This window comes from Acinetobacter sp. IK23 (genome assembly GCF_035615275.1).
Lineage (GTDB): Bacteria > Pseudomonadota > Gammaproteobacteria > Pseudomonadales > Moraxellaceae > Acinetobacter > Acinetobacter seifertii.
In genome coordinates, this window is sequence record NZ_JANBNX010000019.1 from 1 (window position 1) to 57,671 (window position 57,671).

Below are 57,671 nucleotides of genomic sequence, written 5' to 3' on the forward strand. Positions count from 1 at the left end.
GAGATCCATGCACGTGTAGCCGTATTAAATAAATTTACAGAATTAGGCAGACCTCATACCCAAGTTGTAACCTAAATTTTAGCAACTTAGGAAAACTTTACCTTCAAAGGCTTTATGCAACAAAGCCCTTTTGAAATACAAGGTTTTAAGTAGGTTGCATTGTAAGGATAGTATGTAAGTGTCAGAATGCACCATTGACATTTACCTTCGAGTTATCGCTATGAGTTTAATAGGCTTTATGTATGCAAGTAAAACCAATAGTGAACATAGTCAAATAAAACAGGATTTAATTGATATTCTTACAGAAGCTGTCAAATTTAATTCTAAAAATGACATTACTGGTGTGCTTTACTATGGTAATGGTTACTTCTTACAATACTTAGAAGGAGAGAAAGAACAAGTTGAGGCGCTGTTCTATAAATCAATTTTGAAAGATTCAAGACATCAAAACTGCGAGATCATCTTTTTGGAACCGTCCGAACAACGGTTATTTAAACATTGGAGCATGAAATTTGCTCCTATCAATACAAAAATAAAAGATTTCTTTTTTCATCATCATGTTGATGAATTTAATCCATATTTGCTTAACACTACATCAATTCCATCTTTTATTGAATTACTTGTAGATCAACCCAATTTGAAAGCGGATCAATATCAAGTTTAATCAATATTATAATTTTGATTAGATATAACTCGAAAAAGAAAATAGTAAAGAGTGATTATATTACAGCTTCTAAAAAAGCCCTGAATCATCAGGGCTTTTAAATTTTTATCACATATAAATATGACAACTTAATGTTTATGGATGACTACTAACTAGTGATTTTTCAAACGCCATTTCCGCATCTTTTACAATACTAGAAAGTTTTTCTGGTTGAATAAATGCATTGGTTTGTCCAGCGTCTTTACGCGCCTTATTACCCAAGACATCTGCAACTTCTGGATGGCTAGTAAGCACAATATCTGCCTTCATGTTTTTCAAACGCTCAAAACTCTTACGATAATCTGCAACAATATTTGGATACTGATGATTATTTTGTAAAACATTGCCAGCTACAGAGAGACTGCAAGGGAAAACAACAGTTAGGTTCTTACCGTTAGATTTAACTTCAGTTGACCAAGTTGTACAACCTGGGGTATGTCCAGGAGTAAGCGTGGCTTTAAGTTTTAATTTTCCTAGTTTAACTACTTCTCCATCGTGAATCACTTTATCAACTTTAACTGGAGTAAAAGGAATAGTTTGGAAGGTGTTTTCACCTATAGGTTTTCCTATTTCTAAAGCCTTAACATCCTGCTGCATTGTAATTAATTTAGCACCAGTATCTTGTTTAATGCGTGCAAGTGCACCTACATGGTCCCAATGAGCATGGCTCGTAACCATAATTTTTACATCTGATAACTTAAAACCTAATTGTTTAATGTTCTGCTCTATTTGTTCTGTATTTTCTGGAAGGCCCGTATCTATCAATAGAGCTTGATGACCAGAAGCTAACAAATAAGCTGCAAGACCATGAGTACCTACATAGTATATATTTTCAGTAATTTGAAATGGCTGAGTATTTTGAGTCCAGTCATCGGGTAACTTTAATGGTGCAGCTGAGGTAGATAAAGAAGTCAACAATATACTTCCTATAAACAACATCTTTTTCTTCATCTTTATTGGACTCGTAGGTTGGTCGCAGTAATTAAAGTTTTATATTTTAACGCCTTTGCCATGATTAGGCCCTAATCTATTCATAAAAAACCTGATTATTCATATAAAAAATTTCTGCTTAATTGTTAATGTAAAGGATGGAATGTATTTAGTAATGAGAAGTTAACCTTCTTAATATTTATTAATTTAATGATGTAATTAAACTAATTTAAAAAACATAGAGATATTAATTTAATTTACTCAATAATTAATAAGTTTTATTAAAAAATAATGGTTTTAAATAGTTGTGCTTTTACCATTTAAGCAATATAAGTCATTGTATTTTATTAATATTTTAAAATTTAAATAAATTACATTGTTTTTAAATATTTTAGTGATATTTTATTTTTAAGCTCATTTACCTATTACCACTCATAGATACTGTGATTTTTATCATTTTAGGTTTGGGATAACCTAAATATCTTTTGGTAATTTTTATTGAACCTAATATCTATTCTTTAGGGAGAAAGAATATATGTGGGAATTATTTGTAATTTTACTTTCGCTTGGGCTGTTAATGTATACAGCTTACAAGGGCTTTTCTGTCATTCTCATGGCACCCATTTGTGCCTTACTTGCAGTTTTACTGATTAACCCAGCCAATGTTTTACCGTTTTATTCGGGTGTATTTATGCCCAAAATGGTGAACTTTATTAAAGATTACTTTCTTGTATTCTTGCTCGGGGCAATTTTCGGTAAAGTCGTTGAAATGTCAGGAATTGCTGAGTCTATTGCTAGAACCATTGTAAGATGGATTGGAGCAAAAAAAGCAATTTTAACCGTTGTATTGTTAGGTGCAATTTTAACATATAGCGGTGTAAGTTTATTTGTTGCTGTATTTGCCATTTATCCTTTTGCAAACCAGCTATTTAGACAAGCCAATATTCCAAAACGTTTAATTCCGGGAACTATCGCGCTTGGTGCATTTACATTCACCATGGATGCATTGCCGGGTACTCCACAAATCCAAAACGTAATTCCAACCACTTTCTTTGGTACCAATATTTATGCCGCACCATTTCTAGGAATTATTGGTGCTATTTTTGTTTTATGCATGGGTTTAAGCTACTTAGAATGGCGTCGCCGTGCTGCTGCAAAAGCTGGGGAAGGATTCTCTGGTTTTGGTATAGACAATATGCCGCCTCAAGAAATTGAAGCTGATATGGCTTTGCAAAATAATGGAAGTACGGCTCGTCAGTTTTTAGCATTTGTACCTCTTATTCTTGTTGCAGTAATGAACAAATATTTGTCTAAAGCAATTAAAGAGTGGTATCCAAATGGCTTTGATTTTGCCTCTGTTGGTCTTGCTGATTACACCGTAGATGTTGCAAAAACTGGTGCGATCTGGGCGGTGGGTCTTGCGCTCATTGTCGGGATTATTACTGCAATTTTGTTTGATTACCAACGTGTAGTGACGAACTTTAAAGAAGGCATTAATGCCAGTATTGGCGGCTCACTTTTAGCTGTGATGAATACGGCTTCTGAGTATGGCTTTGGTGCAATTATTGCGTCATTACCTGGCTTTGCCCTGATTAGTCATGCAATGAGCAGTACCTTTACAAACCCTTTAGTGAATGGGGCGGTGACGACAACCGTTTTAGCAGGTATTACCGGTTCAGCTTCTGGTGGTATGAGTATCGCTTTAAGTGCGATGGCTGAACATTATAACGCCGCGATTTTAGCTGCGGGTATTCCACCAGAAGTTATGCACCGCGTGGTTGCAATGGCATCGGGTGGTATGGATACCCTTCCGCATAATGGTGCTGTTATTACTTTACTCGCTGTTACAGGTTTAACCCATAAACAATCGTATAAAGATATTTTTGCAGTTACGGTAATTAAAACATTAGCAGTATTTGTAGTGATTACGGTCTTTACCGTAACGGGTATTGTTTAAATCAGCACGTTATAAGTATTAAGGAGTAAATAGATGACTAAACTTTTAGACGGTAAAGTTGCTTTTATTACAGGTTCTGCAAGTGGTATCGGTCTAGAGATTTCTAAGAAATTTGCTCAAGAAGGTGCCAAAGTTGTTATTTCTGATATGAATGCCGAAAAGTGCCAAGAAACGGCGAATTCACTTAAAGAGCAAGGCTTTGAAGCATTATCTGCACCATGTGATGTGACCGATGAAGACGCTTATAAACAAGCAATTGAGCTTACTCAAAAGACCTTTGGCACGGTTGATATCTTAATTAATAATGCTGGTTTCCAACATGTTGCACCTATTGAAGAGTTTCCAACGGCTGTTTTTCAAAAGTTAGTTCAGGTCATGTTAACTGGGGCATTTATTGGTATTAAACATGTTTTACCAATCATGAAAGCTCAAAAATATGGACGTATTATTAACATGGCTTCAATTAATGGCTTGATTGGTTTTGCTGGAAAGGCAGGTTATAACAGCGCGAAACACGGCGTGATTGGCCTAACAAAAGTTGCAGCATTGGAGTGTGCACGTGACGGTATTACTGTAAATGCTTTATGTCCGGGTTATGTAGATACACCATTGGTTCGTGGGCAAATTGCAGATTTGGCTAAAACCCGTAATGTAAGTTTAGACAGCGCACTTGAAGATGTAATTTTGGCAATGGTTCCTCAAAAGCGTTTACTCTCTGTTGAAGAAATTGCTGACTATGCGATTTTCCTTGCGAGTAGCAAAGCAGGTGGGGTAACAGGCCAAGCTGTTGTTATGGATGGTGGTTACACAGCTCAGTAATTTAAGTATTTTATAAAAGCCGCTTATTTTAAATAGGCGGTTTTTTTATTCATTAAAATTTACGATAGTCTACTGTTCAAAATAATGATTTATATCTACTCTATATGTTTATAAAAAATCTAATAAAATAAGTTTGTTAAAGTATGAAATTATACTTTAAAGGTATTTAACTTATTTCCATTTTTAAAATCTAATAGAGTATGAGAAAGTAATCTTTACTCTCTTTCTTGATTAGATATTTTTCAGGAAAATTCGTCAATTAAAGGATATTAATTGGCATACAAGTTGCTTTTTAAGCAATAAGTTATTTAGCTAGGTGAAAAGGATATGATATCACTCAGCCAACAGACGGAACTCAATCATTATTCTCGCAAAGCTGAATTTGCGCAGAATTTGATGTCCACGATTTGTGGTGAACACCGTCTAGACACAATTTACAAAGACACTCTCGATTTTCACTATGACGGAATGCGTTTGCCTAATAAAAAAATGGCAATCGGTACAATCAGTTATGGTGCAAACGTTGCCATTAACATCTCAAATTTAAAAGCGTATAGCATTAGTTTGCCGATACAAGGTCGACAAGCTCTCAACATTCGTGGTGCTCATTATCAATCTGATGAAAACAGGGGCCTTATTGTTTCAAATAACGATCAGCAAGATTTGATTATCGATAAAGATTGCAGAAAATTTCAGGTGGTTATTCCTGAACGGAGTATGCAGATTGTTCTTGCAGATCTACTCAATAAACCAATTGAAAGTCCTATTATTTTTAATCCTGAAATGCACTTAGACTCTGAGCAACTTATTGGTGCATGGTGGAAAAATATTCAAAATTTTGTACAGTTAAAATCGCAATATAGCAATTTTTATGGTTTGCAGATGTTGTCTGAAGACTATGAAAATTTTGTAATTAAAGCGTTATTGTTGTCTCAAGAGAACAACTACTCTGAAGCCTTAAAGTCACTCTCACATCAAGATGAGCCAACTTATATCCGTAAGGTTCGTAATTTTATTATTGAACATGCTCACGAAGAAATCTGTGCAGAAGACTTGCAACGTCTGGCTGGGGTTTCAAAATCAAAATTGTATGACGAATTTCAACAATACTACGGCACAAGCCCTATGTCGTATTTAAAAAAATATCGTCTCCAACAAATTTATAAAATCTTGAGCACCACAGGAGCAGATAGAAAGGTTTCTATTTCAAAGCTTGCCTATGACTGGGGCTTTAACCATTTAAGCCGTTTTTCTCAAGAATATCGCGAAGAATTTGGCGAAAATCCAAGTGAGACTAAAGGCAAAATTTTCTGATATTTAATTTTCCCAATAAAAAACTGATTTAGGCAACTAAATCAGTTTTTTATTTATCGCTTAATATTTATAGACTTTCTTCGAGCTTTAACACTTGTTTGTTTTTAGATTTTTCATAAATCACTTTCAGGCTAAGTGCAATAAATGAGACGAAAGTTGGTAATGCAAGAATAAAGAAAATACCGCTTAAGCTTAGGTTGAAAGTGAAAATGAGCGAGCCAAAGAAAGCACCTAAAATTGCGCCGATACGACCAATACCATGCATCCATGAAACGCCAATAGCACGGCACACTGCTGGATAGAACATAGCTGCAAGTGGCAGTAATGAAGACTGTGCACCAGCGAGTAAGGCACCAATTAAGAAAATAGTTAGACCTAACAAGAAAATATTTGAGCTCACTAGACCTGCAACAATGAATAGTCCAAAAGCGATGAGATATGAATATTTAATGACTGTAGTTGGATTCAGTTTATCCATGTACCATCCCATAATGGTTGCACCAATCACACCACCAAAAGGGAAAATCGCTGCAATTAAACTAAACTGTTGAGTACTAAAGCCTGCTGTTTTTAAAATCGTTGGCATCCAGCTTGTTAAAAGATAAAACACCAATAGACTGGTAAAGCAGCAGAGCCAAAGCATGCTTGAACCCCACAGATATTTTCCTAAAACCACTTTAACTGGATTTTCATCAGAGGCATTTTCTGCTTGAGTTAAAACAAGTTTTACCGGCTCTTGGAAGGAATGTCCTTGAATGTTCTCTAAAATACGCTGAGCTTTCTCTTGTTGATGACGTGTAATTAAGTATTGAGTTGATTCAGGTAATTTAAGCAATAAAGCAATCACTAAAATGAGCGGAATGCTTCCGCCAATAATAATTACTTTGGCCCAGCCATAGCTTTCTAATAGATAAGCTGACAGCACACCGCCACAAGAAATACCCAACATAAATCCACAGCCAGCAAGGCCTGTAAGGAATGCTTTACGCTTTACGGGCATATATTCAGAGACAATCGTACTGATGTTTGGCATGGCTGCGCCTAAACCTACACCTGTAATAAAGCGATAAATCATTAAGTCTTGAGTTGAATTAGCAAATCCGCACAAAATTGTAAATATTGAAAATAAAAGGCTTGTAAAAACAATGACGCCTTTACGTCCAAACTTATCAGATAAAGGCCCCGAAATGATTGCACCGATCGACATACCGACTAAGGCAGCACTTAAAACTGGAGCAAGTTGAGGCTTGGTAATTCCCCAATCATCTAGCAATGCAGGGGCAACAAAACCAATAATTCCTGTGTCTAGACCATCACAGAAGAAGACAAAAAAGCCTAGGATAAAAACCATCCACTGTAGTGGAGACAGTTTCTCACGGTTGATAATCGTGTTTGCATCTATCGTTTTCATACGTATTCCTTATTCATTAAAATTTTTTGCTGTAATTGACGAAGAAACGGTTTTCAGAGAAATCATTTCCATGCTTAACGTCATAATTGATGAAGATGTACTGAAGAGCTAAGCCCTTGAGGAATGGCTGTTGAAGGGCATAATTGACAATAACGTTTGCTTCACTTTCTTTATTTTTTAAGCCATCTGCTGTTTTGAAGTGATCGCCATATACATATTTGAAAGTGGTATTTAGACCCGGCACATAATCTTTAAAGTCATAGCCATAGATGAAGTGATAAGACTTTTCATCTTGTTTGAAGAAACCAGTGGTGTTCCAGTTAATGAAATAAGTTTCAGGCAAGAAACCATCTGGTAACGGGTAAGCAGACTCACCAATAATTTGCTGATAACCTAAACCAAAGCTATGATTTTTTACTTTAAGCGTTTCTAGTAACCCTACATTTTGTGCATCGATGTCAAAAAGATTTCCATTATCTTTGGCATTGAAATATTTGAACTTTGAATTAACTGAAAAATTAGAATTTTTCCATATATGGTCTATGCCGACATAGTGTTTGTTATATAAATCCTCCATATTCCCAAAGTAATATTCGCCCTTCAACGTAGGCGTAAATTGATAGCGAAGATCTATGTAGTTAAGTCCGTCGGAGTAGCCAGTCACACCTTTTGACGTAAATGAAAATCGATGGAAATCTTCTTCATTTCGCGGTGATACTTTTTCAATACGGCCAATTTCTGCAAAAAGCTTATCGTTTAGCTGACTTTTAAGATTAGTTCCCCAATAAGACGTCAGGAGTTGTCGGCTTGCATCTACAGTGGTTACGGGTAAATCCAGCCATAATTCACCAATGCTGAGTAGCGTCTTGTTATAGCCTAACTTTAAAGTCGCGCCATATTTTAGATAATCAGGTGCTTGGGACTGCGTGGCTTTATCAAAAGGTAATACCGTATCTGCAACATGTTTATCTTGGCTTAAACGAACCGCATATTGTGCTGAAGCATTTGCGCCAATTTGAATTGGGGTTCCACCAATTTCTAACGGCGTATCATGCATATTTGAGTTGTAAAATAGAGAAACTGATTGTGACCAGCTACCTGTATCTTTTACATCTGGATTGTCATAGTTTCTGTCTATATATGCATTTTTTGATGTAAATTTCCATTCTTCATCCGCTGAATAAGCCTGAGTAGAAAATGCACTGCAACATAAAATATTGATGAGCATTAACGTTTTTTGTTGTCCATAAATTGGCCATGGTCGATGCATAAATAAACGCCTTAATTTAGAAAATGACTGGGCTTTTTTTATGTAATCAAACGAATTACATGACTTGATTGAACTATTTTTAGCCAATCGTCACTATCCAATAAGTCCTAATCTTCATCCATTTTTTCCAAATGAGATAAAAAGCATTAATTCAATTTTTTAGTTTAAAATTATGAAATTTATTAGTTTTCTTATTTTTAGTGTTTTATCCAGTTTGATTAATTTTGATAATTGCGCAGAGATTGGATAGTGCTTGCAGCTTTTGGACAGTCTAGAAAAAAATTTGCATAGAAGATAAAGCCATAACAATGTCAGGAGTTGACACTATGGCTGGTCAAACCATTCAAATTAAAACAGCATCTGGAAAGCAGTTCAGTGCATATCTAGCGACGCCAGAAACAGGAAAAGGACCCGGTTTGGTGCTTTGTCAGGAAATCTTTGGGGTGAATGCAGCCATGCGAGAAAAAGCAGAATTTCTTGCAGAAGAAGGCTATACCGTTTTAGTTCCTGATTTATTTTGGCGTGTAGCACCTAATATAGAACTGGGTTATACACCAGAAGATTTTCAAAAGGCTTTCGAGCTTTATCAGCAATATGATGAAAACCTCGGTGTTGAAGATATTCAAGACAGCTTAGCTTTTTTAAAGACACGACCAGAATGTGACACCTCTACAGGACTTGGTGTGGTGGGGTACTGTTTAGGTGGAAAGCTGGCGTATCTGGCAGGTTGTCGACTTTCTGACGTGGCATGTGCCGTAGGTTATTACGGTGTAGGCATTGAAAAAGCGTTAGATGAGTTAGCCAACGTAAAAGGGCGTTTGGTTTTACATATTGCAGAGCTGGACCAATTTACACCGCCAGATGCGAGACAAGCGATTGTTGATGCAGCTAACCAATTTTCAAATGTACAAGCTTATGTTTATGAAGGTGTTGATCATGCTTTTGCACGCCCTAAAAGCAATCATTATCACAAACCGTCAGCACGTTTTGCCCACGAGCGTACAGTAACCGCTCTACATGACACGATTGGACCGAAATATGACTTAGTTGCGCTATGGGAAGAGCATATTCGTCATGAGTTTGATACGCGTGATGTGCCAGCAACCATGGCAACAATGGTCGCAGAACCTTATGTCAACCATATTCCAACTTTAACTGGTGGTGTAGGCCAAAGCCAGCTTGCTCGTTTTTATCAATATCATTTTGTTCACCAAAACCCGAAAGATATGAAGATCACTTCGATCTCTCGTACGGTTGGCTCAACGCAAGTGGTAGACGAGTTCATTATGAGCTTTACCCACGATGCTGAAATTGACTGGTTATTACCGGGTGTAAAACCGACTGGTAAATACGTCGAGATTCCAATGTTAGGTGTAATTCAGTTCAGAGGCTCAAAGCTGTGCCATGAGCATATTTATTGGGACCAAGCGTCGGTGCTCGTTCAAATTGGTTTATTAGACCCAACAGGCTTACCAGTTGCAGGTGTCGAGACAGCACGAAAACTTCTTGATGAAGATCTTCCTTCAAATACGTTGATGCCATCTTGGTCAAGTAGTGAAGGCAAGCCAGTCAATTAAGGAGTATCTGTAATGAATATAGATTTAAAAGGAAAAGTCGCTGTGGTGAGCGGCGGTGCAACACTGATTGGTAAAGCTGTTGTGCAAGCCTTAGTGAGTGCAGGTGCTCATGTCGCTATCTTAGATATTGATGCCAAAGGCAAGGCAATTGCGGAAAGCTTTAATCATGATGTGATGTTTATCCAAACCGATTTAACCAGTGATGCTGCTATTCAACAAGCTGTGGCAGATATTCACCAACATTTAGGTGAAGTGAGTTACTTAGTCAATCTGGCATGTACATATTTAGATGACGGTTTTAAATCCTCACGTCAGGACTGGTTACAAGCACTCGATATTAATTTGGTCTCTACAGTTGAGCTGAGCCGTGCTTTATACCATGACCTAAAAAAGCAGCAAGGTTCAATCGTTAATTTTACTTCAATCTCGGCCAAAGTGGCACAAACAGGACGCTGGTTATATCCGGTTTCTAAGGCCGCGATACGTCAACTCACACAAAGCATGGCAATGGATTTTGCTGCCGATGGTATTCGCGTCAACTCAGTTTCACCGGGTTGGACATGGTCTCGTGTCATTGCAGAAGTCAGTGGTAATAACCGTGAAAAGGCAGATAGTGTGGCAGCCGATTATCACTTGCTAGGCCGATTGGGTCATCCCGAAGAAGTCGCCAATGTTGTTTTGTTTTTATTGTCATCCGCTGCGAGTTTTGTCACTGGAGCTGATTATGCGGTCGATGGCGGATATTCAGTGATGGGACCTGAAGGATCACAGCCCGCTATTCCACGTTTAGCCGAATAGCACAGCATTTTAAAAGCACATTTAAAAAATTATGGAGAAGATTATGCGCCGTATTGCAATTGTTGGAGCAGGACAGTCTGGTTTACAGCTTGGTTTAGGCTTATTAGATACAGGCTATGACGTGACCATGATCACCAACCGAACTGCCGATGAAATCCGCCAAGGTAAAGTCATGTCAAGCCAGTGTATGTTTCATACCGCTTTACAAACTGAACGTGACTTGGGACTAAATTTTTGGGAAGAACAATGCCCAGCAGTAGAAGGCATTGGGCTAGCTTTAGTCAATCCTGAAAATGGTGGTAAAGCATTTGAATGGAGTGCTCGTCTTGAGCGTTACGCTCAATCGGTCGATCAACGCGTCAAAATGCCATATTGGATGGAAGAATTTGAACGCCGTGGCGGTCGATTAGTGATTCAGGATGTTGGTATAGAAGAGTTAGAACAACTCGCAAACGACTACGAGCTTGTATTACTCGCGGCTGGTAAAGGTGAAGTCGTTAAACAGTTTGAACGTGATGATGTGCGCAGTGTTTTTGATAAACCGCAGCGCGCTTTGGCTTTAACCTACGTCAAAAACATGAAGCCAATTTCACCTTATTCACGTGTGACTTTTAACATTATTCCTGAAGTCGGCGAATACTTTTCATTTCCAGCACTTACCGTTAATGGTCCTTGCGACATCATGGTGTTTGAAGGTATTCCAAACGGCCCAATGGACTGCTGGCAAGATGTCAAAACACCGGAACAGCATCTGCAATGCAGTTTGGATTTACTCAAAAAATTTGTGCCTTGGGAATATGAACGCTGCGCAAATGTTGAGTTGACCGATGCAGGCGGATATTTGGCTGGACGTTTCCCACCGACCGTACGTAAACCCGTTTTGACATTACCGTCTGGCAAGAAAATTTTTGGGATGGCAGATGCCTTGGTGGTGAATGACCCTATTACCGGTCAAGGCTCAAACAATGCTGCTAAGTGTAGCAAAATTTATTTCGATGCCATTTTAGCCAATGATAATCAAAACTTTAGCGAACAATGGATGGTTCAAACTTTTGAACGTTATTGGGCTTATGCAGAAAAAGTCGTGGCTTGGACCAATAGCCTGTTAGTACCACCGCAGCCACATGTCGTTGAATTATTAGCAGCCGCAAGCCAAAACCAAAGCATTGCTTCAATTATGGCCAATAACTTTGATGACCCTCGTGCCTTTGCTCCTTGGTGGTTTGATGCAAATCAGGCTCAAGCATTCATGGCCTCAAAAACCGCAGCAAAAGTGGCTTAAGGGCAAAACAGCAAAGGGAGATATGAAAAATGGACACAATTGAAACTTTAGCTTTACAAGCAATTAATGCTGAAAACCCGAGAGAAATCCGTAATTTGCTTGGACAGTTTGCAACTGGCGTTACCGTGATTACAACTCGTGGTAAAGATGGTCGGAAAATAGGAATGACAGCCAATTCATTTTCATCACTGTCTTTAGATCCGCCATTAATTTTGTGGAGTCTTTCAAAAACAGCTCCAAGTTTGACTGATTTTGTTGAAGCTGAATATTTTGCCATTCACATGTTGGCACAAGAGCATCATCAGCTTTCAGGACATTTTGCTCGGGGTGCTGAAGATAAATTTGCAGGTATTGCCCATCAACAATGCAATGCAGGCGTTCCTATTTTGACCGATGCACTCGCAACCTTGGTTTGCCGTAATGTAAATCAGTATGAGGGCGGAGATCACCTGATTTTCATTGGTCAAATTGAACAATACCAACAACGCCAAGGTGAACCATTGGTGTTCCACGCAGGAAAGTATCGGATTGCCGCTGAGCATCCAGAATTAGCACATGAATTCACAACAATCACGATCAATCCGGTCGTGATTTTTTATAGGAAATAAGAAGATGAAAAGCACTTTAATTAAGCATGGCTTTTTAGCAGGGACATTGTTGGGTTTGCCATTAGTTTCTCATGCCTATGATTTACCGACCGTAAATTTAGGTATGACCAGCTTTCTCGATGGCGGTTTACCCGCAGGGCCCGGCTGGTATGCTCAAACCTATTTTCAAAATTACGATAGTAATAAACTGGTCGATGCCAATGGACAAAAATTAGGTTTACCTAAAACAGATTTAAATTATCAAGTACTGGTTGAACAAGTTAGTTATTTATCGAATGTTCGAGTAAAAGATAAAGCCAGTTTAGGTATAAATTTTTTAATTCCTTTTGTCAGCAAAATGGACATGGATGATGGCTTGAATAATGCTGCTATCAAAGCCCAAAGTGGCTTTGGGGACATCATGATCGGACCTTTTATTCAATTCGATCCAATCATGGGCGCGCAAGGGCCGAAGTTTGTACATCGTTTTGAGTTTCAGGTGAATTTACCTACTGGCGAATACGATCAACAAAAAGATATCAACCCCAGTAATAACGCTGTTTCATTTGACCCTTATTGGGCTGCAACGTATTGGTTTAATCCTAAATGGACCGCATCCACACGTATCCATTATCTCTATAACTTTAAGAATAATGACCCAAGCTATGCTTTTGCTGGAGCAAATGATATGCAAGCTGGGCAAGCAATTCATGCAAACTTTGCAACAGACTATGCCATTACTGAACAGTTTCGTTTAGGACTAAATGGCTATTGGCTAAAACAAGTCACAGATACTGAAGTGGATGGTGAAAAAGTCAAAGGTCGACGTGAACAAGTCTGGGCAATTGGTCCAGGTGCAATGTATAGTTTTTCTAAAAATGATCATTTGGTCGCAAATGCTTATTTTGAGCAAGATGCTGAAAACCGCCCAGAGGGAACACGACTACAAGTTCGTTATGTTCACCATTTCTAATCTATAAACAATTTATAAAAAAAGCCTTTTATATCTAAAATATAAAAGGCTTTTATCTATTTTAGTTTATGAAAAAATTGAAGTAATTAAGCCTGAGCCTTCGCTTTGACCAGAACGGCGAGTAGAAGAAGGTAACTCACCATAACGGCGTTTATATTCTTGAGAAAAACGACCTAAGTGAGTAAATCCCCATTTAAATGCAACGTCAGTAACCGACAGATTTTCATTATGCATCAGCTCTAAATGAGCTTGTTCAAAGCGTAATTCTTTTAAATAAGACATTGGGGTGGTTCCCAAATAATTTTTAAAACCAGTAAATAGAGTTCTTACGCTCACGCCTGCATGTTCAGCTAAAATCTCGACATTAAGCGGCTCATGTAAATGTTCTTTAATATAGGCTTCTGTGCGCTTCACGAAATAAGGAGATACTGTTTTTTCTTTATGCTGATCTATTTTATGTAATGCGTTATTGGGTTGACCATAAATGAGGGCATTAAACAAATTTGACTCAAATTGTTTAAAGGCTAAAGGATGATGAAGCGGATGTTGTTCACATGCTAAAGCATCCATCAATGTTCTAACGAGCTGTAAAAAGTAGGCTCCACTTTGTGTAGCAAAGTCTAATTTTGGGTCGAAAACGAGTAAGTTGTTTTCTGAATCGGCAATGTGTTGACGGCAATGGTAAGTAAAATCATCCTTTGAAACTTTTAAAATGAGCTGTGGTGAGTTCGCGTGCCAACGCATACGTAAAGATTGCTGAGGAGAAATAAGAGAAGCAACTTGAGAATAAGAAATAAACTTTTGCGAACCAAACTCAATTTCTGCGTAGCCTTGAGTTGGAATTTGAATTAAGTAAAAGTTATCAAGGTGATCTGGTTCAATAATGACATCCGCACCATATTCCAAGCGACTAATAGACAATGCGCCTGTTTTAACATGGTGCATGGTTGCACTGAAATCTCGCTTCTGCTGAGAGATTTTAAGATCATGCGGTTTAAAAATTTGGCCTACATTTCGGCAAGTTTCGCTTAAATCGTGGTGATCAAAGACCAGATTATGATTGGTAAAGATAGACTCATTTTGAAAATGACGCCCACTGAGTTCTGGGGAGTTGGCTTGGTTCATATTTATCCCTTTTGGCTCACTCCTGTATTTACTTGTATTGCAAGAGCTTTAAAACTTCGCTGCACAGCAAGTAAATACGGTACTTAAAAAATTAAGTTACTCGCAAATTACAATGAGATATAAGCAAAATACAGACCAATTTAACCGCTAATTAATATGATTTTCTCAAATTTTTACGTCGGATTTTGTCCATCAATTTAATACATTTGAGAAATAGAATAGGGGGATATAAAAGGTGCTATAAGTTAATCTCATCATGATCTTATTCCTTAAGATCTATCAAAATTTATAGCAAATCCGAGTGAGCTGGTCAATTTATTTTATCAGAATTTATTATTTTATATTATTGATATATAAAAACTTTTAATTTAAATAAAAAATTCAATATACCCCCTACAGAGTATATTGAATCATTTCAGGTTTTAGTGGTTTTTAAATTATTTATACTTTTAACGTGAGGTATTGCTCTGTAAAAACTTCTCGCTGTAAATACGATAGTTTTGCAAAGATTGTTCATCTAACCAATTTTTAACAGCTTCAATCATTGGCGGTGGACCACATAAATACATATCAAAAGCTTGTTCAGCCAGTTGATCTTTATTTAAGTGCTCATGAATATAGCCCGCTTTACCTTGCCAAGCTTCGGTTGCTTTAGTCACAATCGGGTGATAACTAAAGTTTGGTAGCTGCTCTGCGTAGGCATGTAAACGCTGTTGTTCACACAAGTCAGTTTCATTATTTACGCCATAGTACAATTGAACAGCAGGTGAGTTAGGTTGTTCGACCAAGTTATCAAGCATTCCTAAAAATGCGGATAATCCTGTTCCACCTGCCACAAAAACCAGTGGTCGCTGTACTTCACGTAAATAGAAACTACCAAGTGGTGCTTCAATGAGTAGGGTTTGTCCAACCTGACAACGATCACGCAAATAATTACTCATCACACCATCTGGCAAGAGACGAATTAAAAACTGTAATTGATTGGTCGCATTTGGTCTGTTTGCAAATGAATATGAGCGCCAATCTTCAGTATCTGGAATTTGCAAACGAGCATATTGACCCGGTAAAAACTGAAGTTGTGCAGCATGACTGCTTGCATCAAGATGCAAAATTGCTGTTGTTTCAGAAACCAGCTCAACAGCGGTCACTTTAGTTTCAATTTTTAAAGTATCACCAGTGTTACAGATAGCAGAATCATGATCGAAATAAAAAGCAGCATCGGATTTCACACGCGTCTGGCAAGCTAACATTTTACGCTCAGCCAAATCACGCTCACTTAATGCATCTTCATCAACATATTCTTGTTCATAAATACCAGTTTCACACTGACCCTGACAGGTACCACAAACACCTTCACGACAGTCTAGCGGTAGGTTAATTCCTTGGCGAACTGCTGCATCAAGCAACAATTCATCGTTATTTACCGAAATGAAAAAGGTTTTGCCATCGGCAAAGTTAAGTGCAACTGAATGTCCCATTTTCATTCCCCTTAAACGTGATAGAAGTCTAAAACGGAATCAATTTTGTCATTAAGCAAAATGCTGTGCTGACGACGAATACGGAAACCATCTGCGGTTTGGCGTAAAAGATAAGTAGCGTGTCCGTAAAAATAGCCTTCTAAACCTTGACGGTTATAAAGCGTTTGCCATGCAACTTTTGCTTCAATTAATCCATCATCCAGTGTTTTAACTCGAATGTTGTTTATGCTGTGCAAAGTACGTGGTAACGGTGTTGCAGAGGCTGCTTTTCCGGTACGAATACGGAATACACGGTCTTCAAGGCCTGTACGGTCTGCATAATAAATATAAGACAAACCCTGATTTGGATCTTGAACATAGTTATGGTCATCAATCCACTGGGGAATATGATATTCACTATCTTCATCGTAAAGCTCTAGGTAGGCATCCCAGTCATAAGCATCACAAAGCTCTGCTTTTTTGTACAAAAACTGAGATACAGCAAAATATAGTTCTTGTGACATGGTTACACCTCATCCATCAGGGTATTGTTTTCAAAAGTAATATCTTGCATTTTCAATGCTTTCTTGTTTAATCCGTCGAGCATCAGACGTTGCCAATGTCCATGCTGGTTTACATAGAGTCCTTCGTGGGTAAACTCTCGGCCAGTAATGACGGGTTGAATGCCTAAATCTTGTGAGTTTTTAGTTGCGCCATATTCCCAAGACTGACAACCGCGCGAAATATCACTCCAACGTTCAAGTCGTGCTTGGAAACCTTTTTGCTGCTCACGGAATTCGACTAAATCGTCTGGTGTACCAAGGCCCGACACATTAAAGAAATCTTCAAACTGGCGAATACGGTTACGGCGCGCTTCAGCAGATTCACCTTTAACGCCAATACATTGACTAATGACTTCGGTTTTATTCCATGCCACTGGACGAACAATACGAAGCTGTGAACTAATTTGATCCATAAAAAATAGGCTAGGGTACAAGTTCAAGTTTCTTAAACGGTGCATTGCCCACTCAGCATATTTGTCGCCATATTTTTCGACCATATATGGCATAACTGTGCTGTAGCCCGGACGAACAGTTGGGTTCGGCATGTCACTAAACAATACGCTATGACCATTTTTGAAGCTGAACCAGCCATCGTCAGTTTCTGAGTCACCAGCCCCTAATTTGCTATAGTCAAGCGTATCGAGTTCTTCACCTTTTGATGCATTGACTTGTTGGCGATGTTGGACTGTAGAAACATAGTTATAGTGAACAGTACTGACATGGTAGCCATCTAGGCCATTTTCATTTTGTAGCTTCCAGTTACCTGCAAAGGTATAAGATGACTTGCCTTGAAGTACTTCGAGTTCACCTGTTGGCGACTGATTAACCATTAAATCAAGGAACAGTTTGGCATCGCCCAAAAAGTCTTCTAGAGAATCTGTTGCTTGAGTATCAAGGCTTACAAATACAAATCCACGATAGCTGGCAATACGGCCTTGTTTTAAGCCTCGGCTTGATTTATCAAAATCTTCACAATATTCACCAGGTGCTTTGACTTTCACTAAACGGCCATCTGACTTGTAACACCATGCGTGGAATGGACAAGTAAATGTAGATTGGTTGCCTTTAGCAACGCGTGTTAAGGTCGCGCCGCGATGCTCACAAGCATTGACCATCGCGTGTAATTCGCCTTTACCATCACGGCTCACAATAATCGGTTGACGACCAATTTGAACTGTTAGGAAATCATGATTGTTTGGAATTTCACTTTCGTGACATGCATAAATCCAAACCTTTTCAAAAATAAGTTCCATTTCCAAGTCAAATAGTTCAGGCTCAGTAAACATATTACGTGCAATACGAAACACGCCATCGTTAGGACGGAAGTCGATACATCCATCTACAAAATCATTCCATTGTTTTAAATTAGATGAGGTCATTTGCTCAATCCTATTCATTCAGCTTTTAACTGATTGAACCGCGATTAGGCTTTGGCCTCTATCCGTTTTTTCCAGATCTTTATCCACTTTGTGCAGTTTTGATTTTTTTAATCGAACTCTTTTCAAGAAAGAGGTGAGATTTAAATTTGTATATGTCTTAGCTTGTTAAACTTCCCTATAATGTTAACGAGCATAAAATAAACTTTTGTGAACTAAGTCTATGAAAAAACAAAATTTAAAACTACAGATTAGAATTCTTTTAGAGCAGAACATTGCATTTGGACCGGGTAAGGCAGACTTACTTGAAGCAATTGAGAAAACTGGTTCGATCTCACAAGCTGCAAAATCTATGAATATGAGTTACCGCCGTGCATGGCAGCTGGTAGACACCATGAACCAGTGCTTTGAAACAGCTTTAGTTGAAACTCAAACAGGCGGAACACATGGTGGTGGGGCAGCCGTTACTGCTTTGGGCCAGAAAGTTTTACAACACTATCGTCAAATGGAAATCAATGCTCGACAAGCCTTAGAACATGACTATCAAATTATGAATAGCTATTTAAAGAAATAAGATGAGAATTATTTTATAAATCAAAGAATTTAAGCGTGAATCAGTTTTGCTTAACTATAGGTTTTTAATTGTTCAGAAAAAATATCCATCTTTATAAATAATTTCTACTTTTCATCGCGTATGCTTATCGCTATATTCTTGGGTATATATCGCTGCAAAAAACGACAAAAAGGTAAATATAATGGTAAGTGATACGAAGATAAAAAAGTTGGCTTTAGCCTGTTCGGTGCTCAGCATAGGATTAGTCTTTAATGTTCCAGCCAAAGCTGAATCGGTTACCGCTTATGCAGCAGCGAGCTTAACCAATGCGATTAACGATTTAGAAAAAATTTATGAAAAACAAAATAAAGTAGAAGTTAAAACTTCATATGCAGGCTCATCGACATTAGCGAAACAAATTGAAGCAGGTGCTCCCGCCGATATTTTTATCTCTGCTGATACCCAGTGGATGGATTATCTACAAAACAAAAAATTAGTTGCAGCAAATGACCGTATAAATCTATTAGGCAACCGTCTCGTTCTAATTACCCCTAAAGGGCAGTCACTAAATATAAAACTAGATAAAACCACCGATCCCAATAAAGTATTTACTGGCAAGATTTGTACAGGGGATACAAAAAGTGTGCCTGTAGGCAAATATGCTAAACAAGCTTTTACTAACCTAGGTTGGTGGAGCCGTATTGAGCCAAAGTTAGTTGAAACAGAAGATGTTCGAGCTGCATTAAATTTTGTTGCGCGAGGTGAATGTCAGGTTGGTATTGTTTATGCAACCGATGCAGCGATTAGTAAAGATGTAACAGTAGTTGGGGTATTTCCAGAAAATACGCATTCACCAATTATTTATCCTCTAGGGATAGTTAAAAAGAATCGGAGCTCAACAAAGTTCTATCAATTTTTACAAAGCAATCAAGCCAAAGCTGTCTTTAAAAAGTATGGTTTTAGCGTGTTGGCTCCAGCAAAACCATGATGTTTTCTTTAACCCCAGAAGAACTCAGCGTGCTACAACTTTCTTGTAAGGTAGCGGCAAGTTGTCTTGTCGTCAGTATTATTCCTGCAATTTGCGTGGGATGGTTTTTGGCGCGTAAAGAGTTCTGGGGTAAGTCATTCATTGAAACTTTAGTGTTTTTACCTTTGGTACTACCGCCAGTGGTTCCTGGTTATTTGCTTTTACAAGTTTTTGGGAGCCGCGGCATTATTGGACAATATTTGGCACCGCTCGGAATTGATTTTGCATTTAACTGGAAAGGCGCCGTTCTTGCTTCCGCAGTAATGGGTTTTCCGCTATTGGTGCAATCTATTCGACTAGCAATTGAATTGGTCGATCAGCGTTTAGAAATGGCAGCCAAGACATTAGGTGCTTCATCTTTAGGGGCATTTTTTCATGTCACGTTGCCACTTGCCAACAGTGGTATTTTAATTGGTGCAATTTTATGTTTTTGCCGCAGTTTAGGTGAGTTTGGTGCGACCATTACCTTTGTGGGTAATATTTCAAATGAAACACGGACTTTGCCTTTGGCCATGTATAGCTTAATGCAACAGCCCGATACAGAGGCTGCTATTCAAAGGCTTATTGTTTTATCGTTAAGTGTGGCTTTTTTAGCGCTATGGTTTGCACAGTGGTTTCATCGTTATCAAAAAAAGCGTTTGGGGCGGTAGAAATATGTTAATTGATTGCCGTTTTCAGCTACACATGGGTCAATTTCATATTGAACCTAGTTTCCAGTCAGATGATGCTGTTATTGGGCTATTTGGTGCCTCTGGGTCAGGTAAAACATCGATTTTACATGCCATAGCAGGGCTGAACACACCGCGTAGTGGACTCATTAAAATACAGGATCAAACATGGTTTGATTCAAATCAAAACATTAACTTGAGTACCCAAAAGCGGCATGTTGGATTAGTTTTTCAAGATGCTCAGCTTTTTCCGCATAAAACGGTGAAGCAAAACTTATTATTTGGTCTTAAGCACCTGTCCCAACAAGAACGTCACTTTGAAGCAGATTATATTATTGAGTTATTAAAGTTAGGGCACTTATTACAACGTATGCCCATCAAACTCTCAGGAGGGGAAAAACAGCGCGTAGCACTGGGTCGAGCATTATTATATTCACCTAAGCTGTTATTGCTTGATGAGCCGTTATCAGCACTAGATGCGAATCATAAAGCTGAAATTATTCCTTTTTTTCAGAAAGTAAAACAGGAAATAAAAATTCCGATGATTTATGTGAGTCATGATATTCAAGAAATTAAACAACTGACCGAAACAATGTGGATTTTATAATTTTTCATTTTTCACACATTGTTTCAGTCATGCTGATTCATGGTTGTTAGTTAGCCCATAAACTACCCGTTGGAGCAGATTTTCGGCGATCTTGGGCTTGTTGATAAAAACGCCAGAATGCGAAAGCAAAAATGACAGCTAAGAAATCAACCACTAAGATTTCTCCGCCATGTACCCATAAGCCACTTTGAGGAATGAAGTAGGCTAAAAGGGATGTAAGCGGAATCGCAAATAACACTAAAACCAAGGTTAACAGCAGTTGTGGTAAAGCTTTTGCATAGCCAATCACAAAGGTATAAATCAAACTCAGTAGGAAAATCGCATAATAACCATACATAAAGAGGTGGTTCATGCTTTCAATGTTAAGCGCTGCGAAAAGCCAACGACTGGCCAACATTGTACCTACGACAGCTAAAACACACCCTAAACATGCACCTATCGTTAAGTTCGCAAGAAACACTACATCTTTACGTTGAACAGGAACAGGATCTTCAGCACGCTTTTGTTTACGTGCGCGGGTTTCAACCCAAAGAATGTTACCTGTATAAAACAAGAAAGCGCCACCGACACCTAACACAAAATAAATCCAGCGTACGCCCGTACCACCAAAACTTCCAAAATGTAGACTAAACATGACATTGATTAACTTATTTCCAGCATCAGTCTGTGTGTTAATACCTTTATGATTAAAGTGCTCAACGGCGTAGGGGTTCATACGCATAAAGTCTTGATTTGCTCCACGTAACATCTGATCGGGACTATACAAGGCTATACGTGCATTGGCTTTTTCAGGTTTATCGAGGTTACTGAACTGGATATAGTCAACTGAATATTCAGGTGCTACTTTTTTTGTTTGAGCTAATATTTGCTGCACATCAATTTGTGTTTGTTTAGGTTGAATCAGCGCTGGGGGAGAACGCTGAAAAACAGGCTGTCCTTTGAGTGCAAGTTGTCCAATCGCATCATAAAAAAAGTCATGAAAAGCAAAGACAATAACGCTAATACTAATAATGATGTGGAACGGTAAGCTCGTAATTCCAATCACATTATGCGCATCTAACCAAAAGCGCTTTTTATTTTTACCGGGCCGAATGGCAAAGTAATCCTTTACCAAAGTTGGTAAAAGAATAATCACTCCTGAAAGTAAAGCAAGAAAATATAAAATAGAAACCACGCCCATCACGTAAAGTCCTAATCCGTGATGACCTGCCATGCCGGGTATGCCTGCTGTTTCATGTAACTGTTCGATTAGCCAGCCTGCTTTAGATAGGTTTTCTTGAGCAACAATTAACTCGCCGTTGTTATCTAAGCTTGCCATCCACGTAGACTGAGCAGCATTAAAGCCATCTCCACGTTCATGTTCACTCCAAGTAATGGGTGCATAGTGAAATTCATTGGACGATAAATTTAGTGTGAAGTTCTTTTGCGCAGCAGGATAGGCAGTCTGTACTTTTTGAATGAGTTCATTATATTGATCGGGTGAGACTTTCGGTAAAACTTGCTGTGTTGGCGTAGCCCACTTACTAATATGGTGCTGAAACATGCTGAGCCCACCAGCAAAGAAACAGATAAAAAGCAAAATCCCAGCACATACACCCACCCAAGTATGCATATTTTTTGCTAATTTCATGATGTCTGAACGTACTTTCATATTTAACCCCGTAAGACAAAAATACAGCTATACGCTAGGGCATTCGCAATGAATAAATAGATAAGCGCTTTTCGTCCAGTCGTAAAAAAATAACTGCCAAACATAATAGGCATCCAAAACCAAGGAACACTCCACATACCTACTTGCACCAATAAATCCATGGCAACATAAGATTGGCCCAATAAAACAATTAAATTACCAATAGCGATAGAAAGACTTAGACCAAAAACGCCACCAGCAAAAGTTTTACTCCACCAGTCTGGCTGGATCGGAGACTGAATTTTAGCTTTCATGAAACCAGTTTCCGTTTAAAAAGCGCCATAAAAGGAAGAAACGACCACGCAAAAATAATGAGCATGAACCAGCAAAAAGCGGCAACCACTTTCGGTAAGCTTGCAAAGAGCGCAATAAATCCAATGCCTAATAGCACTAGACCCAAATACTTAAAGAAAGTAGGAAGATGTTGAGATAACAGATTTTGGTTGCTATGACTACAATAGATACTGACCGCTCCCAACAGGGTCAAAAAAAGTCCTATAAGTTTCATAATCGATGTTTATAAGTAAATTAAAGTCAAAATTTACCCAACAGTATAAGTAAATAATAATTATTATCAAATGATAAATATAATTATTTATATGTTTGTGGTGAGTAAGTTAAGATAGGAGGTAACTCATTAAAAATATTTATTTTGAAGTCGAATACATTGAGCAATTATCTATACATTCCTGAACAAATCAGTAAATCAATTTATGAAATCTCGAGTCCTATTTTTCTTACATCACAGCTATTTTGTTATGGGCTAGATTTATCGCAAACAACGCATTTGCATATAGACCAACGATTAGAGCATCCCCTAAAAATTGCTCAAGCGCGTGTCGAACGTAAAAATGAGTACTTATGTGGCAGGGTCTTAGCTCAGGCTGTTTTAAATCATCATTTCGGTCTAGATCAGTCAATAACTTCTATGGACGAACATTTGCCCATCTGGCCAACTCATGTTTTGGGGAGCATTAGTCATTCACAAAATAAGTTAATTGTTGCGCTATCTAGCAATGCGGTTTATTTGGGAATTGATATTGAGCACTGGGTGACCTCAGAATTTGCTCAAGAGAGTGCACATCTAATCTTAACGCCATGTGAGCTTGAATTATGGAAAAATAAAGCCTGTGAGTGTTTTGATTTTGCCCATTATGTGAGCTTAATTTTTTCTATAAAAGAAAGTCTATATAAAGCGGTTTATCCCACTGCAAAGCAATATATCGATTTCTTAGAAGCATCTATCGTTGATATTAATTTTGGAAATCAAAAATTAACACTCACTTTTTTGCCAGAAATTCAGCAAGGCTATCAACTCTTAGAATGCTATGATGGTGGCTGGGCCATAGAGCAAGACCATATTATGACTTGGGTTTTTCAGGCACGAAATTTTGCTTAAAGCAAAAGAAGGCAACGAATTGCCTTCTTTTTATTTAGAGATTAATTTTCTTGTAATTTAGGATCTTCGAATCCTGTTTCACGCATATCTTGAGAGTTGAATAGGAACATAAATCCTACTGCAAAGCTTAGTATGCCAAAGAAGAGGATACTTCCTGATATTGGTAAAAACCGAGTTAAGAGACCCAAAGTTGTAGTGGCAATCGAGTCGCCTAATGCATCTTGTGCGAGCCAGATGGCGTTAATCCGCCCTAGATATTCATCAGGTGTATGTCCTTGCACAATGCTGTATTGAAGCAAATTGGCAATCGACATCAAATATCCAAATACACATAAAATCGGCAAAGTCACGATGAGCCAAGGTGAAAGCCCAATCATAATCATGCAACTAAAAACACCTAAACACGTATAGAGCATGACCAAGCCGGGTTTGAGTAACTTTGTTGTCCATCCACTCAGTAATGCCCCTAAAGTCGAGCCTAACGGAACGGCTGAATACATAAGTCCGAGTTCAAATGCGCCGCCGTGAAAAATTTCATCTGCCATTTGCGGAAAAATAATACGAATAGCACTGCTAAAACTGAGCAGTGTTCCAATTAAAATGGTGCTACCAACCACTTTATTTTTAAAAACAAATTTAAACCCTTGAGCTAATTGGCTAAGAGGACTCTCACCATTTGATGCATGTTGTGGTTTAAGTGCAGGCAGCCCCATTAATAAAAACACAGTGAGTAAAGTACCCACGGTTGAGACCCAATACACAGTTGCTACACCACTAACCGCAATTAAAATACCGCCGATTGCTGGTGAAATAACAGTTGCAAGACGTACGGATACCATACTGATCGCACGGGCTTGTACAATATTTTCACGGCCTACAATCACAGGCATAATCGCCATCATTGCGGTTACACCTAAAGCACCAAAGAAGCCATCCCATGCTGACAGAAAATAAATTGCATAGAGCGAAGGGTGCTCAAACATGGCGTTGATGGCGAGGCCAGCAAAGCCTAAACCACACACACCACGAGCCAATAAAATTAGCCACTTCCGATCTTTGCGATCTGACAGCAAACCACCAAGTAACAAGCCAATAAACATGGCTATGCCTTCAAAAGCCATTGCAACTGCAACATTTAACGAACTACCCGTAATGTCATAAACTTGTTTTGGAATAGCCACGACCAACATGCCAATCGTTAACAAGGACAATGTGCGGGCAATAAATACATGCCTGAAATGGGCATTACGTTTTAAAAGACTAAAATCGGTCAATAAAGATTTGAAACTCATGGCGTGTGCTCCTCTAAACCGCGCGCCTGACAAATCATGCGGTTTAAAATCGGGCCAAGTGTTTCAAGCTGCTGCGGAGACAATATATCGGTATGGTCCGCTTCACTCAGTCGAACAATATTGAGTTTTTTAACTAAAGGCGACCATTGTTGTTCTGGTTGGATATACGGCAGCAAGTCTTTTTCAGCAACAACTAAGTGTAGTTCACCATTAAACTTCGGCATCTTATACGGTTTTAATAAACGGACGGCATCACGATAGTTTGCAAAAATATCTTCTTGTAAACGGCGAGTTTCTTCACTTAAAGCCGTATCTGCATCGGCTAAAATATCATTGAAGAATTGAAGCTGTTCTTGTTCAGCTTCAGCATTCATTTCCTCTACCGACAAATCTAACCACTGATGAATTTCAGCAGGGTAAGTGTCTAATAAGCCGAGATAATCAACTTTTTCACCTTGTTCAGTGAGCTTTGCTGCAACTGCATAAGCCACAGTGCCGCCAAGTGAATAACCTAGTAACGTATAAGGTCCTGTTGGTTGTTGACTGCGAATAATCTCAAGTTGTTTTTCAACCAATTCGGCCATATCAGTACTATTTGCCAATAGACCATCTGGTCGAGGAGACTGCAACCCAATAATTGGTAAATCAGGATGTACATAACGGTTCAGTACCGTATATTGCCATGCGGAACCAGAACCTGGGTAAAAACAGAACAATGGATGCCCAGAGCCGGAACGGATGGGTAAAATAGGCTGCATGCCAGTTTGTTCAACTTCTGCCAAACGTTCTTGTGTAAGCAGTAAAGCCGATAAACGTTGAATCGTGACATGACTCATCAATTGACCTATTGGAATGGTCCGCTTAAATACTTTTCGGATCTCAATTGCAAGCCTCATCACCAAAATGGAATGCCCACCAATCGCAAAGAAATCTTCGTTCACACCAATATTTTGATCCGTATTTAAAACTTGCTGGAAAATACGTGTCAGTTCATGTTCAAAAGCAGTGGTGGCATACTGTTTTTCTGTATTTGAAGGAGTAAGGTGTGGTTGCGGCAGTGCTTTACGGTCCAGCTTGCCATTATGACTTAATGGGAATCGCTCAACTAACACATAGTGTGTCGGCACCATATATGCAGGAAGCTGTTTTGCCAATTGTTTCTTTAACTGGTCGATGTCCACAGGTGCTATTGTTTGCAAGTAAGCAACTAACTGAACATCAGCTTTATTTTGTTCAGAAGAAATAGGGTGTACAACTACATCAACACCACTGAGTAAGCGTAATTGTTGTTCAATTTCACCCAGTTCAATACGTTGCCCACGTATCTTTAATTGGTCGTCAGCACGTCCCACATATTGAATACTTCCATCTGCATGCCAACGGGCAATATCACCAGTGCGGTACATGCGTTGACCTGCTGTGAATGGGTTTGCCACAAAACGCGTTGCTGTTAAGTCTGCTCGATGCAAATAACCCATGGCCAGTTGATGGCCTGCTAAATAAAGCTCACCATCTACTCCAACAGGAACAGGGCGTAAGTATTGATCTAAAATATAAAGCTGGGTATTCCAGACCGGATATCCAATTGCAACGCTACTTTCTTCCGGGTGTAATCCCAGTGTTGCATCCATATAACTCACATCTACCGCAGCTTCTGTTGGGCCATATAAGTTATGCAACTCACAGCTAAAGTGCTCTGTAAATGATTTTGCTAAAGCCGTTGGTAATGCCTCACCACTACAGAATACTCGGCGGATTGGCAAACTTTGGAGCTGAGCAGATGACAAAATTTCGGTAGCAGCATTTTCAAAAACAGCCAACATTGAAGGTACAAAATGTAATGTTGTTACCTGATATTTTTGAATAAGGCTTAATAATACCAATGGATCACGGTGTGCATCTACAGGTGCCATAACCAATCGTGCACCTACTAAATATGACCAGAAAAACTCCCATACCGAAACATCAAAAGTGCATGGCGTTTTTTGTAAAATTGTATCGGTTGCTGACAGTGGATACTCTGATTGCATCCATAAAATACGGTTCACAATGGCTTGGTGAGCAACCATGACACCTTTTGGTTGACCTGTTGTACCCGATGTATAGATTAAATAGGCCGGATGCTGTGGGGTAATCACTGTCGTTTTATAGCTACTTAAATCAACCTTTGTTTCATCAAACAATTCATTAAAAGCAAAGGTGGCTATTGATGGAGAGACAATAGCAGCTAGATCTTTTTGTTCACCAATCACAAGTTTAGATTTGGCATCCTGCAACATAAATTTAATGCGTTCAATCGGATGTTTTAAATCAATAGGTAAATAAGCTGCACCTGCTTCAATCACCGCTAAAATAGTGATACTCAGTTTGACTGATCTTGGTAGGGCAACCGCAACTATGTCTCCAGCCTGCACGCCCATTTTTTGCAATTGCTGAGCTAAAGCACAAACTTGAAAACGTACGTCACTAAAACTGAGCTGATGATTTTCATCAGATAACGCCGTTTGTTCAGGCGTAATTCGAGCTTGTTCTCTCAGTAATTGCTGTAATGTTGTTGGACGAACTTCATATTGAGTTTGATTAACTTTCTGGATTAAATCACGCTCTCCAGCAAGTTGTAAGCGATAGTGACCTAGAGAAGTCTCTGGTTCATTTAAGGCAATTTCAATCAATTGAACCATTCGCTCGAGGAAATGCTCTGGTTGATCAATTACACCACGCTGTTCGAGTAATAGCTCAATTTGATGATCAGGAATAACCAGCAAAGCAAGCGGATAATGGCTATAACCGCGATTTGTAAGTTTGGAAATCGCAGCATCCCCAAGTTTTTGCTGTAAATACTGATTATCAGGATAGTTTTCTACGACTAGCAAACTATCGAAAAGATTGCCTTGTCCGACTAATTGCTGAATTTCACCCAGACCCAAACCATCATGTTCTAAATGTTCAACATGTAGTTGTTGTAACTGAGCCAATTGTTCCCAAAGTGTTTGCTGCATGTTGAGCTTTACACGTACCGGAATCGTATTTAAAAACAATCCAATCTGTTGCTCTAAACCATTGATGGGTGCTGAACGTCCAGAAACAGGGGTACCAAACACAATATCTTCACGATGAGCATAAATATTTAAAGTCATTGCCCAAATCATTTGCATGAAGACATTGAGCGTGATGCCTTGCTGGCGTAATTTGTGTTGAAGTTTCGCACCCAACTCAGCACTTAAACGATATGAAGTTTCTTGCACAGCTTGCTGTGCTTGATTAAATAAAATAAGTGGCTGCAAATCAGCTAAATCACGTTGCCATATTACTTTTGATGTTTCATGGTCACGTGCAGATAAGGATTTAATTACCTTTTCATAACTATATTCAAGCACAGGTAATTGTTGGTTAGTCTGCTGATAAGCCTTAATAAAGTCTTGTAAAAACAGCGGAGTTGACCAACCATCTGTTAACAGATGATGCACCATAATCAATAATTCTGACTGTTCTGGAGCATGTTGAATTAAGGTTGCCCGAATCAGACCATAAGGTTGGTCGAGATGACTCGGTTGTTGCAATGCGTCTTGAATAGTTTGCTCAAGCAGATCGGGAGTGACTGAGCAAAACTGAACTGGCCAAGCTTGAGTAGGATGTAATGAATAGATAAAAACAGGTTCTTCAGCTAATTCACTATCAAAATGTCCGCCTAGTTGTGGATGACGTTTTAATACGGTAATCAACGCTTGCTGTAAACGTACCGGATCAATTTCTCCATTTAAACTAAGACGAGTAAAGGCATTATAATTCGATTGTTTTTCTACTTGAGATAAGAACAGCATGCCTTTTTGCAAAGGAAGCAAAGGTAAAATAGTGCTATTTTTTCCATATTTTTCTTGAACCTTTTGTTCTAGCTCTACTGAAAATAAAGGTTTTGAAATAGCAGCTTGTTGTTCATCCAAACGGGTGAGTTGCAGTGCCATAGCTGCGACTGTTTTAAATTGGAATACATCACTTGGTCTCAAGCCGTAACCACGTTGGCGTAGTTGAGTACAAAGCATAATGGCCAAAATACTATCGCCACCTGTCATAAAGAAGTCGTCATCAATTCCAATTGCGTCAAGCTTAAGAACAGATGCAGTAATTTGACATAAAAGTTGTTGTTCAGACGTTTCGGCCATTCGGCTATGGGTACGAATTTGAGGTTTTGGCAGTGCTTTTTTATCCACTTTGCCGCTTACATTTCGTGGAAATTCGGACATAACAGTCAGGGCAGATGGCACCATATATTCAGGTAAGTTTTGACGTAACTGACTTAAATATTGCTGACTTAATTGCTCACTGGTTTTTTCATCAAGTTCAATGTCTTTGACCACACAATAACCGAGTAAACGATGACTATTATTAATCGGTTCTGCAATGACTACTGCGCTTTCAACATTGGCTAAAATCGAAAGTGCATTTTCAACTTCACCAATCTCAACTCGATAACCACGAATTTTGATTTGGTCATCACAGCGGCCCATAAACTCAAGTTTACCCGCACTATTCCAGCGGACTAAATCACCCGTACGGTACATGCGCTGTCCATGTTCAAATGGATTCGCTACAAAGCGGGCAGCACTTAAGTCAGCGCGACCTAAATAACCATTGGCAATCCCAAAACCAGAAATATAAAGCTCACCAATAACGCCAGTCGGGCATCGTTGCAAGTGGCGATCTAGTACATAGGCTTGTGTATTACCAATAGGGTTACCAATGACAGGGCGAGCGGTCTGTTTTAATTCTGCTCGGAAAGTATCAACCGTATATTCTGTTGGGCCATATAAGTTATGTGCAAAAAGCGCTGGCTGAGCATTGAGCTGTTGCCATAAAGCTAACGGTGCAGCTTCACCACCAATCAAAATAAGACTTGGATGATGCTGATTTTCAGCAAATAAACCATTTGTCATCATTTGCGCACAAAAAGATGGCGGTAAATCAAGTGTATCGATTTGTCGTTGCTGAATTTCTTTCACTAAACCAAATGCATCTCGACGCATGTTTTCATCAAAAATATGTAGCTCTTGGCCCCATAACATCCAGAAAACTTGCAACCAAGATGAGTCAAACGAGAAAGAGTGGGTATGCGCTGCACGTAGTGGACGGTTAGGGAACCGCTCATTTACAGCTTCTAATACAGGCCAGTAAATGGTTGGTTTATGTGCCAAAATTAGGTTAAGTAAAGAACCATGTGTATTCATTACCCCTTTAGGACGGCCCGTACTACCCGAGGTAAAAATTACATAAGCGACGTCTTGGAAATTAAATTTACGATTTTCAGCAGGAATATTACTCGCATCTTGCTTTCGGATTTGTATTTGAACATCTTCATGATCAAGATATAACTGCTGAATATTTTGCGGTAGCTTTTGTGCAAGTGCTTGAGTAGTTAATACAAATAATGGGTTGGCATCTTCACACATCATTTGCATACGATCGATTGGATAATCTAAATCGAGAGGCAAGAAACTCGCACCAGAATTGAGTACAGATAACATCACCACAACTGAATCAATCGAACGAGGAATAGCTCCAGCAATGACAGTTTGCTTTTTGGCTCCATTTTCTTGTAAAAAACGAGTGAGTTGATTCACTTGTACTGCAAGCTCAGCAAAACTCAGATGCACAAGGTTTGGACGTTCGCCACTCACGATTGCCGTACGTTCGGGATACTTTTTAACTTGTTCATAAAAAATATCTAGAACATTATTATATTGTTCAGGATGGCTAACACGTGGACCAATACCACTTTGGGTCAGGGCAGCAAGTTCATGCTGTGGGGTAATATTAAAACTATTCCATTGTTGTTCTGGTTGAGTCAGCGCTTGTTCAAGCAATAGAGTTAAACGTTGCCCATGCATAAAGAGCTCATCTTGTGTATAGCACTCTGCATCTGCACGCAGTTCTATAATGAGTTCTTGATCTTGAACAATAAAAGAAAACTCAAAATCATCAATTGGACCTGTAGAAATGTGGTGTGTTTTGACCTTTTCACCATCTAACACTAAATCTTGGTCAAAAGCTTTATAGTTTAAAATAGGGCCATACATTCGTTCATAAATGTCGATACTATTTAAATCTCTTAAAATTTGTTCAGCATCATATTTTTGATGTGGACGTATCTGTTGCAGTTGTGCCTGCACATGCAGCGCTAAACTCGCCCAACTATCTTTTTCACTCACACTGAACTTTACCGGTAAGACATTTACCGCTGGTAAAGTAGAGCGAATTGCTTTTGAACCTAAACGGCGCATAAATGGAATACCGACAACCAATTCTGCTTTATCGGTCATTTTGTAAATATATTGTAATGACAATGACATCATCATGTCATTCAAACCAACTTTAAGATTTGAAGCAATCTGTTGTATCAGGGCTAAAATTCCTGAAGAAAAACGAAGGTGATGCTTAACAAATTGTGCTGTCGTTTTTGCTGCTAAGTGATGAGTACTTAAAGTGACAGGACTTGGTAAATCTTGGCAATATGACTTCCAGAAGTTCTGATCTTGCTTAAATTGATGGCTATTTTCATAAGCCTGACGTTCTTGAATAACATGTTGAACTTCAATAAAAGGCGAAGGACTAAGATCTTTTCCTGCTTGTAATTGCTGGTATAAATCAACAATACGTTTAGTCAGGTTAATCATGCTAAAACCATCAAGCATGATGTGATGATAACGCTGATACCAGTACACTTTGTCATGCGTCGTAAATAACACCTGACGGTATAAGTGATTATCGGTTTCTTTAAGTGATTTTGCGCATAACCGATCTGTTGGCATCCAATCCCATAAACGTTGCTGAGCTTTTTTAGGCGTTAAATGACAAAAATTAAATTCTTCTATTTGTATTTGAACTTGATTGTTAAGCTCAATAAACGGTTGAGACGCGTCAGATGAATATGAAGCAATGACCGTATCGGCTTCATTTAAACCAATTTGAATGGCTTGTTTAAATAATGAAAGATCAACCGATTTAGGAAGTTCAAGACAGTGAGCAATGGTATATAGATCATTAATAGAACTTAAATGATCGGCAAGAAATATCCCCAATTGTGTAGAAGTAAGCTCAAAGCGTGTTGGCCCAGAAAGCTCTTGGGTAAACTCATTATGTAATGCTTGATTCATGACTGTTCTCCATTACGCTTGTTGAAAAGGATTAATGGTTAACCAATGCTTTTCTACATATGCAATACATGAAGCCCGCGTATCTGGTCCATGCTGAATATCCCACCCCGATGGCACCTGATGTTGAGCAGGCCATAAACTGAACTCACCTTGTTGATTTTTTAAAACCTGAAAAGACAAACTTTCATTATCAAAGGGATTGATATAATTTTCCTGTAAGTTGCTCATGATATTGTTATCCTTGATGAAACAAATGGTTATAGTGAAAGTGTTTGTTGCAATGCCTTAAGCAAGTCAGTGCGCCAGTTCACGGCATCATGTCCGCCCGGAAAAGTCTGAAAACTCACTTGATTGAATGATTGCAATTGTTGATAAAGCTGAAGGGCATCGTCCCGCATATCGGTTTCATACGTGCCGGCACTGATATAAATTCGAGTTGTTTTTGATAATTGATGAGATACGTTTTGAAGCAGTTCTAAAATATTACCTTTATGCTTTTGGCCTAAAATACTGTTTGAAAAATCTGACCACCAATAAGATCCAGATTGCAAAATTAGGGAAGTAAAAATGGTCGGGAACAACAAAGTACTATGTAAAGCACATAAACCACCTAGACTTTGACCACATAACGTAATGTCGGTTTTAGAAATAAACGAATATTCTTTTAGGAGCATTTCAATGAGTTCTTCAACCAACGCCCGACTAAATGCTTCATGACAACCATAATCTTGTTGGCGTTGTTGACTATTTAAACTATGGACAAAAACATAAATTGCTGGACGAATCTTATTTGAATCAGTCAAATGTTGAATTTCGGGCAGAATTGAAAGCTCTCGACTCCAGATTTGGCCATCAAGCAAAATAACTAATGGCAGATTTTCTTCTGCTGATTCACCACTAATTAAAATATCGACCAAATAATCCTGTTGGCATAAGCGACTTGACCATTTAAATGTCTTTGTAATTGGGCAATCGCTTATTAAAGATTTTGTGTTCTCGAGTTGAATCTGATTGATATAACGCGCTAAATGTCCTGTATAAACTGCTTGGTGGCTTAAAGGATCAATTTGAGCGTTTTCCTTTAGTTGTGTTTGCCACCATAAGCGGCGTGTTGCCGAACAATCTGTTTCTGGCGCTTCTTCACTAGCAGTCACTATAACATAACTACCAGTCCAAGCTAAGGGCAGCTCTATTTCAAAGAAGTACACATCTGTCCCAGCTATATGGCTAAAATGATTCCACTTTTGATAGATAGAAGAGCTTTGTGAATAAATATCAATATAGACAAAGATACTTTCTTTAGGCTCAGGACCACGCCAAACAAAGGTACAGAGCGCTTTATTTTTTTGTAGGTTAACTAGCGGACTACCTATTTTTTTAACGGTATTCCACCAGACCTCACTCCCAACATTGAGTTGTTGAAATAGGGGATGTAAGGGATGAGAAAATGGCTTCATTTTGAGTCCATCTCGACAAGAAAGCGCGGTCAAATTAACAAAATGATTCTCATTAGTAAATGAGAACAATTATCATTATAATCAATAAAGAAATGCTTATTTTTATAATATCAATTAAAAACAATAACTTAATTTAAAATTATGGTTAATAAATAGCTTAGTTTAGATTGTAATCATATATTTGATATTTATTGCACTTGATAGTAATGATAATTATTTGCAATTATGTTGCGCAATTTAATATTGCTTTAAACAGGAGTTAAACATGAGCTCTACCATCGTGGTCACAGGTGCTGCAAGAGGTATTGGAGCTGCTATTGCAAAAAAATTATTGCAGCAAGGGTTTCAAGTGATTGGTATTGACCAACAGGAAAATCCAGAACAATGGGAAATCATTCAAAAGCTAGAAAACTATGAAATATCACGTTGGCAAGGAATTTCACAAGACATTACACAGCAACAAACTACTCAAAATTTGATTGCGGAGCTTTTGGAAAAGCACAACATTACAGGTTTAGTAAATGCGGCGGGCGTTTTGATTATGCGTTCGATGCTTGAAGCAAAAACAGAAGACTGGCAAACACTTTTTGCTGTAAATGTCATGGCACCCATTGCGATTAGTCAACAACTTGCTAAACATTTTTGTGAAAAAAAGCAGGGAAGCATTGTCACGATTAGCTCGAACAGTTCACGTATGCCACGTATACAACTTGGCATGTATGCAACGAGTAAAGCTGCACTGAGCCATTACTGCCGTAATCTTGCACTTGAAATCGCACCTCACCAAGTCAGGCTCAATATTGTTTCACCAGGCTCTACGCTCACTCAAATGCAGCAGCAGCTTTGGACAGATAATTCGCCTCCACCTGCTGTTATTGATGGTGACTTAAACCAGTACCGCACTGGTATTCCACTTAGAAAACTTGCTCAGCCTGAAGATATCGCTAATACCGTTAGCTTTTTACTTTCAGACCAAGCAGCACAAATTACTATGCAAGAAATTGTGGTCGATGGGGGAGCCACATTAGGCGTTTAAATATTAATTCATCACAACAAAATAATTTTATAAGGAGTTGCGAGATGTCGGTACAGCATCCGTATTTTATCCAACGAGAAAATTTTACTGAAAGCAGAATTACACTCGCAAAAGAAGTTTTAAATTGCACTGATAACGCTGGTTTTATATTTACGACTCCTGAATACATCATATCGAGTCATCAAAAACTTAAAGATATTGAGGTTACAAAAGACACTCAGCTAAAAGAGTGGCTAAACGAAGCCCGTCTACAATTACAACAAGCAATTGCAGATGGTTATAGCGATGCCAAGGTTATGGGTGGGTTGCCATTTAGTTCATCGGCAGATGTCAATTTAATGCTAATGCAAGATGCCAAGATTTACCAGAAAGCTTTATTTTCACAAACCGATATTAATCTTGATAACTTAATCTTAAAGCAGGCCGATTATTTACCTTCAGGTGAACACTATCAACAGCAAGTTGAATATTTAGTACAACAAATGCGGGCACAAAAGCTAGACAAAGCAGTACTTGCTCGTATTTTACAACTTGAATTTGAAGACAATCTTCCAGTCTCGGATGTATTTTATAACTTGGCCAAGCATAATCCTGAAGGATATAACTATGCAGTCGCAAGGCAACCTCAAAGCGAAGGTTGGTTTGTTGGTGCAAGTCCTGAACTATTAATTGCAAAGCAAAATAATAAAATCTGGAGTAAACCTGTTGCGGGCACATTAGCACGCGATGATGATCCGATTGTTGACCAAAATAATGCAAGAGCTTTACTAGCTTCACAAAAAGATCAACATGAGCATGCACTCGTCATCGAAATGATTGCCGATGAACTCACACCTTTTTGCAAGCAACTACATGTACCCAAACAGCCTTCACTTATTCGCACCAAACGTCTTTGGCACTTGGCCTCACACATTACTGGTGAGCTTAAGCAAGCCGATACTCATGTTTTTGACTTAATTGAACGTCTACATCCGACACCTGCAATTTGTGGTGAGCCAAGCTTTGTAGCAAAAAATTTGATTCAGCAACTTGAACCATTTAACCGTGAACTATTCGCCGGAACCATGGGTTGGGCCGATGCCGAAGGTAACGGTGAATGGTCGGTGACTGTTCGCTGCGCTCGTATTTATCAAAATATTGCCCGTTTATTTGCCGGTGCCGGAATTGTGGAAGCCTCACGTCCACAAGCTGAACATGCCGAAACTGCTGCAAAGTTCCGTACTGTACTTGATGGCTTGCACATTTCACCAGACCAATTACCACGATAAGGAATAAATAAATGACAACTAAGAATTATTTAGTTGGCGCTGTGCCATATCCAGCTGAATTTGCTGAGGTTTACCGTAAAAAAGGTTATTGGCTTGGACAAAACTTGAGTGATTTCTTGCGTGAAAGTGCTCAAAAGTATGCGAAAAATATTGCAATTTATGATGGTGATAAAGCTGTTAGCTATGAAGAATTTGATAACCTAGTTGATTGTTGTGCCAACCATTTATATCAATATGGCTTACGTGCGGGCGATAAAGCCGTCGTACAAATGCCAAACCGCTATCAGTTCTATATTCTATTTTTTGCACTGATTCGATTAGGTGCTTTACCTATCATGTCTTTACCTGCCCATCGATATGCCGAACTCAGTAGCTTTTTTAAACAGACGCGAGCTAAAGCTTATTTCTGCGCAGATTTTGGCGCCCAAAAATTTGATTACCGAGAGCTTTCCGAAAAGCTTCAGCAAACAGCACCTTGCTTAGAGCATGTATTTGTACTTGGTGATGCTGGTAATTTTGTTGCTATCGAAAATCTATTAAAAGAAACAGAAATTCTAGCGGAAGCAATCTCGCCAACTACAGCAGATCAAGTGGCTTTTTTACAGCTTTCAGGGGGCAGCACAGGTGTTCCGAAACTCATTCCACGTACTCATGATGATTATCTCTACAGTGTGCGTGAAAGTGCCAAAATTTGCGAACTCAATCAGATTTCACGTTTATTGATGGTTTTACCTGCGGCACATAACTTTTCAATGAGCTCGGCTGGTTCTTTAGGCATTTTTTATGCTGGTGGCGCAGTGGTTTTAGGTACAGATCCAAGTCCGGAAACTGCATTTCCACTTATTAAAAAACACGGTGTGACAGATGCTTGTTTAGTTCCTGCATTGGTTCGACCTTGGATGGACAAAGCAGCCAAAGATCAAGATCCAATATTATCGACTCTACGTTGTTTACAAGTCGGAGGCGCGCGTTTACCCGATGCTGTTGCCTTACGTTTAATTGATGAGTTTACGGTTAATTTGCAACAGGTCTTTGGAATGGCTGAAGGGCTGGTGAACTACACCCGTTTTGGTATGTCAAAAGAACAAATTATTCATACTCAAGGTTTAAAAATTTCGCAAGATGATGAAATTTTGGTATTGGATGATCATGACCAACCCGTAGAAGCTGGAGAAGTAGGGCATTTACTCACTCGTGGTCCTTATACCATTCGCGGCTATTACCAAGCACCAGAGCACAACGCTCGTTCTTTTACACCAGATGGTTTTTATCGTACAGGCGACTTAGTTCGTATTCGTGAAGATGGCTGCATTGTTGTAGAAGGGCGTTCAAAAGAACAAATCAATCGTGCTGGTGAAAAAATTGCGACTGAAGAAGTGGAGCAAGCTTTATTAACTCATCCACAAATTCGCCTTGCAGCACTGGTTGCTATGCCTGATGAGATAATGGGTGAAAAAAGCTGTGCCTTTATTGCATGGCAATCACAAACCAATGATCCAAGCCCAATTCGCCTTGCGATGTCAGTTCGACAACATCTGAAAGATTATGGACTGGCTACCTACAAAATTCCCGATCGAGTCGAATTTATCGAGCAATTTCCATATACAGCCTTTGGAAAAATCGACAAAAAAAGATTGCGTCAACAACTTGAAACTAAAACCAATGTTCTTGCTTAAAGATAAAAAAGGAAAAATGTGATGAGTATTCCCAAAATTACTAGTTATAGCATGCCTCAAGCCCACGAATTTACACCTAATAAAACCCATTGGCAGTTACATACCAATCGCGCCGTGTTATTGGTCCATGACATGCAGCAGTATTTTTTAGACTTTTATGATCAAACTCAAGCGCCTATTCCAGAGCTCATTAAAAATACCAAAGAACTGATTGAAACCGCACGTAAATTTAATATTCCAGTGGTTTATACTGCACAGCCCGGTAATCAGACGCCTGAACATCGTCAATTATTGACCGATTTTTGGGGAACTGGTTTAAAAGACGATCCGTATATTACTCAGATTTTGCCGGAAATCTCACCTCAGAAAAATGATACCGTTTTAACAAAATGGCGTTATAGCGCATTTAAGTTTTCACCACTTGAACAACTTATGCGTGAGTCAGGTCGTGATCAGCTCATTATTTGTGGTGTTTATGCTCATATTGGCTGCCTCATGAGTGCCGCAGAAGCCTTCATGCTCAACATACAACCATTTTTATGTGGTGATGCACTCGCTGACTTTAGCCGTGAAGAACACGACATGGCATTAAAATATGCAAGTACACGTTGCGCTCAAGTCATGACAACTCAACAAGTGACTCGTGCTTGGGAACTAGAACAAACAGTCTCGCCATTAACCCAAGCAGGGATTGTTCAAGCGGTAAGTGAGCAACTACAGATTCCAGCTTCGGACATTCAGTTAAATGATGATCTGCTCATGCTTGGGCTTGATTCAGTTCGCTTAATGACTTTAGTGGGTAAATGGCAGGCTTATGGCGCTCAGGTAAGCTTTGAAGATTTGGCAGAACAACCTACATTAGAAGTATGGATTGAGAAACTAGTCGCTTAAATTTAAACAATAAAAAAGCAGATCATTGATCTGCTTTTTTTGTTCTATAAAGATGGATGATCTTTTCTATATTTGGATACACGTCTAAACCAAACCCGTCCAAGCGACCATTGCAAAGCTGGTAAACTATGTACCAAAACAAAGAAAAACACCGTAAATACAGGGACCAGTAAAGTTCCTATAACCACACTGCCAAATACACTCATACCAATTTCATGGCGACTCACGGCACCAGCACCTGTTGCAACGACAAGGGGAATAACACCTGCACCAAAAGCTAAAGACGTCATTAAAATTGGACGTAAGCGTAAAGCTAAAGCCTCACACGCAGCAGTAACATAACCTTTACCTTGTTTTATGGCTTTAGTTGCGAACTCCACAATTAAAATCGCGTTTTTACAAGACAAACCAATACCCGTTAGTAACGCGATTTGGAAATACACATCATTTGGTAAGTTAAAAATTTGAGCAAATACAATAGTTCCCGTAATGCCTAGCGGAAGTCCTAGTAAAATAATAAGAGGTACTTTCCAGCTTTCATATAAAGCAGCTAAACATAAGAAAATAAATAAAATAGAGATAATGTATAAGAGTAAGGCTTGCTGACTCGATTGCTGCTCTTGTAACGAGAGACCACTCCATGCGACATCTACACCAGACTGTTTACTCACCATATCACTTAACTGTTGCATTGCTTGACCTGAGCTAAAGCCAGAACTAACATTTGCTTCAAGTTGTATTGCAGCAAGTCCCATAAATCTTGTTAGTGTTTCTGGGCCACCAGTCCACTCACTTTGACCAAAATGCGCAAGAGAAAGCATTCCCCCTGTATTATTACGGACGTGCCAATAAGCTAAATCTTCAGGTTTAGAGCGAAATTCAGCATCACCTTGCATAATGATTCGTTTAATTTTGCCTCTTTCAACAAAATCACCCACATAGTTTCCACCCCAAGCAGTCGATAAAGTTGAACGAATCGCTTGTTGATCAATCCCTAATATCTTGGCTTTATTCTGGTCGAGTTGAATAAAAACTTCAGCCTTATTTTCATCTACAAGCGGACTTAAATTTTCAAACGTAGGATAATTGTGAGATTCTTTTTCTAAGACTTTATATTGCTTAATAAGTTCATCACGTCCTTGACCATTTACATCTCTGAGCCAAAGTTCTAAGGCATCAGACTGACCTAAACCAGAAACGCTTGCAGGCATACCCACCATAACTTTGGCTGGTAAGTTTTTTTGCAAGTAATTTTGCGCACGCTCACGTATAGCACTTGCAGTATTAGCTTCACCTTTACGTTCATTCCAATGTTTTAAGGAAACAAACGCCATGCCTAAATTTGGACCGCTCCCTGAAAAGTTTTGTCCATTGACTACAAGAACAGTATTAATATTTTTAGCTTCATGTTCAAAGAAATAGTTATTAACCCGTTTACCTACTTCTTGTGTTTGGCTCATAGACGCACTGTTATGCAAACTATAAGGCACAGCCAATAAACCCTGATCTTCATTTGGAATAAAGCTCGTCGGCAAACTACGATAAATCACAATTAAAACAGCAGCTAAAGCTAACACTACAAGACATGAAAGTGCTTTAAATTTGATTAAACTTTTTGCTAAAAAACTAAAACCAACTTTAACTTTTTCAAGCAAAGTCTCAAGTTTTTGTCCCCATTTAGGTTTTTGAGTTTGTTTTTTTAGTAAGACAGCACACAAAGCTGGCGTAATAAACATGGCTACCAATAAAGATAACAACATCGCAGCTGCTAAAGTGATTGAAAACTGGCGGTAAATCATGCCCGTTGAACCACTAAAAAAAGCCATCGGGATAAATACGGCGGTTAGTACCAAGGTAATACCCATCAATGCTCCAGTAATTTCTTGCATCGATGCTAAACATGCATCCCGAACACTTAATTGTTGCTCATGCATAAGCCGTTCAACGTTTTCAACCACGACAATCGTGTCATCAACCAATAAACCAATTGCTAGAACTAGTGCAAACAGGGTAAGGGTGTTAATGCTCATTCCAGACAAATACAACACAACAAAGGTGCCGCAAATCACAATAGGTACAGTAATGGTGGGAATAAGTGTAGCGCGCCAATTTTGTAAAAAGAGATACATCACAATGACGACTAAAACTACTGCTTCAAGCAAAGTAATAATGACTTGTTTAATCGACTCTTCAATAAACGGTGTATTGTCCCGCGGATAAACTACTTTATATCCAGTGGGTAGATGCTGCTTGAGCTGTTCAATTTTTGCTTTAATTAGAGCAGAGGTTTCAATTGCGTTCGCATCGGGACTAAGTGAAATGCCTAAACCAGCAGAAGGGTAGCCATTTAGTGTATTAATACTTTCATAGTTTTCGGCACCTAACTCGACTCTCGCTACATCTTTTAAATAAACCAGACTCCCATCTACATTGGCTTTAACCACAACCGATTTAAAATCGTTGACTGTTTTTAATCGAGAACCCGCTGTGACTTTGGCATAAATATTCTGATCAGCAGCCGAAGGCATAGCACCAATCGAACCTGCAGCAATTTGGGTATTGTAGTCTTCAAGTGCCTTTTCAATATCACTCGGCATAAGTTGATAATTTCTAAGCTGATTTGGATTTAACCAAATACGCATGGCATAACTGGAACCAAATACATCAACTTCACCAATCCCTTGCAGTTGCGAGAGAGGTTGTTCAAAGTGATTCACCATATAGTCCGATAATTCGATATTGCTGGCTTTACCTGTCTCATCGTATAGCCCCACAATTAACAGCATATCACCTGTGGTTTTCCAAATATTTACACCTTGCCGTTGTACTTGCTCGGGGAGACGGTTTAATGCACTGTTAATGCGGTTTTGTACTTGCAGTTGTGCCTTATCAATATCTGTACCAATTTTAAAATGAATATCAATACTGGCCGTTCCTGAAGATTCACTATTTGATGTGAAATAAAGTAAGTTATCTAGCCCTTTAATTTGTTGTTCTAAAATCTGAGTTACGCTTTCTTCAACAGTTTCAGCAGACGCACCTCGGTAATTAGCAACCACTGCGACACTTGGAGGAGCTAAGTTTGGATAACGCTCAACTGGCATTGCACGAATAGAAAAAAAACCAAAAATAAGAATAGTGATGGCAATGACAGATACAAAAATGGGGTGATAAATAAAAAATCGAGAGAGCATTGTTATGTCTACTTTAAGCTTGTTTTCAATAGGTTTTTAGGCACACCAAATTGTAATATTAACTTTTTTAAAGCAAACAAACAATAATGATTATCATTATATAAATAATAATTACTTTTATATTGAACAATAAAAGCCATGAAGCTATCATGCTCGGCACATCATAAATGATAACAATTATCATATGATAATCGTTATAAAATATAAGGATCGAGAAATGACATTAACGAAAAAGGCGCTGGTGGTCGCTCTCTCAACACTGCTTCCATTCGCAGTCCAAGCAAATATAGATATTGAGCAACAGGGTACAAATGAACCTGTTCAAAAACTTAAAACTATTGTGGTTTCTGCTGCTTTAAAAGAACAAGATGTAGATAAAGCACCCGCATCCATTAGTGTCATCACAAGTGAAGACATTGAACGTAGTGCAGCACTTAGCCTTGCAGACGTTTTACAAAAACAAGCAGGGGTTTATAACTATAACAGTGGACAGGACAAAATTATTATACGAGGGATGCAAGATACGTCTGGTAGTTATACTTTAATTCTAATCAATGGAAAAAGAACATCTTCTCTGGGAGCAATGTGGCGAGGTAATGACTTTGACTGGAGTTCAATCCCATTAAATAGTATCGAACGAATTGAAGTGATTCGCGGACCAATGTCATCGCTTTATGGTTCTGACGCGATGGGCGGCGTAATCAATATTATTACCAAGAAAGCCGAAAATGGCGAACTTCATGGTTCTGTCTTTGGACAATATAACCGAGCCGATCGAGGAAACGGAAAAGATCAATTCCGATACGGATTTAACCTCTTTGGCGGCTTAACCGATAATGTTAGTTTTTCTCTATCTGGTGATTCTTATAATCGTGATGCGTGGTATCGAAATGGAAAACCAGACTCAAATGGTGCCTATTTCGTAGAGAAAGATACTAAGAATGTACATGGGACTTTAAGTTGGGATATCAATGATCAACAAACTTTAGACCTAGATTTAGGTTATACCAAAGATAAACGACCACTTACTCAAGACGCGGCATCTTCTATCCAAGAAGGTGAAGATGAGCGAACCAATGTAGGTATTACCCATCGAGGGAAATGGAGTTGGGGGAAAACAGAAGCTTATATTGGAAAAGAAACTGCTAAAATTTATGACTATGACAGCGAATATAATGCTCCCCAAAGTCGTAATTATAAGCAAGAAAACTTACTAGGTCGTGCTTTTGCCAACTTTGACTGGATGATGAACAACACCACGGCTGGTGTTGATTATAAAGACCAAAAAATCACAGATCCCGTAGGATACACATCTGGCGGGTCTGAACAGAAAAGTTATGGTGTATTTGTTCAGAACGATACCCACATTAACGATGCACTTACTTTAACATTAGGTGGTCGTTACGACGACTTTGATAATTTTGATGGTAAAGCAACTGGTAAAGCATATTTAGCTTATCAACTCGCTGAAGGAGTTATTCTTAAAGGTGGTGTTGGTCAAGCTTATAAAGTTCCAGGACCATATCAGTTAGATGCAAATTATGAGTTAATTTCTTGTGGGGGGAGCTGTTTTATTACAGGGAATCCAAATCTAAAACCTGAAGAAAGTACCAACTATGAAGCAAGTCTAATTGTTCGTAAACCAAACTGGAATACTGGTATTACAGTATTTGAAAATGATGTAGAGAACTTAATTGAACGTGTTTCTAATCCTAATTCTCCAAATCAAACCAAATATCCATACAAATGGGATAACGTTGCTAAAGCAAAACTAAAAGGTGTGGAACTCAACGGAGCATATGACTTTAGTGATAATTTAGGGATAACAGCGAATGCAACATATTTGGATGCTAAAAATGAGGTAACTGGTAAAGACCTGACTGAACGTCCTGAATGGTTAATTAATAGCTCACTTTCATGGGCTATTGTTGAAAACTATCGTATGAATTTTGGTGCAAGCTATGTAGGTCATCAAATGTTATCTAGTGGTAAAGAATTACCAGCCTATACGACCTATGACATCACGTTCACTTCGCCAATTTCGCCACGTTTAACACTAGACTACGGTGTAAAAAATCTGACCGATGTTGATCTTGAAAATAAAGATGCATCATTTAATACCAAACTTTATGGCCGTAATTACTTTGTAAAAGCCACTTATAGTTTCTAAGCTAAATCTAGGCTCAAAGCTTATTCATAGGGGTATAGGCTTTGAGCTTTTCAGTGAGTAAACACCCATAATTTTCAAGTAAATATAGTCAAAATAATTTTTAAAAATTTCTATATTTCTAAACTTTAAGGTTAATTAACATGACGACAATATCAAAATCATTATTAAATGGATTGCCTATAAAAAAATCGAGAATACAGGTTTTTGAAATTTTAAATCAGAACCCACATGGCTTAAGTGCGGATAGCATTTATGCACAAATTAAAAATGAATATAAAATTACACTAGGCACTATTTACCGAATTTTATCTGAGTTTGAAAATCGCAAACTCGTCAAAAGAGTGTTTTTGGGAAAAAGTAAAAGTATTTATAAGCTCAGAAAAGATAAAATGAGTTGTAACCTGATTTGCTTAAAAACAGCAGAAACTTCAAGCTTTGAACATGAAAAAGTGAAGGAACTATTGCATGAAGTTATGGATATTATTTTTGCAAATACTGGAGCAGACATCAGCAGTGTAGAACTTAACCTCTATACTGAATGAAAGCTCTTTTAGTTTTTCATATAAAAATAAAGGACAGCTTCGTACTGTCCTTTATACGTCATTAAATGAAATTATTTGATGACTTTAATTCGAGTTGTAGCCGGAATAATGAGTGGTGAATTTTTAGCAACATAGCTTTCAAAGGCATCAATATCTTGACCACCACCAACACGGTTCTGACCATCTTTTAATACTGTAAAGTTGTCACCACCATCTGCCAAGAAGCTATTGACTGTTACGCGATATACCTTGGTGTCAACTAATGGAAAGCCTGCCACCATAATATTGCTTGCTCTCGGTGAAATAGTTGTATTTGCCGAATATTGGTAACTTAACTCTTTAGATGGCTGTAAAATTTTAGGTGAACTTGCATTTCCACCAGACCATTGTTGCTCAAGGACATCTCGAATTTGTTTACCGGTTAAACTCAGCGTCACAATCGAATTACCAAAAGGCTGAACAGCAAAAATATCACCAAAGGTAATTTGGTTACTGCTGTTAATCAGTAGATCGGCACGTACACCCCCTGGGTTCATGAGTGTAAAGTCTGAACCTTGGTCGCTTGCTTTAAGAGCAGAGGCTTGTTGTGCATCAGCAATCATATCGCCTAACGGACTTTCACCACTTTCAGCCTGAGTACGGCTCACAACGGCAGTAGACGTTCCAACCACACGCCCAGAAATAGTTGTTACCGCTTGACGGTATTTGTCTAAAATCGCTTCGATACTTGGTGTCTTACTAAATTTTTGATAAAGATCTGTAAGGCTTACAGTGGTTGTACCTGAAGTATAGGCCTCACTTTGAACCGGAACTTGTTTAGCATCTTTTTTAATAATGTCGCCAGTTTTACCATCTAGCTCAATCTTAATATCGGTAATCAGCGTGCCGTATTGGCCAGCGGAAGTCAGTAAGAACGGTTTAGCCGGGTTTTTAGTTGCATAGTCACAAATATAAGATTGATGCGTGTGACCTGAAACAACAATATCCACTGCCGGATTTAAGCGATCTAAAATACCTAAAATCGGCCCACTTAAACCATCACATGTTTTTTGATTAAGCTTAGTACTTGGTGCTGCACCTTCATGGACAACCACCACAAAAGCCTGAATACCTTGTTTTTGTAGTTCAGGAATAAGGGCATTTACGGTATCGGCTTCATCACGAAACTCAACGTCTTTTATACCAGCTGCAGACACAATGCTTGGAGTTGCTTTAAGTGTTAAACCAATAAATGCAACTGGAATTCCACCATAAGTTTTGACTTTATAAGCTGGAAAAATCGTTTTGCTTGCATCGTTTTTCATTGCGACGTTAGCGGCAAGGAAATTAAATTTTGCACCACTAAAGTTTTTATTAATTTGGCAAGGTGCTGTACTTGTGTATTGTTGACAGCCACCATTTTGCAAACGACGTAACTCATCTGTACCGCGGTCAAATTCATGGTTACCCACAGCATTAAAGTCAATTTGAATATCATTCATGACATCAATCGTAGGTTCATCTAAAAACAACGAAGAAGTGAGTGGGGAAGCACTAATCAAGTCACCCGCTGAAACAACAGCATTATTGGGATTTTGAGCTCTAAGTTTCTTAATTGCGTCTGCAAAGTAACTCACACCCCCAACTGGAATACGTACTGTCTGAGATGCATCATTTGGGTTAGTTGCATCAACATAGCGTTTAGGTGGTTCTAAATTTCCATGAAAGTCGTTAAAAGCTAAAATATCGACCGTCTGGTTACTTCGGGGTGCAGATGTATTTGAATCACTGTCATTGTTATCATTACAACCAGCTAATAAAGCCATTGCCAGACATAAAGATGTTGTCTTAAATAATATATTTAAAGTCGTCATTTTTTATCAATTGGTGAATTAAGATGCATAAAAAATACGCATACTGTGTGAATATTTGATGAAAACTAAATCTTAATCAAAATCAGATGATCTTTAAAAAATTAATGCTAAGATAATATTAGAGGTAAACTAATAAAAGGAAATATTTAAGACACATAAATAGATCTTAATTTTTAAGTTTTTCATAAAAAATTCATGAATTTGCAATAAAACAGTTACAAAATGTTCAGTGAATAAAATCGGTTATATATTTTTAAATTAATCTTTTTTATTCATGTTCACTTTTTATCCATTATAAGAGTCAAGAATGACATCATTACCTACATTATCTAGCTCAAACCAGCATAATTTAGAGACATATATCAATAGAGAACTCTCTTTATTAGAGTTTCATAAGCGTGTGCTCGCTCAGGCCAAAGATATTGAACACCCATTACTTGAACGTTTAAATTTTTTAATTATTTTTTCACGTAATCTGGATGAATTTTTTGAAATTCGTGTGGCAAGTTTAATCCAGAAAATTAGTCTAATGACACAAGCGACTGGACCAGAAGGTCTGCCATTACCAGAAGTATTAAAGCAAATTTCGAAAAATGCTCATGAAGCCGTTGAAGAGCAATATAAGATTTTAAATTATACGTTGTTGCCACAGTTGCAAGGCTATGGCGTTCATTTTATTCAGCACGGTGATATATTAGAGAAACATAAAGACTGGATTAAAGAATACTTTTTTAAAGAAGTACAACCTGTCGTTACTCCAATTAGTCTAGATCCGGCGCATCCATTTCCACGGTTAGTTAATAAAAGTCTTAACTTCATTGTGACTTTGGAAGGTAAAGACGCTTTCGGACGCCAAATTGATTTAGCAATTGTCCCAGCACCACGCTCTTTACCAAGACTGGTTAAAATTCCAGAGCATATTTCTGGTGGTGCAGAACATTACATTTTGCTCTCGGCTATTATTCATCAGCACATTTCAGATTTATTTCCGGGCATGAAAGCCACAGGTTGTCATCAATTTCGCGTTACTCGAAATGCTGATTTAACCGTCTCAGAAGATGTAGAAGACTTGGCCGTGGCTTTAAAAGGTGAGTTATCTTCACGCCGTTTTGGTCAAGCGGTTCGTTTGGAAGTAGCAAAAAAATGTCCTGAAGAAATTGCAAACTATTTATTAGAGCAATTTGATTTAGATGCTGAACATCTTTATTACGTCGATGGTCCCGTCAACCTAGCCCGCTTTATTTCAAACTTTGATTTGCCAGATTTACGCTATAAACCGTATCAACAAGTTTTACCAAAACTCCTCTATAGCAAAAAGCCAATTTTTGATGTGTTAAAAGCAGGGGATGTTTTACTTCATCATCCATTTGATTCTTTTGCACCTGTCATCAAGTTCCTTCGCGAAGCTGCCCAAGACCCAAATGTCTTGGCAATTAAACAAACCTTATACCGTAGTGGAGCCAACTCGGAAATCGTTCAACTTCTTGCAGAAGCTGCACGTAATGGAAAAGAAGTTACTGCGGTCATTGAGTTAAGAGCACGTTTTGACGAAGAGTCCAATATTGAAGTAGCTAACGTATTGCAAGAAGCAGGCGCAGTTGTCGTTTATGGCATTGTTGGCTACAAAACTCACGCTAAAATGATTTTAGTTGTTCGCCGTGAACAAGACAAAATTAAAAGATATGTTCACTTAGGTACAGGCAACTATCATGCGGTGAATGCCAAAATTTATACCGATTTTGGCCTGCTTACGAGTGATGCTGAAATTTGTGAAGACGTGCATAAGATTTTCCAAGAACTTACTGGTATGGGCAAAATGGCAAAGCTTAAAAAACTTTTTCATGCACCATTTACCTTGCACTCTCAATTGCTAGAGCTTATTGAGCAGGAAATTAAAAATAGTCTTGCTGGCAAGAAGGCACATATCATCATTAAAGTGAATGCGCTTACTGAACCACAGCTCATCAGCGCGCTTTATAAAGCCTCTCAAGCAGGTGTACAAATTGATTTAATTATTCGTTCCATTTGCTGTTTAAGACCACAAGTTACAGGGCTGTCCGATAATATTCGGGTACGTTCAATTGTTGGCCGTTATTTAGAACATACTCGGGTTTACTATTTTTATAATGATGGCGATACAAAAGTGTTTTGCGCTAGTGCAGACTGGATGGAACGCAATTTATTTTCGCGTATAGAAACCTGTTTCCCAATCGAAAGTAAAAAATTAAAGAAACAAGTGATTGAAGATGGGCTAAACAATTATCTAAAAGATAATCGTCAAGCGTGGGAGCTACAAGCCGATGGAACTTGGGTGCAATATCAGCCTAAATCTGGGCAAGAGCTTTATATTGCGCAGCAACACTTAATGAACTTAGCCGTGTAAAACATCTGCCATAGCAGAATATTCATTTGCTATGGCTTTTTTTAATTGCCTTTGATTGATAAGGAGTTATTAAAATTTGGACAAAAAACACAATTATCGAACAATATCTTGTACCAACCTTATCTACAAACGTGACATTTTTAATTAGAATAAATTTTTAATTGCTTTATAAGATTTGATCAAGTGATTCATTTCACAAGATTAATCCTGACTGGAGAAAAATTTATGCAATGGACAAAACCAGCTTTCACTGATTTACGTATTGGTTTTGAAGTAACAATGTACTTTGAAGCACGTTAATTATTTCTATTCAAATCTGTCATAAGCCCTAGTTTTGTTCTAGGGCTTATGTCTTTCTAATAAGATATTAATTTTATGTATATTTATATTTTAGGTTCAGCAGCTGGAGGCGGCTTCCCTCAGTGGAACTGCAATTGTCCTAATTGTCATGGTGTCCGTACAGGTACGATTAATGCCAAAGTACGAACTCAATCTTCAATTGCGGTTTCAGAAAACGGCGTAGACTGGATTTTATTAAACGCATCACCAGATATCCGTCAGCAATTATTTGACTTTAAAGCAGCTCAACCTGCACGTAAATTACGTGACACGGGCATTACCAACGTTATTTTGATGGATAGCCAGCTTGACCATACCACTGGACTCTTAACTCTGCGTGAAGGCTGCCCAATGAATGTGTGGTGTACAGAAATGGTCTATCAAGACCTGACCACAGGTTTTCCAGTCTTTAATATGTTGAAGCACTGGAATGGCGGTCTTCAATACAATGAAATTAATCCTAAACAAGCTTTTAAAATTGATGGTTTCGAAAATTTAGAATTTGTACCTTTAATTATTCAAAGCGCTGCACCACCATATTCACCACATCGCCATGACCCGCATGAAGGCGACAATATTGCTTTAATCATCAAAGATCATAAAACACAAAAACAGTTGTTTTATGCGCCAGGGCTTGGAAAGATTGACGATCAAATCATGCCGATTATGCAAAATTCAGATTGTGTCATGATTGACGGTACACTCTGGACAGATGATGAAATGCAACAAACGGGTGTAGGTAAAAAAACTGGCCGTGAAATGGGGCATTTATATATTAGTGGTGAAGGTGGTTCGTTGTCTTATTTGAACCAACTCAATACACCGAAAAAAGTACTAATTCATATTAATAATACCAATCCGATTTTAAATGAAGACTCTGCTCAATTTGCTGAACTAAAAGCAAATGGTGTAGAAGTTGCCTTTGATGGCATGCAAATTGAACTCTAAGGTGAAACATGACTCAAACACCTGAAGCTTTAACGACCGAACAATTTAAACAGGCTATTATTGATAAAGGTCAGTATTATCATATTTATCATCCATTTCATGTAATGATGTATGAAGGTAAAGCGACTCAGCAACAAATTCAGGCTTGGGTTGCAAACCGTTATTATTATCAAATCAACATTCCACTCAAAGATGCCGCGATTATGGCAAATTGTCCAGACCAGCGCGTGCGTCAGGAATGGATTCAACGCATGATTGACCAAGATGGTGAATATCCTGACGGTGGTGGTCGAGAGGCATGGCTACGCTTGGCAGAAGCTGTTGGTTTGAGTCGTGAGCAAGTGATTTCCGAAGAATTGGTTTTACCGGGTGTTCGCTTTGCTGTAGATGCCTATGTAAATTTTGCACGCCGTGCATCATGGCGTGAAGCAGCAAGCAGCTCTTTAACTGAACTTTTTGCCCCACAGATTCATCAGTCACGACTTGAGTCATGGCCACAACATTACCCTTGGATTGATGACAAGGGCTATGAATATTTTCGCTCTCGTTTAAGTCAAGCACGCCGTGATGTTGAGCATGGTTTAACAATCACGCTTGATTCATTTACTACCCATGAACAACAACAAAGAATGCTAGAAATATTACAGTTTAAACTGGATATTTTATGGAGCATTTTAGATGCCTTAACACTGGCATACGTACACAATCAAGCACCGTATCACAGTGTGACTCAAGAACAGGTATGGCATAAAGGACTATTTAAATGAATAAAGAGCAATTTGATGTAAATCTTGTGCCGACATGGCGACAAGGTTATCGTTTCCAATTTGAACCCGCTCAAAATGGCTTTGTGATTTTATATCCTGAAGGCATGATCAAGTTAAATGAAAGTGCAGGGGCCATTGGACAATATATTGATGGGAAAAATAATGTCTCTGCCATTATTGCCCAGATCAAGCAACAATTTGGCGATATAGCTGAAATTGACAACGATGTTATTGATTACATGTTAGTTGCCCAGCAACAGCACTGGATTGATTTTATATGACCAATGGTGTTGGTTTACCACTATGGTTACTAGCGGAGCTAACGTATCGTTGCCCGCTACAATGTCCATATTGTTCAAACCCTTTAGACTACGTACAGCACAAAAATGAATTGACCACACAAGAATGGTTTGACGTTTTCGATCAAGCGCGTCAAATGGGTGCTGTGCAACTCGGGTTTTCAGGTGGTGAGCCTTTAGTACGTCAAGATCTAGAAGAGCTTGTAGCACATGCGCACCAACTTGGGTTTTATACCAACCTGATTACCTCTGGTATGGGCCTTACCGAACAGCGTATTTCCCATTTAAAGCAAGCTGGCCTAGACCATATTCAAATTAGCTTTCAAGCAAGTGACCCAGTTGTTAATGACGCTTTGGCAGGTTCAAAACATGCTTTTGAACAAAAGTATGAAATGTGTCGTCTGGTAAAAGAATATGATTATCCGATGGTTCTTAATTTTGTGATTCATCGACATAACATTGACCAGATTGATAAAATTATCGAGCTTTGCCTTGAACTTAATGCAGATACAGTCGAGTTAGCTATTTGTCAGTTTTATGGTTGGGCATTTTTAAACCGTCAAGGTTTATTACCAACGCAAGAACAACTTATACGTGCAGAGCGTATTACCAATGAATATCGCGACAAGTTAAAAGCACAAAATCATCCTTGCAAACTTATTTTTGTAGTGCCTGACTATTACGAAGAAAGACCAAAAGCCTGTATGAATGGCTGGGGCAAAATTTTCTTTACCGTTGCACCAGATGGTATGGCGTTGCCTTGTCACGCCGCTAGACAGTTACCAATTTCTTTCCCAAATGTTCGTGAGCAAAGCCTTTCCAATATTTGGTATGAATCTACAGGTTTTAACCACTTCCGTGGCGATGCATGGATGCCAGAAGGCTGCCGTAGTTGCCCAGATAAAGACCGCGACTTTGGTGGCTGTCGTTGCCAAGCCTATATGTTAACAGGCGATGCAAGCAATGCAGATCCTGTCTGCGGTAAATCGCCATATCATCAGCTTATTGAACAAGCACGTGCCGAGAGTGAACTCGATTCCTCTCTAGAAAAACTAGTGTTCCGTAATACTAAAAATTCAAAACAATTTACGGTTCAGCAAAACATTCCTGTTCAAAATATTGCAGATGAATAGTGGTGAGAACGTAAATATGAACCATAGCTCAATTCCTGTTTTTGATGGTCATAATGATGTACTAACGCGCCTTTGGTTAAGCGATCATCGCAATCCTGCTCAAGCTTTTATTCAGGAACGTTTAGCAGGGCATCTCGATTTAAAACGCTGTCAAGAAGCGGGTTTTGTTGGCGGTATGTTTGCTATTTTCTTACCACCTTTTGCCTATGTTCAGCAGCACCATCCTAATAAGCTTTTTGACCAAACCTCATCTGACTTCACACAACAGCAAATTGAACAAATTTGTCTGGAACAACTCGATTTAGCAAAACAACTCGCCGAGTATTCTAATGACATTCAAATTTGCACAACTGTTCAGGATATTCAGCACTGCTTAGCAAAACAAAAGTTAGCCATTGTATTGCATATGGAAGGCGCCGAAGCACTACAACTTAATCCAGATTTACTCGATGTATTTTATGATGCAGGGCTTCGTAGCATTGGACCGCTTTGGAATAGACCCAGTCGTTTTGGACATGGTTTAAATGCTAAGTTTCCCCATTCACCCGACACGGGAGCTGGTCTTACACACGAGGGCAAAACATTTATAAAGCGCTGTGCTGATAAAAAAATGGTGATTGATGTTTCCCATATGAATGAACAAGCTTTTTGGGATACCGCTAACATTCTTCAACAGCCGATTGTCGCGACTCATTCGAATGTCCATGCCTTATGTCCACAAGCCAGAAATCTAACAGATGATCAACTCAAAGCGATCAGAGACTCTAAAGGGATAGTTGGATTAAATTTTGATGTCGCATTTTTACGTAAAGATGGACAGCGTGATGCAAACACATCCATTGATGTCATTTTAGAACATCTAGAATATTTAATAGACGAAATAGGGATAGATCATGTTGGTTTTGGTTCAGACTTTGATGGGGCGCTCATTAGTCATGAAATTGAAGATGTAAGGGGACTACACCTACTCATCGAGAGAATGCAAAAAAGGCACTATTCGCATGAAATCATAGAAAAAATCTGTTTTTCTAACTGGTTGACTGTGCTTAATCGTATTTTAGATGAATAATCTATCGCTAAACTTATTGAAAATAGCGAATTATTTTACATTTTTTATTGGCCGAAATGACTAGAAAAAGTACAACTGGTTTAATTGTCAACCATTCGGTAAATTAACTAGAATCAATATTACTAAATGTAAGAACATTTGGTATTTCAGGTCTTTAGTGGTTTTCACTTGCGCCCATTTTTTCTTGAGAAGTAGAAATGGGCGTTTTTTATTGCTTATAAAAAACGAGAAGTACATCACAGGATTTACTAATTAACTGCAAATCATCTCTTTACTATCTTGACTAAAACTTCAGCATTAAATACATTTAAGTTGTATTCAAAGATAAATAAGATTGCTTCAAGCAATTAATAATACTGCTTAATCCTGAAATACAGTAGAAAGCCTATTCTTTTTTTAGAATAGGCTTTTTGCTTTGTATCAAAATTTATTTTTGAAACTATTACACTCTTCAATTAACATAAAAATTAAATACCTTACAAAAGCGGCTCAAATCAAAGTCCTTAAATAACAAAGAATGTGCTATTAATTTAAGCTGATTTATAAAAAGTTTCTCCGTCGATTGAAGAGGTGTAAAATGTTAAAATCAATTTTAGTACTAGGAACAGGTATTGCAATTGGCATGTGCATGTACAAGAAAAAGCAGAAAAATAGTAAGAGCTTTAGCACAGGTAGTGACACTGACTCATTAATTAATAAAGATAATAACAAAGTTAAAGATGATGGTTCACTCGATAATGCTGTACAAGTTTAGAACTTCATAAGGGTTCATCAGTGAACCCTTCTAATATTTAAAATTAACTTTATCTAAAATAAAAATAAGACTAATAAGTTAATTTAAAAATAAATTTCATGTTATATAAAATTTTATTATTCATTTAATTATTTGAGACATATTTAATAAAACAAAAAGAACACTTTAAATGTTAAACTTTACACATTGTAGCAAAACAAACTCTATTATTTTTTATGTTAAGAATAAGAAAATGGAGACTAAAATGTCTAAACGTCATATTTTAAAAGAAGTTAATGCGAAAAGTATGTGCGGTATGGAAATTGTAGTAGAACAGATTTTCGAAAATACATTTGAAAAAAATTTGGCTTCAAGTGAAATACAACAAAACTGGTTACCTCTTTCTAAGATTGTGATTTCAGACAAAGTCATCAATTTAGATCAAGACAATACCTTTGCTCATCCTAGAACAGGTAAAGTCTTTAAGGTATTAAACTCTTAAATAATTTGGCTTTAGATGAATATAAAAGAAATGATTGAGGCGAAACAACAAAGGGTTCCGCCTCAATGAGTTTTATGAGTTAGTTTTCTTCTTTAAAAATAGTTTTTCGGCTGCTCCCAACACAAAAATAAAGAAAATCGGTACGAAAAATATAGCCAGAATTGTCGCAGAAATCATACCTCCAAACACGCCAGTCCCTAACGCATGCTGGGTTTCAGAACTTGCACCACTTGCAATTACCAGCGGAATCACACCAAAAGTAAAGGCAAGAGAAGTCATTAAAATTGGACGTAAACGTAACTTCGCTGCCGCAACTGCTGCTTCAATTAAGCTCATACCTTCTTCTTTGAGCATTTTTGCGAACTCAACAATTAAGATCGCATTTTTTGCAGATAAACCAATAATAGTAATCAGACCAATTTTGAAGAAAATATCGTTTGGTATTCCTCTTAACATAATCGCTAAAATAGCACCAAAAATACCTAAAGGAACAACCAACATAACTGAAAGTGGAATTGACCAGCTTTCATAAAGTGCAGCTAACACTAAAAACACGACCAACATCGATAAAGCAATAAGAAATGCCATTTGCGATTCAGACTGTTTTTCCTGCAAAGAAATACCCGTCCATTCATAGCCAATGCCTTGGGGAAGCTTAGCAATCAATTTTTCCATTTCTCGCATTGCATCGCCTGAAGAAACTCCAATATTAGGAACGCCAGAAATACTTAATGAAGGGCGGCCATTATAGCGATTATATTGCTGCGGTAACTTGTTCCACTGCGGAGTGACCACCTCAGATAAAGACACCAGTTGTCCATTTGCACCAGCAACTTTCAAGCTCAAAATATCTTTTAAATGCATACGTGATTGTGCATTGGCTTGAACAATCACTTGTTGCATACGACCCTGATTTGGGAAGTCATTGATATACATTGACCCCATAGAAGTCGAAATAATATCTGAAACAGAAGCAAAGCTTACGCCTAAGGTATTTAATTTCTCACGGTCTATTTTCAAGCTAATATTGTCGCCTTGTGGCAAACCTTCAGGGTAAACCATATAAAACTTTTTGTTTTGAGCCGCCATTTCCATGAGTTTTGTTTGTGCTGCGATTAAAGCTGGCATTCCTAAATTTGCTTTATCTTGTAAGCGCAAACTAAAACCTGAAGAGGTACCTAATTCATCAATGGCTGGAGGAAGTACTGACATCGTTGTACCTTCCTTGCTTTTCGCCATTTCTGCATTAACGAAATTGGTATAGTCGGTTGTAGATTTATTACGTTCACCAAAATCTTTTAAGGTTGTAAAAGCGAGCGCAACGTTTTGACCAGCACCACTAAATCCCCAACCCATAATTGAAATATTGCTTGTTACATCGGACTGTTCATTTAAATGATCTTCAAACTCTTTAACAATTTTTTGAGTGCGTTCAGCAGTTGCATCTGAAGGCAATTGGAATGAAGTTAAAAACCAGCCCTGATCTTCTTCAGGCATAAAAGCGGTTGGCCAATATCTCATACCAGCAAAAGTTAAACCTGTAATCACCACAAAAATGATGAGAGTCGGAATTGTATGCTTAACAACTTTTAGCAGAATAACTTCATACTTTTTTGTGACTTTATCAAAGCTTCGATCAAACCATGCGAAAAACCCTTTTTTTTGATGATGAGCATCAATTGGTTTTAGCAATGTTGCACAAAGTGCGGGAGTGAGGGTTAAAGCTAAAAATGCCGAGAATAAAATTGAAACCGACATGGTAATCGTAAACTGACGATAGATAATGCCGACCGAACCACTTGCCAAAGCCATAGGTAGAAATACAGCCGCCAACACTAAGGTAATACCAATAATCGGGCTGGTAATCTCTGTCATGGCCTTAGAGGTAGCCTCTTTGGGCGATAAGCCTTCCGTTGCCATAATCCGTTCAACATTCTCCACCACCACAATCGCGTCATCGACAATAATCCCGATTGCAAGCACCATACCGAACATGGTCAACACATTAATTGAGTAACCTGTCAAAAGCATGATAGTAAAGGTGCCAAGCAGGGCAATTGGCGCTACAATCGCAGGGATTAAGGTGTAGCGAACATTATGAAGAAATACATACATCACAATAAAAACCAGCGCCATGGCTTCAAGTAATGTATGAACTACTTTTTCTATCGAGATTTTAACAAAAGGTGCAGTGTCATAAGGAATACTAAATTGCATACCTTCAGGCAGGTTTGGTTTTAATTCATCAATTTTTTGTTTTACTGCATCAGCTGTTTTTACTGCATTTGCACCAGGACTAAGCTGAATTGCCGCAGCTGTCGCAGGCTTACCATTTTCTAAAATTGCGAAGTTATATGATTGTGCGCCCATTTCTACATCGGCTACATCCGATAACTTAATATGGGCTCCGCTAATATTGCTCTTTAAACTAATGTTTTTAAACTGCTCAACTGTTTCGAGTTGACCTTGGGCAGATAACGGCACTGTTATTAGCTGCCCGTTGACTAAAGGGCGGTCACCAAGCCGACCCGGTGCAATATCAATGTTATTGCTTCGAATCGCATTGTTTACATCACTAATTGAGAGTCCATAAGAAACCAATTTGTTTGGGTCCACCCAAATCCGCATTGCTTTTTCAGCACCAAAAGACTGAATTTTTCCGACACCCTCAACACGTTTAAGCTCTTCGACCACATTACGGACTAAATAATCACTTAAATCGACTTCTGAATAACGATGATTAGGTGAGTTTAAACCGACCAGCATTAAAAAGCCCGAGGATGATGCTTCGACTGCTAAACCTTGTTGACGAACAACTTGCGGTAAGCGGGATTCAACCGCTTTAATCTTATTTTGTACGTCGACCTGAGCCATATCGACATCAG

At 38.4% G+C, this 57,671-nt stretch carries 45 protein-coding genes and 1 pseudogene (1 of these 46 running past the window's edge); 30 read left to right on the forward strand and 16 right to left on the reverse strand.

Annotated elements, in window-relative coordinates:
- Positions 1–220 precede the first annotated feature (220 nt).
- On the forward strand, positions 221–664 hold the full coding sequence (locus tag MSG95_RS12930) for a BLUF domain-containing protein (RefSeq protein ID WP_052319520.1): 444 nt from the start codon (positions 221–223) through the stop codon (positions 662–664).
- A gap of 135 nt (positions 665–799) precedes the next feature.
- Here the strand turns inward: MSG95_RS12930 and bla are convergent, their stop codons facing one another.
- The gene (gene bla / locus MSG95_RS12935) at positions 800–1,654 is read right to left on the reverse strand and encodes a putative subclass B3 metallo-beta-lactamase (protein WP_081410239.1); all 855 of its coding nucleotides are present in this window, start codon (positions 1,652–1,654) and stop codon (positions 800–802) included.
- Positions 1,655–2,168: 514 nt separating this feature from the next.
- Here bla and MSG95_RS12940 point away from each other — a divergent pair.
- From MSG95_RS12940 to MSG95_RS12950, 3 genes are all read left to right on the forward strand, one after another.
- Entirely contained in the window at positions 2,169–3,590 is a 1,422-nt protein-coding gene (locus MSG95_RS12940; RefSeq protein ID WP_213033556.1) for a GntP family permease, read from the forward strand.
- Positions 3,591–3,623: 33 nt separating this feature from the next.
- A complete protein-coding gene (locus MSG95_RS12945; protein WP_077165390.1) occupies positions 3,624–4,409 on the forward strand; it encodes a 3-hydroxybutyrate dehydrogenase in 786 nt (261 codons plus the stop codon).
- A gap of 327 nt (positions 4,410–4,736) precedes the next feature.
- The gene (locus MSG95_RS12950; RefSeq protein WP_151819517.1) at positions 4,737–5,723 is read left to right on the forward strand and encodes an AraC family transcriptional regulator; all 987 of its coding nucleotides are present in this window, start codon (positions 4,737–4,739) and stop codon (positions 5,721–5,723) included.
- A 67-nt stretch (positions 5,724–5,790) separates the two neighbouring features.
- Here the strand turns inward: MSG95_RS12950 and MSG95_RS12955 are convergent, their stop codons facing one another.
- Positions 5,791–7,134, reverse strand: a complete 1,344-nt coding sequence (locus MSG95_RS12955) for an MFS transporter (RefSeq protein WP_077165392.1) — start codon at positions 7,132–7,134, stop codon at positions 5,791–5,793.
- Between the two features lie 16 nt (positions 7,135–7,150).
- Complete coding sequence (locus MSG95_RS12960) at positions 7,151–8,362, reverse strand: OprD family outer membrane porin (protein WP_373868780.1); 1,212 nt, start codon at positions 8,360–8,362, stop codon at positions 7,151–7,153.
- Positions 8,363–8,730: 368 nt separating this feature from the next.
- On the opposite strand from MSG95_RS12960, the gene MSG95_RS12965 reads away from it, so the two are divergent.
- Genes MSG95_RS12965 through MSG95_RS12985 form a run of 5 tightly spaced genes read left to right on the forward strand, consistent with a single transcriptional unit; the run spans position 8,731 to position 13,621 of the window.
- The gene (locus tag MSG95_RS12965; RefSeq protein WP_077165394.1) at positions 8,731–9,981 is read left to right on the forward strand and encodes a dienelactone hydrolase family protein; all 1,251 of its coding nucleotides are present in this window, start codon (positions 8,731–8,733) and stop codon (positions 9,979–9,981) included.
- Positions 9,982–9,993: 12 nt separating this feature from the next.
- Positions 9,994–10,779: an SDR family oxidoreductase gene (locus MSG95_RS12970; RefSeq protein ID WP_077165395.1), complete on the forward strand. Its 786-nt coding sequence runs from the start codon at positions 9,994–9,996 to the stop codon at positions 10,777–10,779.
- A gap of 43 nt (positions 10,780–10,822) precedes the next feature.
- Positions 10,823–12,061 carry a styrene monooxygenase/indole monooxygenase family protein gene (locus MSG95_RS12975; protein WP_213033557.1) on the forward strand — a complete coding sequence of 413 codons (1,239 nt, stop codon included), beginning with the start codon at positions 10,823–10,825 and terminating at the stop codon, positions 12,059–12,061.
- 29 nt (positions 12,062–12,090) lie between these two features.
- Positions 12,091–12,669 carry a flavin reductase family protein gene (locus tag MSG95_RS12980; protein WP_324624767.1) on the forward strand — a complete coding sequence of 193 codons (579 nt, stop codon included), beginning with the start codon at positions 12,091–12,093 and terminating at the stop codon, positions 12,667–12,669.
- Between the two features lie 4 nt (positions 12,670–12,673).
- Positions 12,674–13,621 carry a SphA family protein gene (locus tag MSG95_RS12985; RefSeq protein WP_077165398.1) on the forward strand — a complete coding sequence of 316 codons (948 nt, stop codon included), beginning with the start codon at positions 12,674–12,676 and terminating at the stop codon, positions 13,619–13,621.
- A gap of 66 nt (positions 13,622–13,687) precedes the next feature.
- Here the strand turns inward: MSG95_RS12985 and MSG95_RS12990 are convergent, their stop codons facing one another.
- The 4 genes from MSG95_RS12990 to antA form a co-directional block, all read right to left on the reverse strand.
- On the reverse strand, positions 13,688–14,746 hold the full coding sequence (locus MSG95_RS12990; protein WP_077165399.1) for an AraC family transcriptional regulator: 1,059 nt from the start codon (positions 14,744–14,746) through the stop codon (positions 13,688–13,690).
- A gap of 449 nt (positions 14,747–15,195) precedes the next feature.
- Complete coding sequence (gene antC, locus MSG95_RS12995) at positions 15,196–16,230, reverse strand: anthranilate 1,2-dioxygenase electron transfer component AntC (RefSeq protein ID WP_077165400.1); 1,035 nt, start codon at positions 16,228–16,230, stop codon at positions 15,196–15,198.
- A gap of 5 nt (positions 16,231–16,235) precedes the next feature.
- Positions 16,236–16,727 (reverse strand): anthranilate 1,2-dioxygenase small subunit, encoded by a 492-nt coding sequence (gene antB, locus MSG95_RS13000; protein WP_077165401.1) that lies wholly within the window; start codon positions 16,725–16,727, stop codon positions 16,236–16,238.
- A 2-nt stretch (positions 16,728–16,729) separates the two neighbouring features.
- On the reverse strand, positions 16,730–18,145 hold the full coding sequence (antA, locus tag MSG95_RS13005; protein ID WP_077165402.1) for an anthranilate 1,2-dioxygenase large subunit: 1,416 nt from the start codon (positions 18,143–18,145) through the stop codon (positions 16,730–16,732).
- Between the two features lie 220 nt (positions 18,146–18,365).
- On the opposite strand from antA, the gene MSG95_RS13010 reads away from it, so the two are divergent.
- From MSG95_RS13010 to MSG95_RS13025, 4 genes are all read left to right on the forward strand, one after another.
- Positions 18,366–18,716: a winged helix-turn-helix domain-containing protein gene (locus MSG95_RS13010; RefSeq protein WP_077165403.1), complete on the forward strand. Its 351-nt coding sequence runs from the start codon at positions 18,366–18,368 to the stop codon at positions 18,714–18,716.
- 181 nt (positions 18,717–18,897) lie between these two features.
- Positions 18,898–19,683 carry a molybdate ABC transporter substrate-binding protein gene (gene modA, locus MSG95_RS13015; RefSeq protein ID WP_077165404.1) on the forward strand — a complete coding sequence of 262 codons (786 nt, stop codon included), beginning with the start codon at positions 18,898–18,900 and terminating at the stop codon, positions 19,681–19,683.
- Positions 19,680–20,372 carry a molybdate ABC transporter permease subunit gene (modB, locus tag MSG95_RS13020; protein ID WP_077165405.1) on the forward strand — a complete coding sequence of 231 codons (693 nt, stop codon included), beginning with the start codon at positions 19,680–19,682 and terminating at the stop codon, positions 20,370–20,372. The genes modA and modB overlap by 4 nt, the downstream gene beginning before the upstream one ends.
- 4 nt (positions 20,373–20,376) lie before the next feature.
- The gene (locus MSG95_RS13025) at positions 20,377–20,997 is read left to right on the forward strand and encodes an ATP-binding cassette domain-containing protein (RefSeq protein WP_077165406.1); all 621 of its coding nucleotides are present in this window, start codon (positions 20,377–20,379) and stop codon (positions 20,995–20,997) included.
- Positions 20,998–21,043: 46 nt separating this feature from the next.
- Here the strand turns inward: MSG95_RS13025 and MSG95_RS13030 are convergent, their stop codons facing one another.
- Entirely contained in the window at positions 21,044–22,648 is a 1,605-nt protein-coding gene (locus MSG95_RS13030; RefSeq protein ID WP_077165407.1) for a PepSY-associated TM helix domain-containing protein, read from the reverse strand.
- Positions 22,649–22,650: 2 nt separating this feature from the next.
- Positions 22,651–22,941, reverse strand: a complete 291-nt coding sequence (locus tag MSG95_RS13035; RefSeq protein WP_046812789.1) for a hypothetical protein — start codon at positions 22,939–22,941, stop codon at positions 22,651–22,653.
- A gap of 413 nt (positions 22,942–23,354) precedes the next feature.
- Here MSG95_RS13035 and MSG95_RS13040 point away from each other — a divergent pair, with 413 nt between their 5' ends.
- Positions 23,355–24,086 carry a 4'-phosphopantetheinyl transferase family protein gene (locus MSG95_RS13040; RefSeq protein WP_151819485.1) on the forward strand — a complete coding sequence of 244 codons (732 nt, stop codon included), beginning with the start codon at positions 23,355–23,357 and terminating at the stop codon, positions 24,084–24,086.
- Between the two features lie 41 nt (positions 24,087–24,127).
- On the opposite strand, the gene entS is transcribed toward MSG95_RS13040, so the two are convergent.
- From entS to fes, 4 genes are read right to left on the reverse strand one after another with little or no spacing between them, the layout of a single operon-like run.
- Positions 24,128–25,378: an enterobactin transporter EntS gene (entS, locus tag MSG95_RS13045; RefSeq protein ID WP_077165408.1), complete on the reverse strand. Its 1,251-nt coding sequence runs from the start codon at positions 25,376–25,378 to the stop codon at positions 24,128–24,130.
- Positions 25,375–32,526 carry a non-ribosomal peptide synthetase gene (locus tag MSG95_RS13050; protein WP_324645079.1) on the reverse strand — a complete coding sequence of 2,384 codons (7,152 nt, stop codon included), beginning with the start codon at positions 32,524–32,526 and terminating at the stop codon, positions 25,375–25,377. The genes entS and MSG95_RS13050 overlap by 4 nt, the downstream gene beginning before the upstream one ends.
- A 12-nt stretch (positions 32,527–32,538) precedes the next feature.
- The gene (locus tag MSG95_RS13055) at positions 32,539–32,754 is read right to left on the reverse strand and encodes an MbtH family protein (protein ID WP_039253723.1); all 216 of its coding nucleotides are present in this window, start codon (positions 32,752–32,754) and stop codon (positions 32,539–32,541) included.
- Positions 32,755–32,783: 29 nt separating this feature from the next.
- On the reverse strand, positions 32,784–33,983 hold the full coding sequence (fes, locus tag MSG95_RS13060; protein ID WP_324624768.1) for an enterochelin esterase: 1,200 nt from the start codon (positions 33,981–33,983) through the stop codon (positions 32,784–32,786).
- 265 nt (positions 33,984–34,248) lie between these two features.
- Here fes and MSG95_RS13065 point away from each other — a divergent pair, with 265 nt between their 5' ends.
- The 5 genes and pseudogenes from MSG95_RS13065 (at position 34,249) to MSG95_RS13085 (ending at position 38,854) form a co-directional block, all read left to right on the forward strand.
- Positions 34,249–35,019 carry an SDR family oxidoreductase gene (locus tag MSG95_RS13065; RefSeq protein ID WP_151819483.1) on the forward strand — a complete coding sequence of 257 codons (771 nt, stop codon included), beginning with the start codon at positions 34,249–34,251 and terminating at the stop codon, positions 35,017–35,019.
- A 44-nt stretch (positions 35,020–35,063) separates the two neighbouring features.
- The gene (locus tag MSG95_RS13070) at positions 35,064–36,287 is read left to right on the forward strand and encodes an isochorismate synthase (RefSeq protein ID WP_077165412.1); all 1,224 of its coding nucleotides are present in this window, start codon (positions 35,064–35,066) and stop codon (positions 36,285–36,287) included.
- Between the two features lie 11 nt (positions 36,288–36,298).
- Positions 36,299–37,963 carry a (2,3-dihydroxybenzoyl)adenylate synthase gene (locus MSG95_RS13075; protein WP_077165413.1) on the forward strand — a complete coding sequence of 555 codons (1,665 nt, stop codon included), beginning with the start codon at positions 36,299–36,301 and terminating at the stop codon, positions 37,961–37,963.
- A 21-nt stretch (positions 37,964–37,984) separates the two neighbouring features.
- Positions 37,985–38,635, forward strand: a pseudogene (locus MSG95_RS13080) (isochorismatase family protein); the annotation flags it as partial.
- Between the two features lie 18 nt (positions 38,636–38,653).
- The gene (locus MSG95_RS13085; protein WP_373368118.1) at positions 38,654–38,854 is read left to right on the forward strand and encodes a phosphopantetheine-binding protein; all 201 of its coding nucleotides are present in this window, start codon (positions 38,654–38,656) and stop codon (positions 38,852–38,854) included.
- Between the two features lie 44 nt (positions 38,855–38,898).
- On the opposite strand, the gene MSG95_RS13090 is transcribed toward MSG95_RS13085, so the two are convergent.
- On the reverse strand, positions 38,899–42,048 hold the full coding sequence (locus MSG95_RS13090) for a multidrug efflux RND transporter permease subunit (RefSeq protein WP_324624769.1): 3,150 nt from the start codon (positions 42,046–42,048) through the stop codon (positions 38,899–38,901).
- Between the two features lie 217 nt (positions 42,049–42,265).
- On the opposite strand from MSG95_RS13090, the gene MSG95_RS13095 reads away from it, so the two are divergent.
- Entirely contained in the window at positions 42,266–44,218 is a 1,953-nt protein-coding gene (locus MSG95_RS13095; RefSeq protein WP_077165416.1) for a TonB-dependent receptor plug domain-containing protein, read from the forward strand.
- A gap of 140 nt (positions 44,219–44,358) precedes the next feature.
- A complete protein-coding gene (locus MSG95_RS13100) occupies positions 44,359–44,760 on the forward strand; it encodes a transcriptional repressor (protein WP_004701669.1) in 402 nt (133 codons plus the stop codon).
- Between the two features lie 71 nt (positions 44,761–44,831).
- Here the strand turns inward: MSG95_RS13100 and MSG95_RS13105 are convergent, their stop codons facing one another.
- A complete protein-coding gene (locus MSG95_RS13105; RefSeq protein ID WP_077165417.1) occupies positions 44,832–46,613 on the reverse strand; it encodes a bifunctional metallophosphatase/5'-nucleotidase in 1,782 nt (593 codons plus the stop codon).
- 307 nt (positions 46,614–46,920) lie between these two features.
- Between MSG95_RS13105 and ppk1 the strand changes: the two genes are divergently transcribed.
- The 9 genes from ppk1 (at position 46,921) to MSG95_RS13150 (ending at position 54,786) form a co-directional block, all read left to right on the forward strand.
- Positions 46,921–48,996, forward strand: coding sequence for a polyphosphate kinase 1 (ppk1, locus tag MSG95_RS13110; RefSeq protein ID WP_324624770.1), 2,076 nt, complete (start codon positions 46,921–46,923; stop codon positions 48,994–48,996).
- A gap of 225 nt (positions 48,997–49,221) precedes the next feature.
- Entirely contained in the window at positions 49,222–49,296 is a 75-nt protein-coding gene (gene pqqA, locus MSG95_RS13115; protein WP_001982218.1) for a pyrroloquinoline quinone precursor peptide PqqA, read from the forward strand.
- Between the two features lie 75 nt (positions 49,297–49,371).
- Complete coding sequence (pqqB, locus tag MSG95_RS13120) at positions 49,372–50,283, forward strand: pyrroloquinoline quinone biosynthesis protein PqqB (RefSeq protein WP_077165419.1); 912 nt, start codon at positions 49,372–49,374, stop codon at positions 50,281–50,283.
- Positions 50,284–50,291: 8 nt separating this feature from the next.
- Positions 50,292–51,050, forward strand: a complete 759-nt coding sequence (pqqC, locus tag MSG95_RS13125; RefSeq protein ID WP_077165420.1) for a pyrroloquinoline-quinone synthase PqqC — start codon at positions 50,292–50,294, stop codon at positions 51,048–51,050.
- On the forward strand, positions 51,047–51,331 hold the full coding sequence (gene pqqD / locus MSG95_RS13130) for a pyrroloquinoline quinone biosynthesis peptide chaperone PqqD (protein WP_019459141.1): 285 nt from the start codon (positions 51,047–51,049) through the stop codon (positions 51,329–51,331). The genes pqqC and pqqD overlap by 4 nt, the downstream gene beginning before the upstream one ends.
- Positions 51,328–52,482 (forward strand): pyrroloquinoline quinone biosynthesis protein PqqE, encoded by a 1,155-nt coding sequence (gene pqqE / locus MSG95_RS13135; protein WP_077165421.1) that lies wholly within the window; start codon positions 51,328–51,330, stop codon positions 52,480–52,482. The genes pqqD and pqqE overlap by 4 nt, the downstream gene beginning before the upstream one ends.
- A 16-nt stretch (positions 52,483–52,498) precedes the next feature.
- Positions 52,499–53,551: a dipeptidase gene (locus MSG95_RS13140; RefSeq protein ID WP_077165422.1), complete on the forward strand. Its 1,053-nt coding sequence runs from the start codon at positions 52,499–52,501 to the stop codon at positions 53,549–53,551.
- A 577-nt stretch (positions 53,552–54,128) separates the two neighbouring features.
- The gene (locus tag MSG95_RS13145) at positions 54,129–54,305 is read left to right on the forward strand and encodes a hypothetical protein (RefSeq protein ID WP_039253692.1); all 177 of its coding nucleotides are present in this window, start codon (positions 54,129–54,131) and stop codon (positions 54,303–54,305) included.
- 244 nt (positions 54,306–54,549) lie between these two features.
- Entirely contained in the window at positions 54,550–54,786 is a 237-nt protein-coding gene (locus MSG95_RS13150) for a hypothetical protein (protein ID WP_019459145.1), read from the forward strand.
- A gap of 72 nt (positions 54,787–54,858) precedes the next feature.
- Here the strand turns inward: MSG95_RS13150 and MSG95_RS13155 are convergent, their stop codons facing one another.
- On the reverse strand, positions 54,859–57,671 hold the 3' portion of the coding sequence (locus tag MSG95_RS13155; RefSeq protein ID WP_151819481.1) for an efflux RND transporter permease subunit. 295 nt of this gene lie beyond the right edge of the window; 2,813 of the gene's 3,108 nt are visible here — the last part of the coding sequence; the start codon falls outside the window, past its right edge — the gene reads right to left on this strand; the stop codon is at positions 54,859–54,861.

Bases quoted from the DNA above. Each gene is read 5' to 3' on its own strand.
- MSG95_RS13145 (WP_039253692.1), top strand. From the start codon at position 54,129: ATGTTAAAATCAATTTTAGTACTAGGAACAGGTATTGCAATTGGCATG.
- pqqE (WP_077165421.1), top strand. From the start codon at position 51,328: ATGACCAATGGTGTTGGTTTACCACTATGGTTACTAGCGGAGCTAACG.
- MSG95_RS12965 (WP_077165394.1), top strand. From the start codon at position 8,731: ATGGCTGGTCAAACCATTCAAATTAAAACAGCATCTGGAAAGCAGTTC.
- entS (WP_077165408.1), bottom strand. From the start codon at position 25,378: ATGAGTTTCAAATCTTTATTGACCGATTTTAGTCTTTTAAAACGTAAT.
- MSG95_RS13070 (WP_077165412.1), top strand. From the start codon at position 35,064: ATGTCGGTACAGCATCCGTATTTTATCCAACGAGAAAATTTTACTGAA.
- antA (WP_077165402.1), bottom strand. From the start codon at position 18,145: ATGACCTCATCTAATTTAAAACAATGGAATGATTTTGTAGATGGATGT.
- MSG95_RS12990 (WP_077165399.1), bottom strand. From the start codon at position 14,746: ATGAACCAAGCCAACTCCCCAGAACTCAGTGGGCGTCATTTTCAAAAT.
- modB (WP_077165405.1), top strand. From the start codon at position 19,680: ATGATGTTTTCTTTAACCCCAGAAGAACTCAGCGTGCTACAACTTTCT.
- pqqB (WP_077165419.1), top strand. From the start codon at position 49,372: ATGTATATTTATATTTTAGGTTCAGCAGCTGGAGGCGGCTTCCCTCAG.
- MSG95_RS12945 (WP_077165390.1), top strand. From the start codon at position 3,624: ATGACTAAACTTTTAGACGGTAAAGTTGCTTTTATTACAGGTTCTGCA.
- pqqD (WP_019459141.1), top strand. From the start codon at position 51,047: ATGAATAAAGAGCAATTTGATGTAAATCTTGTGCCGACATGGCGACAA.
- MSG95_RS12970 (WP_077165395.1), top strand. From the start codon at position 9,994: ATGAATATAGATTTAAAAGGAAAAGTCGCTGTGGTGAGCGGCGGTGCA.
- MSG95_RS13025 (WP_077165406.1), top strand. From the start codon at position 20,377: ATGTTAATTGATTGCCGTTTTCAGCTACACATGGGTCAATTTCATATT.
- MSG95_RS13105 (WP_077165417.1), bottom strand. From the start codon at position 46,613: ATGACGACTTTAAATATATTATTTAAGACAACATCTTTATGTCTGGCA.
- MSG95_RS13050 (WP_324645079.1), bottom strand. From the start codon at position 32,526: ATGAATCAAGCATTACATAATGAGTTTACCCAAGAGCTTTCTGGGCCA.
- antC (WP_077165400.1), bottom strand. From the start codon at position 16,230: ATGAAAATGGGACATTCAGTTGCACTTAACTTTGCCGATGGCAAAACC.
- MSG95_RS13140 (WP_077165422.1), top strand. From the start codon at position 52,499: ATGAACCATAGCTCAATTCCTGTTTTTGATGGTCATAATGATGTACTA.
- MSG95_RS13150 (WP_019459145.1), top strand. From the start codon at position 54,550: ATGTCTAAACGTCATATTTTAAAAGAAGTTAATGCGAAAAGTATGTGC.
- MSG95_RS13035 (WP_046812789.1), bottom strand. From the start codon at position 22,941: ATGAAAGCTAAAATTCAGTCTCCGATCCAGCCAGACTGGTGGAGTAAA.
- ppk1 (WP_324624770.1), top strand. From the start codon at position 46,921: ATGACATCATTACCTACATTATCTAGCTCAAACCAGCATAATTTAGAG.
- MSG95_RS12960 (WP_373868780.1), bottom strand. From the start codon at position 8,362: ATGCTCATCAATATTTTATGTTGCAGTGCATTTTCTACTCAGGCTTAT.
- MSG95_RS13095 (WP_077165416.1), top strand. From the start codon at position 42,266: ATGACATTAACGAAAAAGGCGCTGGTGGTCGCTCTCTCAACACTGCTT.
- MSG95_RS13010 (WP_077165403.1), top strand. From the start codon at position 18,366: ATGAAAAAACAAAATTTAAAACTACAGATTAGAATTCTTTTAGAGCAG.
- MSG95_RS12985 (WP_077165398.1), top strand. From the start codon at position 12,674: ATGAAAAGCACTTTAATTAAGCATGGCTTTTTAGCAGGGACATTGTTG.
- modA (WP_077165404.1), top strand. From the start codon at position 18,898: ATGGTAAGTGATACGAAGATAAAAAAGTTGGCTTTAGCCTGTTCGGTG.
- fes (WP_324624768.1), bottom strand. From the start codon at position 33,983: ATGAAGCCATTTTCTCATCCCTTACATCCCCTATTTCAACAACTCAAT.
- MSG95_RS12975 (WP_213033557.1), top strand. From the start codon at position 10,823: ATGCGCCGTATTGCAATTGTTGGAGCAGGACAGTCTGGTTTACAGCTT.
- MSG95_RS13065 (WP_151819483.1), top strand. From the start codon at position 34,249: ATGAGCTCTACCATCGTGGTCACAGGTGCTGCAAGAGGTATTGGAGCT.
- bla (WP_081410239.1), bottom strand. From the start codon at position 1,654: ATGAAGAAAAAGATGTTGTTTATAGGAAGTATATTGTTGACTTCTTTA.
- MSG95_RS12980 (WP_324624767.1), top strand. From the start codon at position 12,091: ATGGACACAATTGAAACTTTAGCTTTACAAGCAATTAATGCTGAAAAC.
- MSG95_RS13030 (WP_077165407.1), bottom strand. From the start codon at position 22,648: ATGAAAGTACGTTCAGACATCATGAAATTAGCAAAAAATATGCATACT.
- antB (WP_077165401.1), bottom strand. From the start codon at position 16,727: ATGTCACAAGAACTATATTTTGCTGTATCTCAGTTTTTGTACAAAAAA.
- MSG95_RS12930 (WP_052319520.1), top strand. From the start codon at position 221: ATGAGTTTAATAGGCTTTATGTATGCAAGTAAAACCAATAGTGAACAT.
- MSG95_RS13100 (WP_004701669.1), top strand. From the start codon at position 44,359: ATGACGACAATATCAAAATCATTATTAAATGGATTGCCTATAAAAAAA.
- MSG95_RS13075 (WP_077165413.1), top strand. From the start codon at position 36,299: ATGACAACTAAGAATTATTTAGTTGGCGCTGTGCCATATCCAGCTGAA.
- MSG95_RS13090 (WP_324624769.1), bottom strand. From the start codon at position 42,048: ATGCTCTCTCGATTTTTTATTTATCACCCCATTTTTGTATCTGTCATT.
- MSG95_RS12950 (WP_151819517.1), top strand. From the start codon at position 4,737: ATGATATCACTCAGCCAACAGACGGAACTCAATCATTATTCTCGCAAA.
- MSG95_RS12940 (WP_213033556.1), top strand. From the start codon at position 2,169: ATGTGGGAATTATTTGTAATTTTACTTTCGCTTGGGCTGTTAATGTAT.
- MSG95_RS13055 (WP_039253723.1), bottom strand. From the start codon at position 32,754: ATGAGCAACTTACAGGAAAATTATATCAATCCCTTTGATAATGAAAGT.
- MSG95_RS12955 (WP_077165392.1), bottom strand. From the start codon at position 7,134: ATGAAAACGATAGATGCAAACACGATTATCAACCGTGAGAAACTGTCT.
- pqqC (WP_077165420.1), top strand. From the start codon at position 50,292: ATGACTCAAACACCTGAAGCTTTAACGACCGAACAATTTAAACAGGCT.